At 71.6% G+C, this 57,671-nt stretch carries 47 protein-coding genes and 1 pseudogene (2 of these 48 running past the window's edge); 28 read left to right on the top strand and 20 right to left on the bottom strand.

Annotation, left to right across the window (positions count from 1 at the left end; genetic code table 11):
- Together AC07FV_RS18695 and AC07FV_RS18690 are read right to left on the bottom strand one after the other, a co-directional pair.
- Positions 1-1,378 carry the 5' portion of a class II fumarate hydratase gene (locus tag AC07FV_RS18695; RefSeq protein ID WP_479088492.1) on the bottom strand. 26 nt of this gene lie to the left of the window's left edge, so 1,378 of the gene's 1,404 nt are visible here — the first part of the coding sequence; the start codon lies at positions 1,376-1,378; its stop codon lies off the left edge, out of view.
- Between the two features lie 77 nt (positions 1,379-1,455).
- Positions 1,456-3,132 carry a fumarate hydratase gene (locus AC07FV_RS18690; RefSeq protein WP_479088490.1) on the bottom strand — a complete coding sequence of 559 codons (1,677 nt, stop codon included), beginning with the start codon at positions 3,130-3,132 and terminating at the stop codon, positions 1,456-1,458.
- Positions 3,133-3,352: 220 nt separating this feature from the next.
- Here AC07FV_RS18690 and AC07FV_RS18685 point away from each other — a divergent pair, with 220 nt between their 5' ends.
- Together AC07FV_RS18685 and AC07FV_RS18680 are read left to right on the top strand one after the other, a co-directional pair.
- Positions 3,353-4,060 carry a DUF1707 SHOCT-like domain-containing protein gene (locus tag AC07FV_RS18685; protein WP_479088488.1) on the top strand — a complete coding sequence of 236 codons (708 nt, stop codon included), beginning with the start codon at positions 3,353-3,355 and terminating at the stop codon, positions 4,058-4,060.
- 104 nt (positions 4,061-4,164) lie between these two features.
- Positions 4,165-4,545, top strand: a complete 381-nt coding sequence (locus AC07FV_RS18680; RefSeq protein ID WP_479088486.1) for a WhiB family transcriptional regulator — start codon at positions 4,165-4,167, stop codon at positions 4,543-4,545.
- A gap of 418 nt (positions 4,546-4,963) precedes the next feature.
- On the opposite strand, the gene glpX is transcribed toward AC07FV_RS18680, so the two are convergent.
- The gene (glpX, locus tag AC07FV_RS18675) at positions 4,964-5,995 is read right to left on the bottom strand and encodes a class II fructose-bisphosphatase (protein ID WP_356604162.1); all 1,032 of its coding nucleotides are present in this window, start codon (positions 5,993-5,995) and stop codon (positions 4,964-4,966) included.
- Between the two features lie 126 nt (positions 5,996-6,121).
- On the opposite strand from glpX, the gene AC07FV_RS18670 reads away from it, so the two are divergent.
- A complete protein-coding gene (locus tag AC07FV_RS18670) occupies positions 6,122-6,655 on the top strand; it encodes a DUF4245 domain-containing protein (RefSeq protein ID WP_479088485.1) in 534 nt (177 codons plus the stop codon).
- A gap of 89 nt (positions 6,656-6,744) precedes the next feature.
- Here AC07FV_RS18670 and AC07FV_RS18665 read toward each other — a convergent pair whose 3' ends face one another.
- Positions 6,745-7,335: a malonic semialdehyde reductase gene (locus tag AC07FV_RS18665; protein WP_383648293.1), complete on the bottom strand. Its 591-nt coding sequence runs from the start codon at positions 7,333-7,335 to the stop codon at positions 6,745-6,747.
- Positions 7,336-7,551: 216 nt separating this feature from the next.
- Here AC07FV_RS18665 and AC07FV_RS18660 point away from each other — a divergent pair, with 216 nt between their 5' ends.
- The 4 genes from AC07FV_RS18660 to AC07FV_RS18645 all read left to right on the top strand — a co-directional run bounded on the left by AC07FV_RS18660 (position 7,552) and on the right by AC07FV_RS18645 (position 12,248).
- Positions 7,552-8,856 (top strand): nucleotide sugar dehydrogenase, encoded by a 1,305-nt coding sequence (locus tag AC07FV_RS18660; protein WP_479088483.1) that lies wholly within the window; start codon positions 7,552-7,554, stop codon positions 8,854-8,856.
- Positions 8,853-10,301 carry a glycosyltransferase family 2 protein gene (locus AC07FV_RS18655; protein WP_479088481.1) on the top strand — a complete coding sequence of 483 codons (1,449 nt, stop codon included), beginning with the start codon at positions 8,853-8,855 and terminating at the stop codon, positions 10,299-10,301. Before AC07FV_RS18660 ends, AC07FV_RS18655 begins: the two co-directional genes overlap by 4 nt.
- 100 nt (positions 10,302-10,401) lie before the next feature.
- Positions 10,402-11,940, top strand: a complete 1,539-nt coding sequence (locus AC07FV_RS18650; RefSeq protein WP_479088479.1) for a polysaccharide deacetylase family protein — start codon at positions 10,402-10,404, stop codon at positions 11,938-11,940.
- Positions 11,941-12,035: 95 nt separating this feature from the next.
- The gene (locus AC07FV_RS18645) at positions 12,036-12,248 is read left to right on the top strand and encodes a DUF4287 domain-containing protein (RefSeq protein ID WP_479088477.1); all 213 of its coding nucleotides are present in this window, start codon (positions 12,036-12,038) and stop codon (positions 12,246-12,248) included.
- Between the two features lie 60 nt (positions 12,249-12,308).
- Here the strand turns inward: AC07FV_RS18645 and AC07FV_RS18640 are convergent, their stop codons facing one another.
- The 3 genes from AC07FV_RS18640 to AC07FV_RS18630 all read right to left on the bottom strand — a co-directional run bounded on the left by AC07FV_RS18640 (position 12,309) and on the right by AC07FV_RS18630 (position 15,320).
- Positions 12,309-12,557 (bottom strand): exodeoxyribonuclease VII small subunit, encoded by a 249-nt coding sequence (locus tag AC07FV_RS18640; protein ID WP_479088476.1) that lies wholly within the window; start codon positions 12,555-12,557, stop codon positions 12,309-12,311.
- Positions 12,558-12,566: 9 nt separating this feature from the next.
- Positions 12,567-13,775, bottom strand: coding sequence for an exodeoxyribonuclease VII large subunit (xseA, locus tag AC07FV_RS18635; protein ID WP_479088474.1), 1,209 nt, complete (start codon positions 13,773-13,775; stop codon positions 12,567-12,569).
- A 129-nt stretch (positions 13,776-13,904) separates the two neighbouring features.
- Positions 13,905-15,320 (bottom strand): APC family permease, encoded by a 1,416-nt coding sequence (locus tag AC07FV_RS18630; protein ID WP_479088472.1) that lies wholly within the window; start codon positions 15,318-15,320, stop codon positions 13,905-13,907.
- 127 nt (positions 15,321-15,447) lie between these two features.
- On the opposite strand from AC07FV_RS18630, the gene AC07FV_RS18625 reads away from it, so the two are divergent.
- Entirely contained in the window at positions 15,448-16,464 is a 1,017-nt protein-coding gene (locus AC07FV_RS18625) for a 4-hydroxy-3-methylbut-2-enyl diphosphate reductase (protein ID WP_479088471.1), read from the top strand.
- Between the two features lie 29 nt (positions 16,465-16,493).
- The gene (gene ppgK / locus AC07FV_RS18620) at positions 16,494-17,258 is read left to right on the top strand and encodes a polyphosphate--glucose phosphotransferase (RefSeq protein ID WP_479088469.1); all 765 of its coding nucleotides are present in this window, start codon (positions 16,494-16,496) and stop codon (positions 17,256-17,258) included.
- Between the two features lie 113 nt (positions 17,259-17,371).
- Here the strand turns inward: ppgK and AC07FV_RS18615 are convergent, their stop codons facing one another.
- Positions 17,372-18,010 carry a DUF6542 domain-containing protein gene (locus tag AC07FV_RS18615; protein WP_479088467.1) on the bottom strand — a complete coding sequence of 213 codons (639 nt, stop codon included), beginning with the start codon at positions 18,008-18,010 and terminating at the stop codon, positions 17,372-17,374.
- A 176-nt stretch (positions 18,011-18,186) separates the two neighbouring features.
- Here AC07FV_RS18615 and ychF point away from each other — a divergent pair, with 176 nt between their 5' ends.
- Positions 18,187-19,275 carry a redox-regulated ATPase YchF gene (ychF, locus tag AC07FV_RS18610; protein ID WP_479088465.1) on the top strand — a complete coding sequence of 363 codons (1,089 nt, stop codon included), beginning with the start codon at positions 18,187-18,189 and terminating at the stop codon, positions 19,273-19,275.
- Positions 19,276-19,392: 117 nt separating this feature from the next.
- Here ychF and AC07FV_RS18605 read toward each other — a convergent pair.
- The 4 genes and pseudogenes from AC07FV_RS18605 to AC07FV_RS18590 form a co-directional block, all read right to left on the bottom strand.
- Positions 19,393-19,593 (bottom strand): annotated as a pseudogene (locus AC07FV_RS18605) (DNA-binding protein); the annotation flags it as partial.
- A 164-nt stretch (positions 19,594-19,757) separates the two neighbouring features.
- Positions 19,758-20,621 (bottom strand): carbohydrate ABC transporter permease, encoded by an 864-nt coding sequence (locus tag AC07FV_RS18600; RefSeq protein ID WP_479088463.1) that lies wholly within the window; start codon positions 20,619-20,621, stop codon positions 19,758-19,760.
- Positions 20,618-21,628: a carbohydrate ABC transporter permease gene (locus AC07FV_RS18595; RefSeq protein WP_479088462.1), complete on the bottom strand. Its 1,011-nt coding sequence runs from the start codon at positions 21,626-21,628 to the stop codon at positions 20,618-20,620. Before AC07FV_RS18595 ends, AC07FV_RS18600 begins: the two co-directional genes overlap by 4 nt.
- A 92-nt stretch (positions 21,629-21,720) precedes the next feature.
- A complete protein-coding gene (locus AC07FV_RS18590) occupies positions 21,721-23,043 on the bottom strand; it encodes an ABC transporter substrate-binding protein (protein WP_479088460.1) in 1,323 nt (440 codons plus the stop codon).
- Positions 23,044-23,311: 268 nt separating this feature from the next.
- Between AC07FV_RS18590 and AC07FV_RS18585 the strand changes: the two genes are divergently transcribed.
- The 3 genes from AC07FV_RS18585 to AC07FV_RS18575 all read left to right on the top strand — a co-directional run bounded on the left by AC07FV_RS18585 (position 23,312) and on the right by AC07FV_RS18575 (position 29,279).
- A complete protein-coding gene (locus AC07FV_RS18585) occupies positions 23,312-25,813 on the top strand; it encodes a glycoside hydrolase family 2 protein (RefSeq protein ID WP_479088458.1) in 2,502 nt (833 codons plus the stop codon).
- Positions 25,810-26,838 carry a LacI family DNA-binding transcriptional regulator gene (locus AC07FV_RS18580; protein ID WP_479088456.1) on the top strand — a complete coding sequence of 343 codons (1,029 nt, stop codon included), beginning with the start codon at positions 25,810-25,812 and terminating at the stop codon, positions 26,836-26,838. Before AC07FV_RS18585 ends, AC07FV_RS18580 begins: the two co-directional genes overlap by 4 nt.
- A 137-nt stretch (positions 26,839-26,975) precedes the next feature.
- Positions 26,976-29,279 (top strand): DEAD/DEAH box helicase, encoded by a 2,304-nt coding sequence (locus AC07FV_RS18575; RefSeq protein WP_479088454.1) that lies wholly within the window; start codon positions 26,976-26,978, stop codon positions 29,277-29,279.
- A gap of 7 nt (positions 29,280-29,286) precedes the next feature.
- Here AC07FV_RS18575 and AC07FV_RS18570 read toward each other — a convergent pair whose 3' ends face one another.
- Positions 29,287-29,421 (bottom strand): hypothetical protein, encoded by a 135-nt coding sequence (locus AC07FV_RS18570; RefSeq protein ID WP_479088452.1) that lies wholly within the window; start codon positions 29,419-29,421, stop codon positions 29,287-29,289.
- A gap of 294 nt (positions 29,422-29,715) precedes the next feature.
- Here AC07FV_RS18570 and AC07FV_RS18565 point away from each other — a divergent pair, with 294 nt between their 5' ends.
- The 8 genes from AC07FV_RS18565 to AC07FV_RS18530 all read left to right on the top strand — a co-directional run bounded on the left by AC07FV_RS18565 (position 29,716) and on the right by AC07FV_RS18530 (position 39,465).
- Positions 29,716-31,302, top strand: coding sequence for a S8 family peptidase (locus AC07FV_RS18565; protein ID WP_479088450.1), 1,587 nt, complete (start codon positions 29,716-29,718; stop codon positions 31,300-31,302).
- Between the two features lie 244 nt (positions 31,303-31,546).
- Positions 31,547-32,731, top strand: a complete 1,185-nt coding sequence (locus AC07FV_RS18560; protein WP_479088448.1) for a DUF4190 domain-containing protein — start codon at positions 31,547-31,549, stop codon at positions 32,729-32,731.
- A 147-nt stretch (positions 32,732-32,878) separates the two neighbouring features.
- Positions 32,879-33,631 carry a GntR family transcriptional regulator gene (locus AC07FV_RS18555; RefSeq protein WP_356604208.1) on the top strand — a complete coding sequence of 251 codons (753 nt, stop codon included), beginning with the start codon at positions 32,879-32,881 and terminating at the stop codon, positions 33,629-33,631.
- Between the two features lie 372 nt (positions 33,632-34,003).
- The gene (locus tag AC07FV_RS18550; RefSeq protein WP_479088446.1) at positions 34,004-34,195 is read left to right on the top strand and encodes an SPOR domain-containing protein; all 192 of its coding nucleotides are present in this window, start codon (positions 34,004-34,006) and stop codon (positions 34,193-34,195) included.
- A gap of 50 nt (positions 34,196-34,245) precedes the next feature.
- Positions 34,246-34,695, top strand: a complete 450-nt coding sequence (locus AC07FV_RS18545) for a (deoxy)nucleoside triphosphate pyrophosphohydrolase (RefSeq protein ID WP_479088444.1) — start codon at positions 34,246-34,248, stop codon at positions 34,693-34,695.
- A gap of 80 nt (positions 34,696-34,775) precedes the next feature.
- Positions 34,776-35,243 carry an ATP-binding protein gene (locus AC07FV_RS18540; RefSeq protein WP_479088442.1) on the top strand — a complete coding sequence of 156 codons (468 nt, stop codon included), beginning with the start codon at positions 34,776-34,778 and terminating at the stop codon, positions 35,241-35,243.
- A gap of 233 nt (positions 35,244-35,476) precedes the next feature.
- Positions 35,477-38,065 (top strand): SpoIIE family protein phosphatase, encoded by a 2,589-nt coding sequence (locus AC07FV_RS18535; protein WP_479088440.1) that lies wholly within the window; start codon positions 35,477-35,479, stop codon positions 38,063-38,065.
- A gap of 278 nt (positions 38,066-38,343) precedes the next feature.
- A complete protein-coding gene (locus AC07FV_RS18530) occupies positions 38,344-39,465 on the top strand; it encodes a glycoside hydrolase family 18 protein (protein WP_479088438.1) in 1,122 nt (373 codons plus the stop codon).
- Positions 39,466-39,469: 4 nt separating this feature from the next.
- Here AC07FV_RS18530 and AC07FV_RS18525 read toward each other — a convergent pair whose 3' ends face one another.
- Genes AC07FV_RS18525 through AC07FV_RS18510 form a run of 4 tightly spaced genes read right to left on the bottom strand, consistent with a single transcriptional unit; the run spans position 39,470 to position 43,326 of the window.
- On the bottom strand, positions 39,470-40,237 hold the full coding sequence (locus AC07FV_RS18525) for a succinate dehydrogenase/fumarate reductase iron-sulfur subunit (RefSeq protein WP_479088436.1): 768 nt from the start codon (positions 40,235-40,237) through the stop codon (positions 39,470-39,472).
- On the bottom strand, positions 40,234-42,171 hold the full coding sequence (locus AC07FV_RS18520; protein ID WP_479088434.1) for a fumarate reductase/succinate dehydrogenase flavoprotein subunit: 1,938 nt from the start codon (positions 42,169-42,171) through the stop codon (positions 40,234-40,236). The genes AC07FV_RS18525 and AC07FV_RS18520 overlap by 4 nt, the downstream gene beginning before the upstream one ends.
- A complete protein-coding gene (locus AC07FV_RS18515; RefSeq protein WP_479088432.1) occupies positions 42,171-43,007 on the bottom strand; it encodes a hypothetical protein in 837 nt (278 codons plus the stop codon). The genes AC07FV_RS18520 and AC07FV_RS18515 overlap by 1 nt, the downstream gene beginning before the upstream one ends.
- 28 nt (positions 43,008-43,035) lie before the next feature.
- A complete protein-coding gene (locus tag AC07FV_RS18510) occupies positions 43,036-43,326 on the bottom strand; it encodes a hypothetical protein (RefSeq protein ID WP_479088430.1) in 291 nt (96 codons plus the stop codon).
- A 334-nt stretch (positions 43,327-43,660) separates the two neighbouring features.
- Here AC07FV_RS18510 and AC07FV_RS18505 point away from each other — a divergent pair, with 334 nt between their 5' ends.
- From AC07FV_RS18505 to AC07FV_RS18475, 7 genes are all read left to right on the top strand, one after another.
- Positions 43,661-46,054, top strand: a complete 2,394-nt coding sequence (locus tag AC07FV_RS18505) for an ABC transporter family substrate-binding protein (protein WP_479088428.1) — start codon at positions 43,661-43,663, stop codon at positions 46,052-46,054.
- Between the two features lie 156 nt (positions 46,055-46,210).
- Positions 46,211-48,118, top strand: a complete 1,908-nt coding sequence (typA, locus tag AC07FV_RS18500; protein WP_383644877.1) for a translational GTPase TypA — start codon at positions 46,211-46,213, stop codon at positions 48,116-48,118.
- 701 nt (positions 48,119-48,819) lie between these two features.
- Entirely contained in the window at positions 48,820-49,854 is a 1,035-nt protein-coding gene (locus AC07FV_RS18495; protein ID WP_479088426.1) for an ABC transporter permease, read from the top strand.
- A gap of 101 nt (positions 49,855-49,955) precedes the next feature.
- Positions 49,956-51,764 (top strand): ABC transporter substrate-binding protein, encoded by a 1,809-nt coding sequence (locus tag AC07FV_RS18490; RefSeq protein ID WP_479088424.1) that lies wholly within the window; start codon positions 49,956-49,958, stop codon positions 51,762-51,764.
- Positions 51,765-51,868: 104 nt separating this feature from the next.
- The gene (locus AC07FV_RS18485; RefSeq protein ID WP_479088422.1) at positions 51,869-52,846 is read left to right on the top strand and encodes an ABC transporter permease; all 978 of its coding nucleotides are present in this window, start codon (positions 51,869-51,871) and stop codon (positions 52,844-52,846) included.
- A gap of 10 nt (positions 52,847-52,856) precedes the next feature.
- The gene (locus tag AC07FV_RS18480; RefSeq protein WP_479088420.1) at positions 52,857-53,918 is read left to right on the top strand and encodes an ABC transporter ATP-binding protein; all 1,062 of its coding nucleotides are present in this window, start codon (positions 52,857-52,859) and stop codon (positions 53,916-53,918) included.
- A 12-nt stretch (positions 53,919-53,930) separates the two neighbouring features.
- Positions 53,931-55,055, top strand: coding sequence for an ABC transporter ATP-binding protein (locus AC07FV_RS18475; protein WP_479088418.1), 1,125 nt, complete (start codon positions 53,931-53,933; stop codon positions 55,053-55,055).
- A gap of 142 nt (positions 55,056-55,197) precedes the next feature.
- Here AC07FV_RS18475 and AC07FV_RS18470 read toward each other — a convergent pair whose 3' ends face one another.
- The 3 genes in view from AC07FV_RS18470 to AC07FV_RS18460 are tightly spaced (at most 47 nt apart) and all read right to left on the bottom strand, a layout consistent with a single transcriptional unit that may run on beyond the window.
- A complete protein-coding gene (locus AC07FV_RS18470; RefSeq protein WP_479088416.1) occupies positions 55,198-56,238 on the bottom strand; it encodes an ABC transporter ATP-binding protein in 1,041 nt (346 codons plus the stop codon).
- A 26-nt stretch (positions 56,239-56,264) separates the two neighbouring features.
- Positions 56,265-57,302: an ABC transporter ATP-binding protein gene (locus AC07FV_RS18465; protein WP_479088414.1), complete on the bottom strand. Its 1,038-nt coding sequence runs from the start codon at positions 57,300-57,302 to the stop codon at positions 56,265-56,267.
- 47 nt (positions 57,303-57,349) lie between these two features.
- Positions 57,350-57,671 carry the 3' portion of an ABC transporter permease gene (locus AC07FV_RS18460; RefSeq protein ID WP_479088412.1) on the bottom strand. The gene runs 659 nt beyond the window's last position, so only the last 322 of its 981 coding nucleotides appear in the window; the start codon falls outside the window, past its right edge; it ends in the stop codon at positions 57,350-57,352.

The following is a 57,671-nucleotide window of genomic DNA, read 5'->3' as shown; positions in this document are numbered from 1 at the left end:
CCAGGGCCTGGTCCAGCTGCTCGTCCGTCAGGTCGCCGCGCTCGACGTAGCCGCCCTCCTGCACGACCTGACGGATCGTCTTCCGCTCCGCCAGCGCCTTCTTGGCGACCTTTGCGGCCTCCTCGTAGCCGATGTACTTGTTGAGCGGGGTGACCACGGAGGGCGAGGACTCGGCGTACTCCCTGGCCCGTTCGCGGTGCGCGACGACGCCGTCCACGGTCCGGTCGGCGAGCAGCCGCGAGACGTTCGCGAGCAGCCGCACCGACTCCAGCACGTTCTTCGCGATGACCGGCAGCATGACGTTGAGTTCGAAGTTGCCGGCCGCTCCGGCGGCGGCCACGGTCGCGTCGTTGCCGGTGACCTGGGCGGCGACCATGAGGACCGCCTCCGGGATCACCGGGTTGACCTTGCCGGGCATGATGGACGAACCCGGCTGGAGGTCGGGCAGGGAGATCTCCGCCAGCCCGGTCCGCGGTCCGGACGCCATCCACCGCAGGTCGTTGGCGATCTTCGTCAGGCCCACGGCGATGGTCCGCAGCTGCCCGCTGGTCTCCACGATGCCGTCCCGGGCGCCCTGCGCCTCGAAGTGGTCGCGCGCCTCGGTCAGCGGCAGCCCGGTCGCGCGGGCCACCTCCTCGATGACGGCGGCGGAGAAGCCGGGCGGGGTGTTGATGCCGGTGCCGACGGCGGTGCCGCCCAGCGGCAGCTCGGCGAGGCGGGGGAGCGAGGCGTCGAGCCGCTCGACGCCGTACCGCACCTGGGCCGCGTACCCGCCGAACTCCTGCCCCAGGGTGACGGGGGTGGCGTCCATGAGGTGCGTGCGCCCGGACTTCACGACGTCGCCGAACTCCGCCGCCTTGCGCTCCAGGGCGTCGGCGAGGTGGTCGAGGGCCGGGATCAGGTCACGGGTGACGGCGGCGGTGGCCGCGATGTGGATCGACGAGGGGAAGACGTCGTTGGACGACTGGGAGGCGTTGACGTGGTCGTTGGGGTGCACGTCGCGGCCGAGGCGCTCGGTGGCCAGGGTGGCGAGGACCTCGTTGGTGTTCATGTTGGACGAGGTGCCGGACCCCGTCTGGAACACGTCGACCGGGAAGTGCTCGTCCCACTTCCCCTCGGCGACCTCGTCGGCCGCCTCCTGGATCGCGGCGGCGACGTCCTGGTCCAGGACCCCCAGCTCGGCGTTGACCTTGGCCGCCGCCCCCTTGATGCGCGCCAGCGCCTCGATGTGGGCGCGTTCGATGCGCTGCCCGGAGACCGGGAAGTTCTCCACCGCCCGCTGGGTCTGCGCGCGCCACTTGGCGTGGGCGGGCACCCGCACCTCGCCCATCGAGTCGTGCTCGGTGCGGTACTCGGTCCTGTCCTGCTCGTCGGCCATCGACGATCACCTCCACGTGTCACAGCGTCCGCGCCGGGACCACTGTTCCCCGTGGAGGCGAATCGTCACCGACCGGGTCAGGCGAGTCCGGGGCCGCGTACCGGAATGGACGTGAACGTGGGCGCCGGCGCGGGGTCCTGGAAGAAGTCGTTGCCCTTGTCGTCCACCACGATGAACGCCGGGAAGTCCTCGACCTCGATCTTCCAGACCGCCTCCATGCCGAGCTCCTCGTACTCGACGACCTCGACCTTCTTGATGCAGTCCTGGGCGAGCCGGGCCGCCGGGCCGCCGATGGAGCCGAGGTAGAAGCCGCCGTGCGCGGCGCAGGCGTCGGTGACCTGCTTGCTCCGGTTGCCCTTCGCCAGCATCACCCGGGAGCCGCCCGCCGCCTGGAACTGCTCCACGTAGGAGTCCATCCGCCCGGCGGTGGTCGGACCGAAGGACCCGGAGGCGTACCCCTCGGGCGTCTTCGCCGGACCGGCGTAGTACACCGGGTGGTCCTTCAGGTACTGCGGCATCTCCTCGCCCGCGTCCAGCCGCTCCTTGATCTTGGCGTGCGCGATGTCGCGGGCCACGACCAGCGGGCCGCTGAGGGACAGCCGGGTCTTCACCGGGTACTTCGTCAGCTCGGCGAGGACGGCGTCCATCGGCTGGTTGAGGTCGATCTTCACGACGTCGCCGTCGGCGTCGAGCTGCTCGTCGGTGGTCTCCGGCAGGAACCGCGCCGGGTCGGTCTCCAGCTGCTCCAGGAAGACGCCCTCGGCGGTGATCTTCGCGACGGCCTGGCGGTCGGCGGAGCAGGAGACGGCGATCGCGACCGGGCAGGAGGCCCCGTGCCGCGGGAGGCGCACCACGCGCACGTCGTGGCAGAAGTACTTGCCGCCGAACTGCGCCCCGATCCCGATCTTCTGCGTCAGCTCGAAGACCTTCTCCTCCAGCTCCTTGTCCCGGAAGCCGTGCCCGAGCGCGGAGCCCTCGGCCGGGATCTCGTCCAGGTAGTGCGCGGAGGCGTACTTCGCGGTCTTCAGCGCGTACTCGGCCGACGTGCCGCCGACGACGATCGCCAGGTGGTACGGCGGGCAGGCGGCCGTGCCGAGCGAGCGGATCTTCTCCTCCAGGAACTTCATCATGGAGGACTCGTTCAGGACGGCCTTCGTCTCCTGGTAGAGGAAGCTCTTGTTGGCCGAGCCGCCGCCCTTGGCCATGAACAGGAACTTGTAGGCGCCGCCGTCGATGGCGTACAGCTCGATCTGGGCCGGGAGGTTGGAACCGGTGTTCTTCTCGTCCCACATGGTGAGCGGGGCCATCTGCGAGTAGCGCAGGTTCAGGTTCTGGTAGGCGTCGTAGATGCCCCGGCTCAGGGCCTCCTCGTCGCCGCCCGCCGTGAGCACGTTCTGCCCGCGCTTGCCCATGACGATCGCCGTGCCGGTGTCCTGGCACATCGGCAGCACGCCGGCCGCCGCGATGTTCGCGTTCTTCAGCAGGTCCAGGGCGACGAACTTGTCGTTGCCCGAGGCCTCGGGGTCGTCGATGATGCGGCGCAGCTGCGCCAGGTGGGCCGGGCGCAGGTAGTGCTGGATGTCGTGGATCGCCTCTGCGGCCAGCTTGCGCAGCGCCTCGGGCTCCACCTTGAGGAAGGTCCGCCCGTCGGCCTCGAAGGTGGAGACACCCTCGGAGGTCACCAGCCGGTACGGAGTGGTGTCCTCTCCCTGGGGGAGCAGATCGGTGTACGCGAACTCAGGCATCTCGCCCATTCCTCACTCGACAGACGCGCGGCTGGATTCCACAGCACGACGGCTGGCCTCCATCGGCAGCGTCCACCAGCGTAAAACCTGCCGTCGGCGGCGGGCTTGTGAGGTAAGGCTCAGTAGGCCGGCGCGCGCCCGGGTGGGACCGAGAGGGGCCGGGGACGCGCCGCGACAAGGTTGTCCACAGGTCTGGTCGCGATCTATCGCGTTTCGGTACGCTGCTGCCGTGGACCTTCAGAAGCACGACCGACCCCAGACCGCGGCACCGCGCGAGCCCGCACCGCGCGTCTCCGAGCTGCGCGCCTCGGACGCCGACCGTGACCGCATTGCCGACATGCTGCGCGAGGCCCTCGCCGAGGGGCGCCTCGACGCCGAGGAGCACGCCGAGCGCGTCGAGGGCGTGCTGGCCGCCAAGACGGTCGGCGAGCTGGACGTCTTCGTCCGGGACCTGCCCGCCGGGCACTCCGGAGGGCACGCCGCCGCGCCGGCCGCACCCCACCGCCCGGCCGCCGGCACCGTCCCGTCCGACCCGGACGAGAACGTGGTGGCGGTCTTCAGCAGTGCCGTCCGAAAGGGCCGCCTGCGGGCGAGCCGCCGCATCCACGCGTACGCGGTCTTCGGCAGCGTCGAGATCGACCTCAGTGAGGCCGTCTTCGAGCACCAGCAGGTCGTGATCAAGGCGTTCTCCGTCTTCGGCAGCGTCGAGGTGCGCGTCCCGGAGAACGTGTCGCTGCGCGGCGCGGGCGGTGGCGTGCTCGGCAGCTTCGAGGTGGACACGCTCGACGCGGCCGACGCGGGGGCTCCCGTCGTCTACGTGGACGGCTGGGCCGTGCTGGGCTCGATCGAGGCTCGACCGAAGCGTGGCAAGCTCGTCGCGGATCTCCTGGGGCGGGTGCAGCGCAAGGTCGACCGGAGTTTGCGCAAGCACCTGTAGCGCGGCGCGCGCCGCGGTGGGAAACCCAGTGCATAGGCGCGCGCACAGCGGGTAAGCCTTGACGCATCGTCTCTCGCTCGCGAAGCCGTCGTCAGGAGTAGACCGTGCTGCAACCGCCGCATTCGTCCCTGCAGGTAGCCGCCGTTCCGGCCCAGCGGGTGCCCGAGCGGGACAGGGACCAAGACGCTCCCTGGCACACCGAGGCGGTGTGCCGGCGCGACGAGGCCGGACTGTTCTTCGCACCGTCCAAGGAACCCACCGCCGCGCGGCTCTCCCGCGAGGAAGCCGCCAAGCGCGTCTGCGCGCGCTGCCCGGTCATGGTCGAGTGCCGTGAGCACGCCCTGCTCCAGCCCGAGCCCTACGGCGTCTGGGGCGGCCTCACCGCCGCCGAGCGCCGCGTGGTGCTGGCCAGGCGCCGTCGCCGCGACCTCGAACTGAAGAAGACGGCCCGCCCCGCGGGGGACCGCATAGCCGCGGCGGGCTAGCGACCCGGGCACCGTGAGAAGGCACCCTCTCCGCACAGAGGGTGCCTTCTCACGTACACCGAAACCGACCGCCCTGCCCCAGGGGCGCGGGGAACGGCGCGCCCAGCCACGACGCACCGGCAGGCGCGCCGCACGTCAAGCCGCCGAGCACCGTTCCCACCCCAGGGGCGCGGGGAACTGCGCGCCCAGCCACGACGCACCCGCACCCGCCGCCCGACGGGCACCCCCGCCTGGGCAGGCGCCCCGTCCGACCCGCACGTCAAGCCGCCGAGCGCCGCTCCCACCCCAGGGGCGCGGGGAACTGCGCGCCCAGCCACGACGCACCCGCACCCGCCGCCCGACGGGCACCCCCCGCCTCGGCAGGCGCCCAGCCACGACGCACCCCCGTCTCGGCAGGCGCCCCGCCGGACCGACGGAGTCACTTCGCCCGGTCGAAGTCCACCGCGCTGTAGGCCCGCAGCTTGCTCAGCCGGTGCTCGGAGTCGATCCGCCGCACCGTGCCCGACTTCGACCGCATCACGATGGAGTCGGTCGTGGCCGTCTCGGACCGGTAGCGCACCCCGCGCAGCAGTTCGCCGTCGGTGATGCCGGTCGCCACGAAGAAGACGTTGTCCCCGGAGACCAGGTCGTCGGTGGTCAGCACCCGGTCCAGGTCGTGGCCGGCGTCGACCGCGCGCTGCCGCTCCTCGTCGTCCTTGGGCCACAGCTTGCCCTGGATGGTGCCGCCGAGGCACTTCACCGCACAGGCCGAGATGATGCCCTCCGGCGTGCCGCCCACCCCGAGCAGCAGGTCGATGCCGGTGCCCTCGCGCAGCGCCAGGATGGAGCCGGCCACGTCGCCGTCGGAGATCAGCTTGATGCGGGCGCCGGTCTCCCGGACCTCCTTGATGAGCCCCTGGTGCCGGGGCCGGTCGAGGATGACGACGGTGACGTCCTCGGGGGTGCGCCGCTTGGCCTTGGCGATGCGGCGGATGTTCACGGACACCGGCGCGTTGATGTCGACGAAGTCGGCGGCCTCGGGCCCGGTGACCAGCTTGTCCATGTAGAAGACGGCCGACGGGTCGAACATGGAGCCCCGCTCGGCGGCGGCCAGCACCGCGATGGCGTTGGTCATGCCCTTGGCGGTCAGCGTGGTGCCGTCGATCGGGTCGACGGCGATGTCGACCTCGGCCCCGGTCCCGTCCCCGACCCGCTCTCCGTTGAAGAGCATCGGGGCCTCGTCCTTCTCGCCCTCGCCGATGACGACGACGCCGTTCATCGAGACGGTGGAGACGAGGGTGCGCATGGCGCGCACCGCGGCACCGTCGGCGCCGTTCTTGTCACCGCGCCCGACCCAGCGGCCGGCGGCCATCGCCGCGGCCTCGGTGACCCGGACGAGTTCCAGGGCGAGGTTGCGGTCGGGAGCCTCTGAGGGGACGTCCAGTTCGGACGGCAGATGATGCTCGGTCATCGGAGCGCACCTTTCTGATACGACGACGGCCGGATGAGGGTATGGCCATGACTCTATCGTCAGTCCGACAAAATGAGCAGGGGACCCCACGTATGAGCACGCCAGGCACCTGCGACGATAGGGGGCGTGGCAGGAATGAGTGGCAAGCAGAAGTCGGCCCGGGACATGATCCTCTCCCTCGGGCTCATCGTGCTCGCGGCGGGCGTCATCTGGATCTTCATCCCGCACGAAGACGGAGAACCGCCGGTGAAGCGGGTCGACTACCGGGTCGAGCTGCTCACCGCGCAGCGCGCCGCGTCGTACCCGGTGGCGGCGCCCCAGGGCCTCTCCGAGGACTGGAAGGCGACCTCCGTGCGCTTCAAGGGCGACGACTTCGACGCCTGGCACCTGGGCTTCCGGGCGCCGGACGGCGAGTACGTGGCGGTCGAGCAGTCCACGAAGAAGGCGGCCACCTTCATCGAGGACGCCAGCCAGGGTGCGCGGGCGACCGAGCGGACCGAGGAGATCGGCGGCCGGACCTGGACCCGGTACACGGGCGGCCGGTACGACGCGCTGGTGCTGCACGGCGCGGAGGACATGAAGGGCGCGACGACGGTCGTGGCCGGCACGGGCTCGTTCGACCAGCTCTCCAAGATGGCGGCGGCGCTGAAGCTGGCCTGAGCCCCCGGCGTACGACGAAGCCCCCCGGTGCACCACCGGGGGGCTTCGTCACGCGTCGGGGCGAGGCGTCCTCAGCCCGTCGTGACGCCTCAGACCGTCGTGACGACCTCGTCGTAGGCCAGGCGCGGGGAGCGCGGGAACCAGGCGTCCGGGCCCGGGCGGCCGATGTTCACGACCATCAGCGGGGTGTGGTCGTCGTCCAGGAACTCCTTGCGGACGCCCTCGAAGTCGAGGCCGGTCATCGGCCCGGCGGCCAGACCCGCGGCGCGCACGCCGACGATGAAGTACGCGGCCTGGAGGGCGGCGTTCAGCAGGGCGGCACCCTCGCGCGCCGGGCGCTCGCTGAAGAAGGCGTCCTTGGCCTGCGGGAAGTGCGGGAAGAGCTGCGGCAGCTCCTCGTGGAACTCGTTGTCCGCCGAGAGGATCGCCACCAGCGGGGCGGCGGCCGTCTTCGGCCGGTTGCCCTCGGCCATGTGCTGGACGAGGCGCTCGCGGGCCTCGGGGGAGCGGACCAGCGTGATGCGCAGCGGCGACTGGTTGAAGGCGGTCGGGCCGTACTTGACCAGGTCGTAGATCGCCTGGACCTGCTCGTCGGTCACCGGCTCGTCGGTGAAGGTGTTCGCGGTGCGGGCCTCGCGGAACAGCAGGTCCTGGGCGGCGGGGTCAAGAACGAGAGACATGGCTGATCTTCCTCGGGGTGTGCGTCGGCGCTCCGCGGGGAGCGGTGGGAGCCGTTGACGGGGACGACGCTACGGGAAAGAAGTTCAAGTTTCAACCAAAACCGGCGTTCGGTGATCCGCTTCACACCGCCGCCGGGGTGAAGCGGGTGGTCCGCGGGGCGCGGTGGCGGGCGTGTCGCCGGAGGCCGGGCGGTAAGAACGCCTCTATATGATGATGTGAAATCACTGTCAAATGATGACGTAACGGGAGTCACCGTCGCGGTGGTCGGCCTCGGCTACGTGGGGCTGCCCACCGCACTCGCCCTCGCCGACGCCGGCGCGACGGTCATCGGTGTGGACAGCGATCGCGACCGGCTGCACGCCATCGCCCGCGGTGCCGTGGACCTGCTCCCGCTGCACCACGCGCAGCTCGCCTGCGCCTCGGCCGGTGACGGTCTGAGGCTCACCCGGGACGCCACGGCCGTGGGCACCGCGGACGCCGTGATCATCTGCGTGCCGACGCCGGTCGACGCCCGGCGCGAACCCGACCTCACGGCGCTCTCCGCCGCCTGCGCCTCGGTGGTGGAGCACGCCGTGCCCGGCCAGCTGATCGTGCTCACCTCCACGAGCTACGTCGGCACCACCCGGGACCTGCTCGTCGAACCGCTGCGGGCCCGCGGTCTCATCGCCGACGAGGACGTGTACGTGGCCTTCGCCCCCGAGCGGATCGACCCCGGCAACGAGCGCCACACCCCCGAACGCACCCCCCGCCTGGTCGGCGGCGCAGGGCCGCGCAGCACCCGGGCCGCCGCCGCCCTGCTGGCCCCCACCGCCTCGCTCGTCCGGACGGTCGCCGACCCCGAGACCGCCGAGATGGCCAAGCTCTGGGAGAACACCTACCGCGCGGTCAACATCGCCCTCGCCAACGAACTGGCCGACGCCTGCGACGCCCTGGGGCTCGCGCCGGTCCCGGTCATCGAGGCGGCGGCGACCAAGCCGTACGGCTTCCAGCCCTTCTACCCGGGGCCCGGCGTGGGCGGCCACTGCATCCCCTGCGACCCCCACTACCTGCTCTGGCAGCTCGGCAAGGTGCGCCAGCAGGCGCCGGTGGTGGCGTCCGCGCTCGCGGCCAACACCGGCAGGCCCGCGCGGATCACCGACCGCGCCCTGGACCTGCTGGCCCGGTCCGCCGTCCCCGCCCGCGGGGCCCGCGTCCTGCTGGTCGGCGTCGCCTACAAGGAGGGCGTGGCGGACGTCCGGGAGAGCCCCGCGCTGGAGATCCTCGACCGGCTCACCGCGGCCGGCGCCGAGGTCGCGTACTGCGACCCCCTGGTGCCGTCGGTCCGCGTCGCCGCGGGCACCCTGCACCACCTGCCGGACGCGCACGCCCGCGCGTGGGACCTCGTCGTCCTGCACACCGTCCACCCCGTGCACGACCTGACCTGGCTGTGCGGCGCCGACGCCCCGCCCCTCCTGGACCCCCGGCAGCGTGGAGCCCTGACCGCGGCCGTGCCCGGGGTCGCGGCCGAGGTCACGGCATGACGGTCCTGCGCCCCGGCCGGGCCCCCGGCGCCCCGGTGGCCGCCGGCCTGCGCCGGTGGCTGGCGGCCCAGGACCCGGGCGTCCGCCGCGACGCCGTACGGCTGCTCACCCTCCTGGCGCTGCTGCCCCTCCTGCTGCTGCTGGCCCGCCGCGTCGTGCTGCTGCCGCACGGCTTCGACCTGCTCACCCTCTACGGGCTGACCGTCCTCGTCGGCACCATCTGCCTGCTGCACCTCGCCTACAGCCGCTACGAGGACCCGGCCGTACGACCCTGCCGCCGCCCGCGCCACGCCCAGGCCTTCCCCGCCCTGCCCGCCCGGCCCCGGGTGAGCTTCCTGCTGGCGGTGCGCAACGAACGCGCGCACATCGAGGCCTGCGTGCGCTCCATGGCCGCCGTCGACTACCGCGACCTCCAGCTCGTCGTGGTCGACGACGCCTCCGACGACGGCACGGCCGAGGTCCTGGAACGCCTCGCCGGTGAACTGCCGCTCACCTTCATCCGGCTCACCGAGAACCTCGGCAAGAAGGGCGCGCTGGTCCGCGCCTGCGCCGTGGCCGACGGGGACGTCCTGCTGTTCACCGACTCCGACTGCGTCGTCGCGCCGGACGCCGTGCGGCACTGCGTCACCGCCCTGGTCCGCCACCCCGAGCTGGGCGCGGTCAGCGGCCACTGCCGGGCACTCAACGCCGACGCCGGGCTGCTGGCCCGCGTCCAGGACGTCTGGTACGAGGGCCAGTTCCGGATCACCAAGGCGGCCGAGGCCGCGTTCGGGTCGGTGTCCTGCGTATCCGGGCCGCTCGCCGCGTTCCGCCGCGAGGCGATCTACAACTACCTGCCCGCCTGGGCCGAGGACCGCTTCCTCGGCGCCCCCTTCCGCTTCGCCACCGACCGCCAGCTCACCGGCTACGTGCTGGGCCAGGCCTGGCACGGCCGTGCCCTCAAGGACCGGCACGCCGACTCCCCGTTCGTCAGCGGGCACGACTACCCCGAGCTGCGCTGGGAGGTCGGCTACACCCGTGCCGCCCGGGTGTGGACGCGGGTGCCGTCCCGGCCGGGCTCCTTCCTGCGCCAGCAGGTCCGCTGGAAGAAGAGCTTCATCAGGAACCTGTTCTTCACCGGCCGCTTCATGTGGCGCCGGGGCCCGGCCGCCGCCGCCCTCTACTACGGACACGCCCTGTGGGTGCTCGCGGCGCCCGTCCTGGTCGCCCGGCACCTGGCCTGGGCCCCGCTGCACACGGCCGGTCTGCTGACCCTGCTGTACCTGGGCGGAGTCGTCCTCAAGGGCAGCGTCTGGGGCCTCGCCTACCGGCTCGACCACCCCGGGGACCGGGCCTGGCGCTGCCGGCCCCTGATGAGCCTGCTGTCCTGCTGCGTACTGGCCTGGCTGCTGCCGTACGCCCTGCTCACCCTGCGCCGCAACGTCTGGTCGAGGAGTGCCGCATGAGAAGTCTCCTGCACGGGCTGGGCCGTGCGCTGGCCGTCGGGACCACGCTCGCCGTGATCGCGCTGCTCTACCTGTTCGTCATCAGCCGGGGACAGCCGCTGTGAGGCGGGCCGGCTCCGCACCCGGCCGCGGCCGGCCCCTGCTGCGGGCCGCCCTCGGCCTGCTCGCGCTGGCCGCGGTCGCCCTGCCGTTCACCGTCGCCTGGCAGTACGACGCCTTCCGGCGGGCCGTGTCCCACCAGGCGGCGCCCCCGCCCGCCCCGGCCCACGGAGCCCCGGGCGCGGACGCGAAGGCGGTCCCCGCCGGGAACGCCCCGGTCGTCCTCGCCTACCACGACGTCGGCCCCGACGCCCGCAGCCGGTACACCGTCTCCGCGCGGCGCTTCGACGCCCAACTGCGTGCCCTGCGCGAGGCCGGGTACCGCACGCTCTCCAGCCGGGAGTTCACCGACTTCCTGCGCACCGGGCGGACGCCCGCCCCCCGCACCGTCTACCTCACCTTCGACGACGGCACGCACGGACTGTGGGTGCACGCCGACCGCATCCTGGCCCGGCACCGGATGAAGGGGGCCGTCTACCTCATCACCGGCCAGGTCGGCACCCACCGCCCCTACTACCTGTCCTGGGCGGAGATCGCGCGCATGGCGGGCTCCGGCCGCTGGGACTTCCAGGCCCACACCGACCTCGCCCACCGCCGCGCGGCCGTGGACGCGGCCGGGCGCAGGGCCCCGGTCCTCACCAACCGGCTGTGGCTGGAGGACGAGCGCCGCCCGGAGAGCACCCCCGAGCACCGGCGCCGGATCGCGGCCGACCTCGACCGCTCGGCCGCCGCCTTCGCCCGGCACGGCCTGCCCCGCCCCGAACTCTTCGCCTACCCCTTCTCCGAACGCCTGGAGGAGAGCAACCTCGGCCAGCGCGCCGCGGACGACCTCCGGGCCCTGCTGCGCGACCACTACACGGCCACCCTCACCAACAGCGCCGACCGGCCGCTGCCCCCGGGCCCGCGCGCGGCGGCGGCCGGGAGGATCCAGCGCCTGGAGGTCCTGCGGGACACCACGCCCCGGGCCCTGCTGCGCACCCTCGCCCGCTGGACCCCCGTGCGGCCCGCCGACGTCCGCCGCCCGCTGTCCGGCCCCGGGCACTGGCACGTGTCGGACGGCCCGGCGCGCTCCGGGCTCGCCGTGCTCACCGGCACGGCCCGGCCCCCGGCCGGCGTCGACCACGTCTCCGCCGCCTACCGTCCGATCGCCACCGCCGACTGGACCACGTACCGCCTGAACCTCACCGCCGCACGACTGGAGGCGAGCGCCGGCGTCGGCGTCACGGTGCGGGCCGACAGCGAGCACCCCACGCACCTGTGGGTCGGCCGCAACACGGCCCACCTCACCGAGCGCGGTCCGGGCGGGACCCGTACCGGGCCCAGCGTCCGGCTCGAACCGTCCGCCACCCACCGCGTGGACGTGACCGTGACACCGGAGGCGGTACGCGTCGTCGTCGACGGCCGGCAGCGGCTGACCCTGCGCGCGACCTGGCACGATCCGGCGCGGGGGGCGGGCGGCTTCGCCCTCGGCAGCGGCGTTCCGAAGGGGGCCGGCCCGGACGTGGCCTGGCCCCGCTTCACGGCCCTGGAGGTGAAGTGACGCAGGTCACTTCGCCCGGCGGATGACTTCTCCGCCGGGCGCGGGTCTCACACGGTGGTACATACAACGCCTCGGACCGCTTGGAGCGCATCGACATGACCGCCGCCGTGAAGGGCCCCGCCTCCTATTTCCCGTCGATCGAGAAGAAGTACGGCCGCCCGGTCGCGGAGTGGAAGGAAATGATCCGCTCCTCTCCGCTCGGCAGGCACATGGAACTCGTCGCCTGGCTCAAGACCGAGCACGGCCTGGGCCACGGGCACGCCAACGCGCTGGTGGCGCACACCCTGGCCGAGGACACGCCGAAGTAGGCCGCACGCCCTCGGCGAAGGGGACCGGCGGCCGCCTTCCCGCGGGGCGCCGGCCGCCGCCTAGCCGGCGTCCTCGTCGTCCGCCCCGGCCTCCTCGGCGAGTGCCGCGTCGAGGCGGGCCCGGGCGCCGTCCAGCCAGCGGCGGCAGACCTTCGCCAGCTCCTCGCCCCGCTCCCACAGCGCGAGGGACTCCTCCAGCGTCGTACCGCCGGCCTCCAGCCGCCGTACGACCTCGATCAGCTCGTCCCGCGCCTGCTCGTACCCGAGCGCCTCGGCCACGGCCGTCGGCTGCTCCACCTCGCTGGTCATCCACCCACCCTATGCGTCGACTCGTACGGAGAAATCACCCTCGGACACGCGTGCGCGCAGCGTCTCGCCCGGCTCCACCTCGCCGGGGTCCCGGACGGCGTGCCCGTCGGCCCGCTGGAGCACCGCGTACCCGCGCTGGAGGGTCGCGGCGGGGGAGAGGGCCACCACGCGCGCGTGCGTGTGCGTCAGCTCCGAACGGGCCCGGTCGAGCTGGTGCCCGAGGGAGCGGCGGCCCCGCTCCAGCAGGGCCGTCACCTGGTCGGCCCGCTCGTCGATCATCCGGTGCGGATCCTGTATCGACGGCCGGGCCAGGGCGTGGGCCAGCCCCCGCTCCTCCCGGTCGACGTACGCCGCCACGCAGCGGCGGGCGCGGTCCCGGAGCTGGCGCACCCGCTCGTACTCCTCGCCGACGTCCGGCACGACCTTCTTCGCGGCGTCGGTCGGCGTGGAGGCCCGCAGGTCGGCGACGTGGTCCAGCAGCGGATTGTCCGGCTCGTGGCCGATCGCCGAGACGACCGGCGTACGGCAGGCGGCGACCGCCCGCACCAGCTGCTCGTCGGAGAACGGCAGCAGATCCTCCACGCTGCCCCCGCCCCGCGCGACGACGATCACATCGACGTCGTCCCTCGCGTCCAGCTCCTTCACCGCCTGCGTCACCTGCGGCACGGCGTGCACGCCCTGCACGGCGACATTGCGCACTTCGAAGCGGACGGCCGGCCAGCGGTGCCGGGCGTTCTCCAGGACGTCCCGCTCGGCCGCCGAGGCCCGGCCGCAGACCAGGCCGATGAGCTGCGGCAGGAACGGCAGCGACTTCTTCCGCTCGGGCGCGAAGAGACCCTCGCGCGCGAGGGTCTTCTTCAGCTGCTCCAGGCGCGCGAGCAGCTCCCCGACACCCACCGGCTTGATCTCGGCGGCCCGCAGCGACAGCTGCCCCCGCGGCGCGTACCACTCCGGCTTCGCCTGGACGACGACCCGCGCGCCCTCACCCACCACGTCCGCCACCGCGTCGAACACCTGCCGGTAGCAGGTCACGCTCACGGAGATGTCGTACGACGGGTCGCGCAGCGTCAGGAACACGACGCCCGCGCCGGGACGCCGCGACAACTGGGTGATCTGCCCCTCGACCCACACCGCGCCGAGCCGGTCGATCCAGCCTCCGATCAGGCGTGACACCTCACCGACGGGCAGCGGGCTTTCGGGGGTCGAGTGGACAGCCATGCGCCCGAGCGTAGCGGCCGGGTCCGACAACGCGGCCCGCCGACGGCGGGGCCGCCGGTGCACGGGGGCCGCCGGTGCACGGGGGCCCGCCCGGGGTCGCCCGCCGTCCGGGCGGTCACCCCCGTCCGCTCACGTCCCCGCCGGAAGCCTGCGCCGGGCCTGGACCGCCAGCACCACCAGACCCACCGCCAGCCAGATCGCCCCCACCACCTGCGCGGTGCGCGAGGCCTCCACGATGACGGCCACGGTGATCGCCGCGCCCAGCACCGGCACCAGCACATGACGCCACCAGCTCACCGGCCCCCCGCGGCGCCGCACCGCGAACCAGCCCACCACGCTCGCGTGCAGCAGCGTGAACGCCGTCAGCGCGCCGACGTCGACGACCGAGACCAGGTGGTCGAGACCGTCGTCCCGGCGGGCCGCCCACACCGCCGCCCCCATCGTGATCACGGCCGAGACCAGCAGCGCCACGCGCGGCACCCCGGAGTACGTCCGCGACAGCACCTTCGGCAGCCGCCGGTCGCGGCCCATCGCGAAGATCAGCCGCCCGGCCGCCGCCTGCCCGGCCAGCGCCGCGAACGCCGCACCGATGGCCTTGCTCACCGCCACCAGGTCGTGCAGCCACGTGCCGACCGACGAGTCCACGGCGTCGTAGAACGCCGACCCCTGCCGCTCCGGCTCCGCCGCCAGTTCGGCCGACGACACCGGCTCCAGCAGCGCCACCAGGTACGTCTGCGCCACGAACAGCACGCCCGCCAGCGCCAGGCAGAACAGCAGCGCCCGCGCGACCTTCGCCGACCCGCCGGTGACCTCCTCCGCGAAGGTCGCGATCGCGTCGAAGCCCAGGTACGACAGCACCGCCACCGACACCGCGCCGACCACCGCCGACAGCGCGAACGCCCCCTGCGTCCCGTCCCCGGACAGCGGCGACAGCCAGCCCCGCTCGGCCCCGTCCCGCGCCAGGACCACGACCGCCGCCACCAGGAACACCAGCAGGACCACGATCTCCATGGCGAGCACCAGGAAGCCCACCCGGGCCGCCGCGCGCACCCCCCACAGGTTCAGCGCCGTCGTGACGACCACCGCGATCGCCGTCCACACCCAGCGCGACACCTCCGGGACCAGCGCCTCCATGGCGATGCCGGAGAACAGGTACGCCACCGCCGGGATGAGGACGTAGTCCAGCATCGCCATCCAGCCCGCGACGAAACCGGCCCCGTTCCCGAGCCCCGCGCGCGCGTAGGCGAACACCGAGCCCGCCTGGGGGACCACCCGCACCATCTGGGCGTAGCTGAACGCGGTGAACGCCATCGCGACCGTGGCGATCACGTAGACGAGCGCGACCGCGCCGTGCGACTTGGCGTCCAGCGTGCCGAAGACCCCGACCGGCGCCATGGGCGCGATGAACAGCAGCCCGTAGACGACCAGGTCCCTGAAGCCGAGACTGCGCTTCAGCCGGTGCTCGTGCTCCGGGTGCTCCGGGTGCTCGTCGTGTCCGTGGTGTTCGCCGCCGGCCCCGTCGGCCGCCGTACCGGTCTCCGCCATCGTGCCTCCGCCAGCGCCTCGGACCCTGCTCGGTCCCTGCTTCGGAACGTCCCCGTCCGCGTCCCCGTCAGTCTCCCCGGCAACGCCGCACCCACGCGATCCCTGACCCGCCGAACGCGGCCTTACGATGGGTGCCATGACTGCTTCGCCTGGCCGCCGTGTCCTGCTCGCCGCTCCCCGTGGCTACTGCGCGGGTGTGGACCGCGCCGTGATCGCCGTCGAGAAAGCCCTGGAGCAGTACGGCGCTCCCGTCTACGTCCGGCACGAGATCGTCCACAACAAGTACGTGGTCCAGACCCTGGAGAAGAAGGGCGCCGTCTTCGTCGAGCAGACGGACGAGGTCCCCCCGGGCAACATCGTGATGTTCTCCGCCCACGGCGTGGCCCCCGCCGTCCACGAGGAGGCCGAGCGGGGCAGGCTCGCCACCATCGACGCCACCTGCCCGCTCGTCACCAAGGTGCACAAGGAAGCCGTCCGCTTCGCCGACGACGACTACGACATCCTCCTGATCGGTCACGAGGGCCACGAGGAGGTCATCGGCACCTCCGGTGAGGCCCCCGACCACATCCAGCTGGTCGACGGCCCCGAGGACGTCGCCAAGGTCGAGGTCCGGGACCCGTCCAAGGTCGTCTGGCTCTCCCAGACCACCCTGTCGGTGGACGAGACCATGGAGACCGTCGATGCCCTCAAGGACAAGTTCCCGCAGCTCATCTCCCCGCCGAGCGACGACATCTGCTACGCTACGCAGAACCGTCAGCTCGCCGTGAAGCAGATGGGTGCCGAGGCCGACCTGGTGATCGTCGTCGGCTCCCGCAACTCGTCCAACTCCGTGCGTCTCGTCGAGGTCGCCAAGCAGGCGGGCGCCCGCGACGCCTACCTCGTGGACTTCGCCGACGAGATCGACGCGGCCTGGCTGGAGGGCGTGACCACGGTGGGCGTCACCTCCGGCGCCTCCGTACCGGACATCCTGGTCGAGCAGGTCCTGGAGTGGCTGTCGCAGCGCGGCTTCGAGGACGTGGAGATCGTCAAGGCCGCCGAGGAGTCGATCGTCTTCTCGCTGCCCAAGGAGCTCCGCCGCGACCTGCGCGAGGAGGCGGCGTCCCTGGTGGCGGAGCGGGGCGGCTCGGGTACGGGCGGGGCGTGACCGTCAGCCGTCCGTCGTAACGTGGGGCCATGCAGATCTTCGGCGTGGACATCGGCGGATCCGGGATCAAGGGCGCCCCTGTGGACCTCGACAGGGGCGACCTGGCCCAGGAACGCCACAAGGTGCTGACCCCGCATCCCGCGACCCCCGACGGCGTGGCCGACGGGGTGAAGCAGGTCGTCGAGCACTTCGGCTGGACCGGCCCGGTCGGGCTGACCTTCCCGGGCGTGGTCACGGGCGGCGCGACGGTCCGCACCGCGGCCAACGTGGACAAGGGCTGGATCGACACGGACGCGCGGGCCCTGTTCGCCGAGCGGCTGGGCGGGCTGGACGTGACCGTCGTCAACGACGCCGACGCGGCGGGCGTCGCCGAGATGCGCTTCGGCGCCGGCCGGGACCGCAAGGGCACGGTCATCCTCCTCACCTTCGGCACCGGCATCGGCAGTGCCGTCTTCACCGACGGCGTCCTCGTGCCCAACAGCGAGCTGGGCCACCTGGAGCTGGAGGGCCACGACGCGGAGAAGCGCGCCTCCAGCAAGGTCAAGGAGGACCACGACATGTCGTGGGAGCACTGGGCCCACCGCGTGCAGAAGTACCTCGCCCACGTCGAGATGCTGTTCTCGCCCGAGCTGTTCGTCATCGGCGGCGGCGTCAGCCGCAAGGCGCACAAGTTCCTGCCCCACATCGAGGGCGTCAAGGCGGAGATCGTGCCCGCCGAGCTCCAGAACAACGCGGGCATCGTCGGAGCGGCGATGCACGCGGCGGAGGCGGCGGGCCGCAGCAGCACCGGCTGAGGGGCCACTCGACGAGGCCCGTCCGGCGAGCGGTCCGGCGGCCGGTCCGGCGGTCCGGCGCGCAACCGCCCGCCGGACCGCCCGCCCGAGCCGTCCCCGGAGCCGAGCCTGCGTCACACCTGCGGGCGCCTCCGCGCGGCGGCCCGGCGGCGCATCAGCCGGATCCGGCGGACGAGCACGGTCGCCCCCGCGACCAGGGTCCCGCCGTAGAGCCAGCCCGCCTCCGTGGCCAGGGCGGTCACCAGCCCCATCAGCCGCCCGCCCAGCCCCTCGCCGCTCTCGGCCACGGTCACCAGGCCCACGGCGAAGGCGATCGGCACGACGACGGGGGCCGTCAGCAGGTCGCCCCGGCGCACCCAGAGCGCGGTGAGCAGGCACACCGGCAGGAACAGCACGCCGTACGCCGTGAGGGACGCGCCGAACAGCACCCGGTCGAGGAAGCCGAGCACGAGCATCGCCGCCCCGCAGAACAGACCGCTGCCCAGCCCGGTCAGCCGGGGATCGGGCATCCGGCGCAGGGCACGCACCGCCCGCGCCACCGGCGGGCCCGGCCGGGCGGCCGGAGCCGGCCGTGCCTGCGCCGGCCGAGCCGTGGCCGGCCTGCGCGGGACGCCACCCGCTCCGGGCCCGCCGCCCGGCCGGGCGGCGGCCCGACCGGCCGCGGCGCCGCCCGCTCCCCGCCCCTGCGGGGGCAGCGGCGCCCGGCTCCGTCGCGGTCCGTACTGCGCAGGTCGCGTCCCGTGTTGCTCCACTGGACCAACTTAGGTCTGTTTATGTGCCGAATAGGCCGACAGACACGCCGTCGGGCAGAGCCTGGCCGAGCGTTCGACGCCACGCCGGGGCGGTACCGGCCACCCCGTAGACTGGTGGATCGGCCCTGCCTGGCCCGCCCCACTCCTCCGCATCCTCACGTACGGGAAGTCGCAACGTGTCGCTCACGATCGGAATCGTCGGTCTGCCGAATGTCGGCAAGTCGACCCTGTTCAACGCCCTGACCAAGAACGACGTGCTCGCGGCCAACTACCCGTTCGCCACGATCGAGCCCAACGTCGGCGTGGTGGGCGTCCCCGACCCCCGCCTGACGAAGCTGGCCGAGATCTTCTCCTCGGAGAAGGTCCTCCCGGCCACCGTCGACTTCGTCGACATCGCGGGCATCGTGCGCGGGGCGAGCGAGGGCGAGGGCCTGGGCAACAAGTTCCTCGCCAACATCCGCGAGTCCGACGCGATCTGCCAGGTCATCCGCGCCTTCAAGGACGAGAACGTCGTCCACGTCGACGGCAAGGTCTCGCCCAAGGACGACATCGAGACGATCAACACCGAGCTGATCCTCGCCGACCTCCAGACCATCGAGAAGGTCCTGCCGCGCCTCCAGAAGGAGTCGCGCATCAAGAAGGACGTCGCGCCGAAGGTGAAGGCCGTCGAGGAGGCCAAGGAGATCCTGGAGAAGGGCGACACGCTCTTCGCCCACGGCATCCTCCAGGGCAGCGACCGCGCGGAGCTCCTGCACGACCTGCACCTCCTCACCACCAAGCCCTTCCTCTACGTCTTCAACGTCGACGAGGACGAGCTGACCGACGAGGACTTCAAGAACGAGCAGCGCGCCCTGGTCGCCCCCGCCGAGGCGATCTTCCTCAACGCCAAGCTGGAGCAGGACCTCGCCGAGCTGGACGAGGACGAGGCCCTGGAGCTCCTCCAGTCCGTCGGCCAGGACGAGCCCGGCCTCGCCACCCTCGCCCACGTCGGCTTCGACACCCTCGGCCTGCAGACCTACCTCACGGCAGGCCCCAAGGAATCCCGCGCCTGGACCATCAAGAAGGGCGCCACCGCCCCCGAGGCCGCCGGTGTCATCCACACCGACTTCCAGAAGGGCTTCATCAAGGCCGAGGTCATCTCCTTCGACGACCTGGTCGCCACCGGTTCGGTCACCGAGGCCCGCGCCAAGGGCAAGGCCCGCATGGAGGGCAAGGACTACGTGATGCAGGACGGGGACGTGGTGGAGTTCCGCTTCAACGTCTGACGTATCACCACATATCGCCGATCTGGAGAACACGCAGATCAGAGGGGTCCGACTCTTCGGGGTCGGGCCCTTTGCGCTGTCTCGTGCACGGTGGCGTGTCGGGCCGGAACGCCGGGGTCAGACGTCCTCGATCTGTACGCGGTCGCCGCACAATCTCCGCCAGTCGTCGTGGTCCGAGGTCAGCACGAGCACGGGGGCCGGGGAGCGGAGCGCCATCGCCGCGACGAGGGCATCGATGGCGTACTTGTGCCCGTGAAGGCCGCCCGCGTCGCTCGGTAGCTGCACTGCGGTGAGGCTGTCCGCCTGGGTGACGTCCTGGTTCTATTACAGAAGCTATTACAGCGTCTCGCCGACGCTGACGGGAGGTGGCGGATCACCGCATTCGGTAGCCGGCGATCCGCCGCTTCTCCACTGCTCTTCCGTCTGGGACGCGGCCGGCCGGAGGGGCGATGTCGCCGGAGAGGGCCCTCGGACCCCCGCTCCTACTTCGTCGCCCCCCGCGCGAACCCGTTGTAGATGTAGCGCTGGAGGAACAGGAAGACCACCAGGGTCGGCAGGATCACCAGGACGGCGCCGGCCGAGATGTTCTCCCAGTGCGCTCCGAAGGGGCCCTTGAAGCGGAACAGGGCCGTCGACATCGTGCCGAGTTCCTCGGAGGGCATGTAGAGGAACGGGATGTAGAAGTCGTTGTACGTGGTGATGCCCTTGATGATGACCACGGTCGCGACGGCCGGCTTGAGCAGCGGGAAGATGATCTTCCGGTAGATGGTGAAGGAGTTCGCGCCGTCGAGGCGGGCCGCTTCGTCGAGGGAGCGGGGGATCCCGCGGATGAACTGGAGGAAGATGTAGATCGACACGATGTCGGTGCCCATGTACAGCAGGATCGGCGCCCAGCGGGTGTCGAAGAGGCCGAAGCTGTTGACGACCTGGAAGGTGGCGACCTGGGTGGTCACGCCGGGGACCAGGGTGGCGATCAGGAACAGCGCCATGACGAGGCGCTTGAGGCGGAACTCGAAGCGGTCGATGGCGTACGCCGTCATGGAGCCGATGACCACGGTGCCGGTGATGGAGAACAGCAGGATGAACGCCGTGTTGCCGAAGGCCGTCAGCAGGTGGCCGTCGGTGAAGGCCGTCGCGTAGTTGGAGAAGTTCAGCCAGTCGTCCGGCAGGGACAGGGCGCCCTGCCCGTCGGAGATCTCGTCGTAGGACTTCAGCGAGGTGAGGAACACCACGAGGAGGGGGACCAGGACGACGAGGGAGGCGGCGATCAGTGACAGGTAGGTGAGCGCGGCGCCGATGCGGGGGCGCCCGCGGGCCTGGTCCCGGTCGGGGACGGCGACGGTCATACGAGGTCCACCCTCTCGTCGGGCACGATACGGCGCTGAATCCAGGTGATCAGCAGGATGAGGGCCAGCAGCACCACCGCGCACGCGGAGGCCAGGCCGGTCTTGTTGAACTGGAAGGCGAACTTCACCGTCTGGATGACGAACGTCGAGGTCTCGGTAGCGCCGCCGGTCATGATGTACGGGATCTCGAAGACGGACAGCGAGCCGGAGACCGCCAGGATGACGCTCAGGCTCAGCACCGGCCGGATGCCCGGCGCGATGATGTGCCGGAACTGCTGCCACCGACTGGCGCCGTCGAGCTGGGCCGCCTCGTACAGCTCCCCCGGGATGGACTGGATCGCGCCGAGGAACAGGACGAAGTTGAGGCCGGTGAAGCGCCACACGGACACGCCGGCCAGCGAGGTGTTGGCGGACTCCGGGGTGCCGAGCCAGGCGTGGTCGCCGTCGGCGCCGAACCAGGACAGGACGGAGTCGAGGGTGCCGCCGTCCTGGAAGAAGTAGAGGAAGACGAAGCCGATCGCGACCCCGTTGATCAGGTACGGGAAGAACAGGATGCCCTTGAACAGGTTCCTGAAGCGCAGGTCGAAGCTGAGGACGGTGGCGAAGTACAGGGCGACGACGATCTGCACGACGGAGGCCGCGAGGTAGTAGAGGCTGACCGCGAAGACCTTGAAGAGTTCGGGCCGGGTGAGCAGCTCGGTGTAGTTGTCGCCGCCGACGAAGTTCCGGTCCGGGCTGACGCCGTCCCAGTCGGTGAAGCTGTAGAAGATCATGTTGCCCACCGGCACGTAGGTGAACGTGACCAGCAGGGCGAGCGGGGCCAGGAGGAAGAGCCACGGGGTGGCGCGGCGCAGCGGCCGGTCGCGCCACGGGGCCCGGCCCGGCGAGGGGTGGCGGGACCGTCGGCCGGCGATCCCCTTCCTCCGGCCGGCCGCGGTGACCGCGGCGGCCCGGGTGGGCGGGATGGGCGGGGTGGGCGGGGACGCGGTGGAGCGGGTACGGGTCATTGCGGGGCCAGGACCTTTCGTCGTCCGCTGAGGGGAACGGGGCGCGGAGTCCCTCCCGTGAGTGAGCGGGAGGGACCCGGCTGGGCGACGGTTCAGGAACCGGCCGTCCGCCTCGCCTCGGACCAGCGCTCGTCCAGTTCGTCGAAGTAGCCGTCGAGCGTCCCGTCCACGGCGCCGCGCGCGATGTCGATCAGCTTCTGGCGGTAGTCGGGCTTGGCCAGGCCGATCTCGGAGGCGTTGTCGATGGCGTTGACCTCGGCCGTCCGCGCCTCCGACCGCTCCACGATCTTGACATCGTTGTCCACGTACTCCTGGAGGGTGTCCGGCATCCCCTCGGACTTCAGCGCGGAGACCGCGCCCTCCTTGGCCGCGTAGCCCGACTTCTCGGTGAACCAGTCGATCCAGGCCCGTGCCGCGCTCTTGTGGTCGGAGTGGATGTTCACGGCCTGCTGGTAGTCGGAGACCAGCGTGGCGCAGAACGTGCCGCCCTCCTGCGCAGGGACGGGCATGAAGCCGATGTCCTCCGGGTTCTCGCCGGCCTTCTCGGCCGCGTCCCGCATCTGGTTGACCGCCCAGGAGCCGAGCATCATGCTGCCGATCTCGCCCTTGGCCAGCAGGGTCTTCGAACTCTCCCAGTTGGTGGTGGCCGGGTCCTTCTCCGACAGCTTCTCGTGGACGATGTCGTGCAGCAGCGTGTCGAGCACGTGGAGGTCGGTGCCCTCCTCCCAGGGCCTGTCCATCTCGGCCAGCTTGTCCGAGGCCTGGCTGTCGCAGCTGACCGAGCCGACGCTGTTGGTCCAGGTGCCGCTGAGCGGCCAGCCGTCCTTGAAGTTGGTGTAGTACGGCGTGGCGTCGGTCTTCCGCTCGACGGCCCTGAGGTCGTCCAGGAACTGCCGCGGCGTCGTCGGCCACTCGGAGATGCCGGCCCGCTTCCACAGCGCCTTGTTGTAGACGAAGCCGTTGGCGGTGCCGAAGGTGGCGATCCCGTACGTCCTGCCGTCGACGTCGGTCTTGTCGGTGAAGCGGTGCGTGCTCTTCATCGTCGAGGTGTCGCCGAGCGGCGCGAAGAACTTGGGGTAGTCGCCCTTGGGGATCACCCCGGGTATCAGCAGGACATCGCCGTAGTCCTCGGTGTTCATGCGGATCTTGACCTCGCCCTCGTAGTCGGTGAGGCCCTCGAAGCCGACCTTCACCTCGGGGTAGGTCTTGTTGAACTCGGCCGCGTACCTCTTCATCGTGCCGTCCTGGATCAGGTCGGTGCGATTGGTCAGGACGGTGATGTCCCCCGAGACGCCGTCCGGATTGACCGGCGCGGCGGCCGTCTCGTCGGCGTTCGGGCTCGCGCCCCCGCTGCACCCCGCGACGGTCAGCATCGCGGTGGTGAGCAGAGCGACGCCCAGCGTCTTCTTCCCCATGTGCCCAGCTCCTTCCAGGGACTACGGCTCGGGCTCCGGTAGTAGTCGGCGACTATGGCAGGCGGTTGTGAACCGGTAAAGCTAGTGTCTCCAGCGCGATATCCAATCGTTACCTTGATGGCTCGGTGGTGTGGCGCATGTCCAGCGCTGACTGGGGAGTTGCCGGCAGGAGGGTTGGGTGGGGAGGGCTAGACCGGTTCACTTCGTGGGGGTTAAGTTGAGCCGCGCCGCCCGCGAAACCGGGCCCGTCCCGCCTAAGGAGCCGCACATGAAGGAAGTCGTCCAGCTCGCCGAGGGCTGGAGCCTGCGTCACAGCGACGGTCCGCTGCCCGCCCGGGTCCCCGGCTGTGTCCACACCGATCTGCTCGCCGCCGGTCTGATCCCGGACCCCTTCCTCGGCGTCAACGAGCCGGACGTCGCCTGGGTCGGACGGCGTTCCTGGACGTACGTCCGCGATCTCCCCGCCAGCGACACCGCCGCCGGCGCGCACGAGCGGACCGACCTCGTCTTCGACGGACTGGACACGGCCGCGACCGTCACGCTGGACGGGCGGGAGCTGGGGCGCACCCGCAACATGCACCGCCGCTACCGCTTCGACGTCACCGGTCACCACGGGCCGCTGGCGGTGGACTTCGCCTCCGCCTACGACGAGGCGGCGTCGGTGCGGGCGCTGACGGGGGAGCGCCCCAACGTCTATCCCGAGCCGTTCCAGTACATCCGCAAGATGGCGTGCGCGTTCGGCTGGGACTGGGGGCCCACGCTGGTGACCGCCGGTATCTGGCGCCCGGTCCGGCTGGAGCGCTGGTCGACGGCGCGGCTGGCCGCGGTGCGTCCGCTGGTGACCGTCGACGAGGGCACCGGCCGGGTCGAGGTGCGGGTCGAGGTCGAGCGCACCGCGCAGGGGGCGGACCGTCGCCTCACTGTGCGCGCCGCCGTCGCGGGCGCCGAGGCCCACGCCACCGTCGACGGGACGCGGGCCGTGCTCACGCTCGACGTCCCCGACGCCCCCCTGTGGTGGCCCCGCGGCTACGGCGCGCAACCGCTGCACGAGCTGGAGGTCGTACTGACCGAGGAGGGGCCGGGGGACGAGCGCCCGCGGGGGACCGGGCACGGAACCGCGGACGGGACCGAGGGCCGGCACCCGGACTCCCGGCGCCTGGACTCCCGCCACCTGGACTCCTGGCACCGGCGGATCGGCTTCCGCACCGTGGAACTCGACCGCTCCCCGGACGAGCACGGCACCGGGTTCACCCTGGTCGTCAACGGTGTCCGCGTCTTCGCCCGCGGCGTGAACTGGATCCCCGACGACGTCCTCCCCTCCCGGATCACCCCCGAGCGCTACCGCACCCGGCTGCGCCAGACGGCCGACGCCGGCGTGGACCTGGTGCGGATCTGGGGCGGCGGCATCTACGAGGACGACGCCTTCTACGACGCCTGCGACGAACTGGGCCTCATGGTCTGGCAGGACTTCCTCTTCGCCTGCTCCGCCTATCCCGAGGAACAGCCGCTGCGCGGCGAGGTGGAGGCCGAGGCCCGGGACAACGTTGTCCGGCTGATGCCGCACCCGAGCCTCGTGCTGTGGAACGGCAACAACGAGAACCTGTGGGGCTTCCGGGACTGGGACTGGGAGCCCGCACTCGCCGGCGACTCCTGGGGCGGCGGCTACTACCTGGACCTGCTGCCCCGCGTCGTCGCCGAACTCGATCCGACCCGGCCCTACACCGCGGGCAGCCCCTGGTCCGGGTCGTGGGAGCACCACCCCAACGACCCCGCCCACGGGACCCACCACTCCTGGGAGGCCTGGAACCGCCGGGACTACGCCGACTACCGCGACTCCGTCCCCCGCTTCGTGTCGGAGTTCGGCTGGCAGGCGCCCCCCACGATGGCGACCCTGCGGCGCGCGCTGCCCGGTGAGCGGCTCGCCCCGGACTCGCCCGGCATGCTGCACCACCAGAAGGCCGAGGACGGCAACGGCAAGCTGAACCGGGGCGTCGCGCGCCACTTCGACCTGCCCGCCGACGACTTCGACCGCTGGCACTACCTCACCCAGGTCGTGCAGGCCCGCGCCGTCGCCGCCGGCGTCGAGCACTGGCGCGCGCACTGGCCGGTCTGCGCCGGCACCGTGGTCTGGCAGATCAACGACTGCTGGCCGGTCAGCTCCTGGGCCGCCATCGACGGCGACGGCCGCCCCAAGCCGCTCTACCACGAACTGCGCCGGGTGTACGCGGACCGCCTCCTCACGCTCCAGCCGGGCACCGGCGGCCCGGTCCTCGCCGTCGTCAACCAGTCCGCGGAGCCGTGGCGGGCCTCCGTGACCCTGCGCCGGATGCGGGCGGACGGCACCGGGACGGCGGACCTGGTCCTCGACCTGACCGTCGGCCCGCGCTCGGTGCACCGGCAGGACGTGCCGCGGGACCTGGCGCCGGACGAGCGCTCGGGCAAGGAACTCCTCGTCGCGGACTGCGGCGAACTGCGCGCGCTGCATGTGCCGGTACCGGACAAGGACTTCGCGTATCCGGCCCCCCGCTACGACGTCGCCGTGGAGTCTCCGGTCGGTGGGGGGACGGGTAGTGTCGAGGTCGTGGTGACAGCACACACTCTCGTACGTGACCTACTCCTGCAGGCCGACCGGCTCGGCCCGGACGCGGTCTGCGACACCGGACTGCGCACCCTGCTTCCCGGAGAACGGGCCCGGCTGCGGGTCGTGGGCGCGGCCGAGGCCGGCGCCAACGCCGTACGCGCCGCACTGTACTGCGTGGCCCAGGCGTGAGCGCACCCTCCGAACGCGTCACCATCAAGGACGTGGCCGCCGCCGCGGGCGTGTCGAAGGGTGCCGTGTCACTGGCGTTCAACCAGAAGCCCGGCGTCTCGGAGGCCACCCGGGAGCGGATCTTCGCGGCGGCCAGGCAGCTGGGCTGGGCGCCCAACTCCTCGGCCCGCAGCCTGTCGCGCCAGTCGGTCGACACCGTCGGGCTGGCGATCTGCCGGCCGGCCCGGCTGCTCGGCCTGGAGCCGTTCTACATGGAGTTCGTCTCCGGCATCGAGAGCGTGCTGGCCGAGCGGGACTGCTCGCTGCTGCTGCGGCTGGTCGACTCGCTGGAGGAGGAGATCGGACTTCAGGAACGCTGGTGGCGGGAGCGGCAGGTCGGAGGCTCGATCCTGGTCGACTTCCATCAGGAGGACCCGCGGGTCGAGCCGCTGCGGCGGCTCGGTCTGCCCGCCGTCGCCGTCGGCCACCCCTCCCTGACCGGGGGTTTCCCCTCCGTGTGGACCGATGACGCCGCCGCCGTCGCCGAGGCGGTGCGCTACCTGGCGGCGCTGGGGCACCGGCGCATCGCGCACGTGGGCGGCCCCCGCGGCCTCGGGCACAGCGCCATCCGGACGACCGCGTTCGAGGAGACCCTGGGTGAACTGGGCCTGCGGGGCGGTCTGCACGCGGAGACCGGGTTCTCGGGCGACGAGGGGGCACGCGCCACGCGTTCCCTGCTGCTGGCCCCCGAGCGGCCCACGGCGATCCTCTACGACAACGACATCATGGCGGTCGCCGGACTCGGGGTGGCGGCCGAGATGGGCATCTCGGTGCCGGAGGACCTGTCCCTGCTGGCCTGGGACGACTCCCAGCTGTGCCGGCTGACCCATCCGACGCTGTCCGCGATGAGTCACGACGTGCACGGCTTCGGGGCCCAGGTCACGCGCGTGCTCTTCGAGGTCCTCGACGGCCGGCAGGTCCCGTCCCGGCCGGTGGCGACCCCGGCCCTCGTCCCGCGCGCCTCGACGGCCTCCCCCCGCTCCTAGGGCCCCGGGCCGGGTCCACCCGCGGGCGCCCTTCTCGTACTGTTCGGCCTGCAAGGGGTGCGTGCGCGGGTGCGCGGCGGCTGAGCGCCGGGGCCGGGGGGCCGGTTCCCGGCGGCCGGGAGGGAGTGCGGTACGGGATGGGGCGCGGTGAGCGGGAGACGGTCGCGCGCGGAGCGCGGCTGCGGGAGGCGGCGCGGTCGCTGGCGGAGGACCACGAGCGGGCCGTCGGGGCGGTCCGGGCGGCGCTGAAGCCGCTGCACGACACGGCGGTGGCCCAGGCCCTGGAGACCATCCCGGTGGCCCGGTTGCAGGACGTCACCGGCGGGCGGCTGCGGCTGGGGGCGGTCGAGAGGAGCGGCCTCGGCACGGTCCGGGCCGTACGGGACGCCGGTCCCTACCGGCTGCGGCAGATCCCCGGCGTGGGGCAGCGGACCGTGGACCAGATCATCGCCGCCGCGCGGCAGCTGGCCGAGGCCGCCGAGGAGAGCGCCGCCGTGCACCTGGACGTGGACCGGCCCGAGCCGCGCACGACCGCCCTGGTCATGGCGCTGCACGTGCTGGTCGAGGCGGGCCCCGAAGCGCGGCGCGCGGTCGACGCGGCGGCGGCGCTGGTCCGGCGGCTCGACCCGCTGCTGGCCGACGCCCGGCCGGCCGCCGGGCGGATCGGGTTGCTGCTGGCCGGACGGGAACGGAAGAACCGCGCGCTGGAGGCGGTCGCGGCGATCCGGTCGCTCACCGACGAGGCCGAGCGGGAGGGCACCCCCGGACTGCTCGCCCAGGCCTCGGTGGACCTGCTGCGCGGACCGCCGGGCGACCTCGCGGCCTGGACCGACTTCGAGCTGCGCTCCGCCGAGTACTACGGCCTGCTCGGCGAGATCGCCGGACGCGCTCCCGACACGGCCGCCGCCGAGGGCTTCCTGCCCGACGACATCGCCGAGCGGGTACGGGGCCTGCGGCTCGACGACTCCCACCGCCGGGTCTCCCTGCGCGGGTACCAGGCTTTCGGCGCGCGGTTCGCCCTGGCACGGCGCCGGGTGATCCTCGGCGACGAGATGGGCCTGGGCAAGACCATCCAGGCCATCGCGGCACTGGCCCACCTGGCCGCGGGCGGCCGGACCCATTTCCTGGTCGTGTGCCCGGCGAGCGTCCTGGTCAACTGGACGCGGGAGATCGAGGCGCGCAGCACGCTGCGGGCCCTGCCCCTGCACGGACCGGACCGGCAGGACGCGTTCGCCGACTGGCGGGAGCGGGGCGGGGTCGCCGTGACCACCTTCGACGGCCTGCGCGGCTTCCCGGCCCCGGACGCGGACGAACTCGGGATGCTGGTCGTCGACGAGGCGCACTCCGTGAAGAACCCGCAGGCCCTGCGGTCGCAGGCGGTCGACCGGTGGGCCGGGCGGTGCGAGCACGTGCTGTTCATGACGGGCACACCGATGGAGAACCGGGTGGCCGAGTTCCGCAACCTCGTCAGGATGCTCGACGCCGAGGTGGCGGACCGTCTGGAGGACGGTACGGGGCTGGCCGGTTCGGTGGCCTTCCGCAAGGCGGTCGCGCCCGTCTACCTGCGCCGCAACCAGGTGGACGTGCTGACCGAACTGCCCAGTCTCCAGCACACGGACGAGTGGGAGGAGCTGAGCGCGGCCGACCAGGATGCCTACCGGGAGGCCGTGCGGGACGGCAACTTCATGGCGATGCGCAGGGCGGCGTACGCGCGCCCGGAGAAGTCCGCCAAGCTCGGCCGGCTCCGGGAGATCGTGCGGGAGGCCGGGGAGAACGGGCTCAAGGTCATCGTCTTCTCGAACTTCCGCGACGTCCTGGACGCGGTCCGGGAGGCCCTCGCCACGGAGTCCGGTGAGCCCGCCGAGCCCACTGAGCCCGCCGAGTCCGCCGACGACCCCGGCGCTCCTGCCCGCCCCGCCCCTTCGCTCTCCTCCGCCGCCTCCGCCGCCTCCACCGCCTCATCCACCCCACCCGGCCCGCACGCCCCCGTGTTCGGTCCGCTCACCGGCTCCGTGCCGCCCGCCCGACGGCAACGGCTCGCCGACGAGTTCACCGCCGCGCCCGGCCCGGCGGTGCTGCTGGCCCAGATCCAGGCGGCGGGCGTCGGGCTCAACCTCCAGGCCGCGTCCGTGGTGATCATCTGCGAGCCCCAGATCAAGCCCACCATCGAGCACCAGGCCGTCGCCCGCGCCCACCGCATGGGCCAGGTCAGGCCGGTCCGCGTGCACCGCCTCCTGGCCACCGGCGGGGTCGACGAGCGGATGCTGCGGATGCTGGAGCGCAAGGCCCGCCTCTTCGACGCCTACGCCCGGCGCAGCGAGGTGGCCGAGGCGACACCGGACGCCGTGGACGTGTCGGACACGGACCTGGCGCGGCGGATCGTCGAGGAGGAGCAGGCCAGGCTGGGCGTGGGCGACGGGCAGCCCGCACCGGCGTCCTGAGCGGCCGTCACCCCCGCTCGACGAGCCTCCGGCACGCGTCCACGTACCCCCGCACCAGAGCCCGTTCCTCGTCCCGGCGGCCGAGCGCACCCCCCTGCACCTGCCGCTCGGCGACGACGGCGTCGGCGCGGTCCTCGGCCACCTCGACCAGGTCCGCGAGGACGTGGAGGCGTGGAGAAGCGCGCCCGGGCCACCGCCTTCGACAGCTGACCGACCGGTCAGGAGGCGGAGTCCGGAAGCGGTCCGCTCATACGGCATGGGGCCCCGCACATCCGTGCGGGGCTCTTGTGCAATTCCTCTGGAAGCCTCAATCTTTCGGCTGACGCACCAAAGTCGCTCCGTAATTGGCATGACCATGACCACATGGTCGCCGGGGGCGGCCTGCTCGGCGTGCACGAACCCCACCACGCACCACCGACTGAGGAGGACCCCTCACATGGCAGTGCTGCGTCACACCCCCCACCGCACCACCCGGCGAAGACTGGCCGCCGCAGGCGCCGTGGTCTCCGCGGCCCTCGCCGCGAGCCTCGTCACCGCGCTCCCCGCGGGGGCCGCTCCGGCCGAGGGCCGCGTCCAGTACCAGGACGCGGCGAACGCGGTCGCCGGCAGCTACATCGTGACCCTGAAGGCGGACGAGGCCAGGTCCGGTTCCGCCGAGGGCCGCGCCCTGGCGAAGAAGTACGGCGCCGACATCGAGCGCACCTACACCAAGGCCCTCAACGGCTACGCGGTCCAGGCATCCGAGGCGGAGGCGAAGCGGCTCGCCGCCGACCCGGCCGTCGCCTCCGTCGTCCAGGACCGCACCTTCCACATCTCGGGCACCCAGCCCAACCCGCCCTCCTGGGGCCTGGACCGCATCGACCAGCGCAACCTCCCGCTGAACGGTTCGTACACCTACCCGGACAGCGCCGGACAGGGCGTGACGGCCTACGTCATCGACACCGGCGTGCGCATCACCCACTCCGACTTCGGCGGCCGCGCCTCCAACGGCTACGACGCCATCGACAACGACAACACCGCCCAGGACGGCCACGGCCACGGCACCCACGTCGCCGGCACCGTGGCGGGCACCGCGTACGGCGTCGCCAAGAAGGCCAAGGTCGTCGGCGTCCGGGTGCTCGACAACTCCGGCTCCGGCACCACCGCCCAGGTCGTCGCCGGCATCGACTGGGTGGCCCGCAACGCCGTCAAGCCGGCCGTCGCCAACATGTCCCTCGGCGGCGGCGCGGACAGCGCCCTCGACACGGCCGTGCGCAACGCCATCGCCTCCGGCGTCACCTTCGTCGTCGCGGCCGGCAACGAGTCCACCAACGCCTCCACCAAGTCCCCGGCCCGGGTGACGGAGGCGATCACGGTCGGCGCCACCACGTCGAGCGACGCCCGCGCCAGCTACTCCAACTACGGCACGGTCCTGGACGTCTTCGCCCCCGGCTCGTCCATCACCTCGGCCTGGAACAGCGGCGACTCCGCCACCAACACCATCTCCGGTACGTCCATGGCGAGCCCGCACGTCGCCGGGGCCGCCGCCCTCCACCTGGCGGACAACCCGGCCTCCACCCCCGCCCAGGTCGCCTCCGCCCTGACGTCCGCCGCCACCACCGGCGTCGTCACCAACCCCGGCAGCGGCTCGCCCAACCGGCTGCTGTACGTCGGCGACGGCGGCACCACGCCCCCGCCCGGCGACCGCTTCGAGAACACCGGTGACTACACCGTCCGGGACAACGCCACCGTCGAGTCCCCGGTGACCGTCTCCGGCGTCGCGGGCAACGCGCCGTCGGCCCTGGCCGTCGAGGTGAAGATCGTCCACACGTACATCGGCGACCTCCAGGTCCAGCTGGTCGCACCGGACGGCACCGCGTACACCCTGAAGGCGTACGGCACCGGCGGCAGCGCCGACAACATCGACACCACGTACACCGTGAACGCCTCCTCGGAGACCGCGAACGGCACGTGGAAGCTGCGCGTCAGCGACAACGCCTCGTTCGACACCGGGCGGATCGACGCCTGGGCCCTGCAGTTCTGACCCACGCTCAGCGGTGACCCTCGTCCTCGCGGCACGGCTCCGGGCCGGTGACCCGGCCCGCCGCGAGGACGGGGCGCGAGTGCCGGTGCACGGCCACCCGCGCGGTTCCCGGGCCGTGAGCCGGGTGACGCCCCTGTTCCCCGCGCGCTTACGATGCGTCGAGTGATCGGCCGGATCGTCCGAAGGCCCGGCCCCGCCCCAGCGGCGCCTTCGCGTCACCGCCCGAATCAGGAGCACGGTACCCGTGTCCATACCGCCGCCGCCCGGCCCCCAAGGGCCGTGGCCCCAGGGGCCGTACTCCCAGGGCCAGTACCCCCACGGCCCGTACCCGCAGCAGTCCCCACCCCCGGGCGGGGCCTGGGGGCAGCCCTACGGGGCGTACCCGCGGCAGCCGCCCGTCAGCGGTCTCGCCGTCGCCGCGTTCGTGCTCGGCGTCCTGTGCTGCGTGCCCGCGATCGGCCTCGTCCTGGGCCTGATCGCGCTGGCCCGGATCAGGAAGCGGGGTCAGCGGGGCAAGGGGCTCGCGGTGGCCGGTTCCGTACTGTCCTCCGTGGGCCTGGCCCTGTGGGCGGTGACGCTCTCCACGGGTGCCGTCGGCGGCTTCTGGGACGGTCTCCGGGAGGCCGCACGGGGCGAGGGGACCGCCTACGCCCTCGAGAAGGGCCAGTGCTTCACCACGCCCAGCGGCTCCCTTCGGGGCGTGGCGTACGACGTGGAGCGGGTGCGCTGCCAGGAGGAGCACGACGGCGAGGTGTTCGCCTCCTTCGACCTGCCGGGAGGCGCCTTCCCTGGCGACGAGGAGATCACCAGCTCCGCCGACGAGCGGTGCTACGCCCTCCAGGACACCTACGCCATGGACCGGTGGGCCCTGCCGGCCGACGTGGACGTGTACTACCTGACCCCCACCTCCGAGAGCTGGCGCGCGGGCGACCGGGAGATCACCTGCCTGTTCGGCAACGCCGACGAGCAGGGCACGCTGACCGGCTCGCTGCGCAACGACGGCACCGGCCTGGACCCGGACCAGCACACCTACCTGGTGGGCGAGGGGTTCCTGAACCGTGCCATGGACGGCATCCCCGCTGCGGAGTCCGTCGAGGACGACCTGTCGGGGTACCGGTTCTGGGCCGGCCGGGTGTCCGAGGCGCTCGCCCAGGAGACCACGACCCTGCGCGGACACGGCTGGTCCGCCGACGCCGAGGAGCCGGTCGCCGACCTGGTCCGCGATCTGGAGGCGGCGCGGGAGGAATGGCGCCTGGCGTCCCGGGCCGCCGACGCCGACACCTACTACGAGCACCTCGACAAGGCCTACGGGCTCATCGAGTCCGAGGCGACGGTCACCGCCCGCAAGGCCCTGGCCCTGGACACCACCCCGCCCGACTACGAGGAGGACGGCGGCGGTGGGGGAGAGGCCCCCGGCAAGGAGGTGTGACAGCCGCCATAGCGGGGAGAAAGTGCCTGCGTAAAGCCCTCCGCACCCACAAGTCATCACATCGAGTGATTCTTTGGCCTTTACTTGCCTGGGCCAACCCACGGTTGCCACGCTGTTGCTGTCTGTACAACCTGATGGGAGCGGCCAGTGACATTCGGTGAGCAGCCGGCGTATCTGCGTGTCGCGGGTGATCTCCGCAAGAAGATCGCCGACGGCCTGCTGCCGCCCCATACCCGCCTCCCCTCCCAGGCCCGTATCCGCGAGGAGTACGGCGTCTCGGACACCGTCGCCCTGGAGGCGCGCAAGGTGCTGATGGCGGAGGGCCTGGTCGAAGGGCGTTCCGGTTCCGGCACGTACGTGCGCGAGGTGCCCGTACCGCGCCGCATCGCCCGCTCGGGGTTCCGCCCGGCCGGCGGCGCCACCCCCTTCCGGCAGGAGCAGGCCGACGGCGAGACGCGCGGTACGTGGGAGTCGCGCAGCGAGCAGGCCGAAGCGAGCGGCGTCGTCGCCGAGCGGCTCGGGATCAAGCCCGGCGACCGGGTGATGTGCACGCGGTACGTCTTCCGCGAGGCGGGTGAGGCGATGATGCTCTCCACCTCCTGGGAACCGCTGGACCTCACCGGCCGGACGCCGGTGATGCTGCCCGAGGAGGGGCCGCTGGGCGGCATGGGCGTCGTCGAGCGGATGGCCGCCATCGACGTCGTCGTGGACAACGTGACCGAGGAGGTCGGCGCCCGCCCCGGCCTCGCGGAGGAACTGCTCGCCCTGGGGGGCGTCCCGGGGCACGTGGTCCTCGTCGTCCAGCGCACGTTCTACGCCTCGGGCCGCGCCGTGGAGACCGCCGACGTGGTCGTCCCGGCCGACCGGTACCGGGTGGCGTACCACCTGCCCGTCAAGTAGCGGCGCCGCCGGGGGAGTTCGCGCGCGCCCGGGGAGTGTGAGATGGCGCACGCCTCCCGTGCGCCTCCCGCGCCCCTTCCCCGGGGCCGCGCCGGTACCCGAGCCCCCGCGCCGCCGGTGCGGGGCGTCGTGATTCGGTCGTTCCCGCAGGTCGCCCCTGCGCTCTCCGGCATGCCCCCGACGGGAGCCGACCGGTGCGGGAGGGCGCGTTCCGCATCGTGCGCCCCCTGCGTTCTGGCTGGTTGCGTACCTCTTTGTGCAAAGCCGTATTCGCTGCGTGAAGGTTAGGCGTAGGGTCGGGCATATGCGGAACGGGGATTCCTTGACGGGCGGGGCGCGGGGCGTGCCGCGGACGGGAAGTGGAGGGACGCGATGAACGACAGCACGGTCACTCTTCCCTGGCTGGTCTTCCGGCAGGACGACAACGGCAACCGCTATCGCGTGGGCCGGTACGCGACCCGGGCCGAGGCCCAGAAGATCGCGGACACCCTCGACGACCGCGGTCACCAGCAGCTCTACTGGGTCGAAGAACTCGGCGTGAACGGCACGGGCCAGGCCGACTGACCGCGCCGGTGCCACCGGGGCGCCCTTACGTCGGTCGTAGGCTCCGGCGTATGACGGATCGCACGGATCGCACAGAACGCGCGGAGCGCATCGTGGTGGGCGCCGCCCTGGTCGACGACGGACGCCTGCTGGCCGCCCGCCGCAGCGCGCCGGCCGAGCTGGCCGGACGGTGGGAGCTGCCGGGCGGAAAGGTGGAAGCCGGCGAGACGCCGGAGGCGGCCCTCGTGCGCGAGCTGCGGGAGGAACTGGGTGTGACGGTCGAGCCCGGTGAGCGGGTGCCGGGCCAGTGGCCCCTCCGTCCCCCTCTCGTCCTCCAGGTGTGGACCGTGCGTCTGCTTCCCGGCTCCGCCGCCCCGCGGCCCCTGGAGGACCACGACGAACTCCGCTGGCTCACCCCCGCCGAGATCTGGGACGTGCCCTGGCTGGACCAGGACGTACCGGCGGTCGAACGGGCGCTCGGGTACCTCGGACGGGCGGCCGACGACACGCGGGGTGCGTGAACGGGTCGACGCGAGCTTCCGGTGCGCCGTCATTGCCACAGTGCGCCCTCCTGGGCGGTACCGGGACCCGGATACCGGGTATGTGCCCATTAACCCCGCGAAAACGGACAAGAGTGCGGCGGGGGCCGGCCGGGGAAGTGATCGGCGTGATCGACAGCGAAGGCGGATGTGCCGAGTGGGTCTTCCCCGCGGCGCCGGACGCCGTGCGGACCGCCCGTTCGCTCGTCCGCCGCACGCTGCACGGCTGGGATCTCGACAGTGCCGGTGACATCGCGACGCTGCTGGTCAGCGAGCTGGTCACCAACGCGCTGCGGCACGCCACCGGACCCATCGGTGTCCGCCTGGAGCACCGCCCCGCCGGACCGGTCGGCGTCCTGCTGGTGGAGGTCTCCGACCCGCTCCCGGACCCGCCCCGCGCGCGCGTCGCCGGCCCCGGGGACGAGGACGGCCGGGGTCTTCAGCTGGTGGCCTCCTCCGCCCGGCGCTGGGGTACCCGGCCCGGTGAGGTGGGCAAGACGGTGTGGTTCGAACTCGCGGTACCCCGATGAGCGGGTGACACGGCGTTTCCCGTACGGGTCGGCAGCCGTTGTCGAAATGCGTGATTCGATGGCGTGTCCGCTGGTTAGAAGACTGGAAGTGTTGTCACGGTCCGGACCGAAAAGCATCGGGACCGTGCTGTGATCGTGAACACCGTGTCGTGCGGCGCCGTAGTGCTGGATACTGCGGGCAGCCGCCCCCGGTGACCGGTGCCGGACGCGGTGAGCTGGAGGGGACGGTTCGCGTGAGCGAGATACCAGCGAGGGCCACGGAGTCCGAGGGCCCGTCGGACGGTGCGCCGTTCGGTGACGCGGTGTGGCAGAGCAGCCCGCCCGGCTCCATCTACGACTACATCAAGGTCGCCTCCTTCTCCATCGGCCCCGACGGACTCGTCGACCAGTGGAGCCTGCGTGCGGAGCATTTGCTCGGCATCCCGGCCGAGCACGCCGTGGGCACCGACCCCATCGAGGCCTTCATCGACCCCGACCTGCGGGAGCGGGGCCAGCGCAAGATGGCCGAGATCCTCGACGGACGGGAGTGGACCGGCGTCGTCCCCTTCCGCGCGCCGGCCGGTCCCGAGGACGAGCGGCCGGGACGACGCCGGGGCCGGCGCGGCCTCGCCGAGGTGTACGTCATGCCGACGCGGACCGAGGACGGCGAGAAGGCGGCCGTCTGCATCGTCGTCGACGTCCGCGTCCTGCGCAGCATCGAGACCGACCTCGCCGCCTCGCAGGCCATATTCGGCCAGTCTCCGTTCGGCTTCCTGCTGATCGACCCCGACCTCCGGGTGCGCCGCGCCAACCAGCGGTTCGCCTCCGTCTTCGGCGGCACGCCCGACGAGCACCGGGGCAAGGGCGTCCACGACTACCTGCCGCGCGCCGAGGCCGAGCGGGTCTCGGCGACCCTGCGCCGCGTGCTGGAGACGGGCGACTCCATCACCGACATGCACGTCACCGGCTTCTCACCGGGGTCCGACGAACGCCGCCACTGGTCCGTCAACCTGTACCGCGTGCACAGCGGTTCCGGCAGGCCCATCGGCGTCGCCTGGCTGGGAACCGACATCACCGCCCGGCGCGAGGCCGCCCGCGAGGCCGCCGCGGCCCGGCGCAACCTCGCCCTCCTCAACGAGGCGGGCGCCCGCATCGGCAACTCCCTCGACCTGGAGACCACCGCCCGCGAACTGCTCGACGTCGTCGTCCCCGGCTTCTGCGACCTGGCCACCGTCGACCTCTACCAGGGCCTGCTGGCCGGTGACGAGACCCCGCCCGGCCTCGCCGACGGCGGCGGGGAGCTGCGCCGCGTGGCCTTCTCCAGCGCCGTCTCCGACGCCCCGTTCCAGGGCGCCGGCGAGCGGGTCAAGCTCGGCGCCGTCCACCACTACCCGTTCACCTCGCCCTGCGCGGACGCGCTGCGCACGGCCCGCCCGCGCGTCGTCCCCGCCGAGGACGGCAGCCTCGTGCAGTCCACGCTGGCCGTGCCGATGGTCGCCCACGACACCGTGGTGGGGCTGGCGCAGTTCGCCCGGACCAAGGGCAGCGAGCCGTTCGGGGACCGCGACCGCGACCTGGCCGTGGAGCTGGCCGCGCGCGCCGCCGTCTGCATCGACAACGCCCGCCTCTACCGCCGCGAGCACGAGCGCGCGCTGATACTGCAACGCTCCCTGCTCCCGCCCGGCGACCCGGAGGCGTCCGGCCTCGACATCGCCTGCCGCTACCTGCCCGGCAACGCCGCCACCGGCCGGCCCAGCGAGGTGGGCGGCGACTGGTTCGACGTCATCGAGCTGCCCGGGCACCGCACCGCGCTGGTCGTCGGCGACGTCATGGGCCGCGGCCTGCGCGCCGCCGTCGCGATGGGCGAGCTGCGCACCGCCGTGCGCACCCTGGCCCAGCTCGACCTCGAACCGGCCGAGGTGCTGTCCCAGCTCGACGAGATCGCCCGCGGCCTCGGCGCCCCGGGCGGTGTCCAGCAGGCGACCCGGGCCGCCCGCCGCCCCCGCGAGGCCGACCTCTCCGAGGTGTACCTGGCGACCTGCGTCTACGCCGTCTACGACTCGGTGACCCGGCGCTGCACCTTCGCCAACGCGGGCCATCTGCCGCCCGTCCTGGTGGAGCCCGGCGAGTCCGCGCTGATGCTGGACGTACCGCCGGGCCTGCCGCTCGGCGTCGGCGGGGAGCCCTTCGAGGAGGTGGAGGTGGAGCTGCCGGAGGGGGCCCTGCTCGCGCTCTACACCGACGGGCTGGTCGAGAGCCGCGACCACCCCCTCGACGAGGGCCTCCAGGCCTTCGTGGGGGCGCTCACCGACCCCACGCTCCCGCTGGAGGACGTCTGCGACCAGGTCCTCAACACCCTCGGCAGCCACCACGGCGAGGACGACATCGCCCTGCTCATGGCCCGCGTGCAGGGTCTGCCCAGCGAGTCCGTCGGCGACTGGACGCTGCCGCGCGAACCGCGCAGCGTCGGCCGGGCCCGTGAGTACGCCCGTGCCCAGCTGCTCGCCTGGGACCTGGAACCCCTGGTCGACACCACGGAACTGCTCGTCAGCGAGCTGGTCACCAACGCCCTGCGGTACGGGGAGGGGGAGATCCGACTCCGCCTGCTCCTCGACCGCACCCTGGTCTGCGAGGTCTGGGACTCGGGCCTGGTCCAGCCCCGCAGGCGCCGGGCCCGCGACACCGACGAGGGCGGCCGGGGCCTCCAACTGGTCGGGCTGCTCAGCGCGGCCTGGGGCTCCCGCCGTACGCCGCGCGGCAAGACGGTCTGGTTCGAGCTGCCCCTGCCGGGCGGGGACACCCGGCTGACCGACCCGGCGGAGGCCTTGCTGAGCCTGTTCTGACCCGGCCGGGCGTCGTACGGGTCCGGGCCCGCCGGATACGGCGCGCGTGCCCGCGGGCGGCCAGGAGCAGGGCCGCCCCGGCCGTGACCAGGGGCGGCACCAGGTCGGCGGAGATCACCGCGGTACGCCCCCCACCGCAACCGGAACACCGGTTCGAGTCGTCCACGCTGGCAACACCGGCCACGACCGGTCGCACCCGACGAATGGCGTCACATGCGGAGCGTAGGGGGACGCACGGGCCGTCGCGACCGGGGGCGGGCGACAGGGAGGGGAAACCCGTGGACCACACGGAGTCGAGCACGGAACAGCGGACCACCGCGCCGGAGGCCACGGGCGGAGGCGAGTCCGTCGCGCCGGAGACCGCGGGCGCCGAGGAGACCCGGGGGAGGAGGAAGAGACGGCTCCGCCGCGCCCGCCGCGCCGTCCTCGCCGTACTCGTGATCCTGCTCCTGCCCCTCCTCACCGCCGAGGCGGCCCTGCGCGTCAACTACCTGGGCGACCCCGCCGACGGCACGTACACCAGGAACCGCGACGCGATGTGGCTCGGCCACGCCTGGGTCGACGGCCGCAAGGACGACGCGGACCTCGCCGCGCTCGCCCGCCGCCTGAAGACCACCGGCATCCGGGACCTGTACGTCCACACCGGCCCGATGGAGCACGACGGCACCCTGCCCGAGGCGCGCTACCCGAAGGCCGCCTGGCTGATCGACGCCGTGCACCGGGAGCTGCCCGGTGTCCGCGTCCAGGCCTTCCTCGGCGACGTGCTCGCCACCGAGGGACCCGACGGCATGCGCCTGGCCGAGGCCGCCACCCGCGCCGCCGTCGTCGGTTCCGCCCGCCAGGTCCTGGACGCCGGGTACGACGGGGTCCACCTGGACCTGGAGCCGCTGCACTCGGGGGACCGGCACTACCTCTCCCTGCTGGACGACGTCCGCGCCGTCACCCGGGACCGGGGCGCGCGGCTCTCCGTCGCCGCCCACCAGATCGACCCGCTCCCGGCCCTGCACACCGTCTTCGGCGTCTTCACCGAGCATCCCAAGTGGTGGTCGCAGGAGTTCTTCGGGCAGGTCGCCCGCCGCGTCGACCAGATCGCCGTGATGACGTACGACACCGCCCAGCCGCTGGAGGGCACCTACGGCGGCTACGTGGCCCAGCAGACCTCGCTGGCGCTGGAGGTCACCCCGCCCACGACCCACCTGCTGATCGGCCTGCCCTTCTACCACGAGAGCAACTTCGACCACTGGGGTCATGCGGAGACGGTCGCCGCCGCCGTGCGGGGTGCCCGCCTCGGCCTCTCCCGGACCGACGCCGACCGCGAACTCTTCGGCGTCGCCCCGTACATCGACTTCGCGGCGACCGAGACGAACTGGGCGGAGTACCGCGAGGGCTGGGTCCGCTAGCCCCCTAGGACCTGCGCCCGATCTTCGACCCCAGCCAGACCAGCGGGTCGTACTTGCGGTCCACGGCCCGCTCCTTCAACGGGATCAGCGCGTTGTCCGTGATCCTGATCCCCTCGGGGCAGACCTCCGTGCAGCACTTGGTGATGTTGCAGTAGCCGAGGCCGTGCTCGTCCTGGGCCGTGCGTCCGCGGTCCAGGCCGGTCTCGTCGGCGGCGTCCAGCGGGTGCATGTCCAGTTCGGCCACGCGCATGAGGAAGCGGGGCCCCGCGAAGGCCGGCTTGTTCTCCTCGTGGTCGCGCACGACGTGGCAGGTGTCCTGGCACAGGAAGCACTCGATGCACTTGCGGAACTCCTGCGAGCGGTCCACGTCCTCCTGCATCATCCGGTACTCGCCCGGACCGAGGTCGGCGGGCGGGACGAACGACGGGATCTCGCGGGCCTTGGTGTAGTTGAAGCCGACGTCCGTCACCAGGTCGCGGACGACGGGGAAGGCGCGCAGGGGCGTGACGGTGATCGTCTCCTCACGGGTGAAGACGGACATGCGGGTCATGCAGAGCAGCCGCGGCCGCCCGTTGATCTCCGCCGAACAGGAACCGCACTTGCCCGCCTTGCAGTTCCAGCGCACCGCCAGGTCGGGGGCCTGGGTGGCCTGGAGGCGGTGGATGATGTCGAGGACCACCTCGCCGTCGTTCACCTCGACGCTGAAGTCCTCCAGGCCGCCGCCCTCGACGTCGCCGCGCCACACCTTGAAGCGGGCCTCGTAGCCGCTCATCCGGACAGCTCCTCCTCGTCGAGGTACTTCACCAGTTCCTCCTTCTCGAAGAGGGCGAGCAGGTCGGGCCGGATCGGCTCGGTGGTCTGCCGCTCCAGGGTGATCTGGCCGCGCTCCGGGTCCGTCGCGGCCGGGCCGCCCGCCGGGTCGGCCGGCGTGCACAGCAGGTTGACGGGGCGCCAGCGGCGGTCCATCGACGGATGGTCCTCGCGGGTGTGCCCGCCGCGCGACTCGGTGCGTTCCAGCGCGGCCCGTGCCACGCACTCGCTGACCAGCAGCATGTTCCGCAGGTCCAGGGCGAGGTGCCAGCCCGGGTTGAACTGCCGGTGCCCCTCCACGCCGGCCCGGCGGGCCCGTACCCGCAGCTCGGCGAGTTTCTCCAGGGCCTGTTTCATCTCCGGCTCGCGGCGGATGATGCCGACCAGGTCGTTCATCGTCTGCTGGAGCTCCTGGTGGAGGGTGTACGGGTTCTCCGGCGGGCCGCCGCCCGGCCCGCCCGTCTCGGCGGAGAACGGCCGCAACGCCTCCGCGGCCGCCGCGTCGACCTGTACGTCGTCCACCCGGGGCCGCGCCCCGCCCTCACGTCCCCCCGCGTACTCGGCCGCGTGCCAGCCCGCCCGGCGCCCGAACACCAGCAGGTCGGAGAGCGAGTTGCCGCCGAGCCGGTTGGAGCCGTGCATGCCGCCGGCCACCTCACCGGCCGCGAACAGCCCCGGCACCCCGCGAGCGGCGGCCGTGTCGGAGTCGACGGCGATGCCGCCCATCACGTAGTGGCAGGTGGGCCCGACCTCCATCGCCTCGGCGGTGATGTCGACGTCGGCCAGCTCCTTGAACTGGTGGTACATGGAGGGCAGCCGGCGCTTGATCACCTCGGCCGGCATCCGGGTCGAGACGTCGAGGAAGACACCCCCGTGCGGGGAGCCCCGGCCCTCCTTCACCTCGGCGTTGATGGCCCGGGCGACCTCGTCGCGGGGGAGCAGCTCGGGTGGGCGCCGGTGGTGGTCCGGGTCGTCGTACCAGCGGTCGGCCTCCTCCTCCGTCACGGCGTACTTGTCCTTGAAGACGTCGGGGACGTAGTCGAACATGAACCGCTTGCCGTCCGAGTTCCGCAGCACCCCGCCGTCACCGCGCACCGACTCCGTGACGAGGATGCCCTTGACGGACGGCGGCCAGACCATGCCCGTCGGGTGGAACTGCACGAACTCCATGTTCAGCAGGGGCGCCCCGGCCAGCAGCGCCAGCGCGTGCCCGTCCCCGGTGTACTCCCAGGAGTTCGACGTCACCTTGAAGGACTTGCCGATGCCGCCGGTGGCGATCACCACCGAGGGCGCCTCCAGCACGAAGAAGCGGCCGGTCTCGCGCGCGTAGCCGAAGACGCCGGAGACCTGGCCGCCGTCCTTGAGGACGCGGGTGACCGTGCACTCCTGGAAAACCCTGAGGCGGGACTCGTGGTCGCCGGTCTCCCGGTGGTCCTCCTGCTGGAGCGCGACGATCTTCTGCTGGAGGGTGCGGATCAGCTCCAGACCCGTACGGTCGCCGACGTGTGCGAGGCGCGGGTACTCGTGGCCGCCGAAGTTGCGCTGCGAGATGCGGCCGTCCTGCGTGCGGTCGAAGAGGGCGCCCCAGGTCTCCAGCTCCCACACCCGCTGCGGGGCCTCCTGGGCGTGCAGTTCCGCCATCCGCCACTGGTTGAGGAACTTGCCGCCGCGCAGGGTGTCGCGGAAGTGCACCTTCCAGTTGTCCCCGGCGTTGGCGTTGCCCATCGCCGCGGCGATGCCGCCCTCGGCCATCACCGTGTGCGCCTTGCCGAACAGGGACTTGCAGATCACGGCCGTACGGGCGCCCCGCTCGCGGGCCTCGATGGCGGCGCGCAGTCCCGCGCCGCCCGCGCCCACCACGACGACGTCCCACTCCTGCCGGTCGACCACGGACATCAGAACAACCTCGGATCGTCGAAGGCACCGGACGCGACGAGATACACGTAGAAGTCGGCGAGCGCCACGCTCACCAGCGACGCCCACGCCAGCAGCATGTGGCGGGCGTTGAGCCACCCGACCAGCCGCCAGGCGCGGTAGCGCACGGGGTGCCGGGAGAAGTGCTTGAGCTTGCCGCCGACGATGTGCCGGCAGGAGTGGCAGGAGAGGGTGTACGCCCAGATCAGCACGATGTTGGCGAGGAAGACCAGGGTGCCCACGCCCATGTGGCCCCACGCGTAGTGCTCGTCGCGGAAGGCCAGCACCGTGTCGTAGGTGAGGATGCCCGCGACCGCGAGCGCCGCGTAGAAGAAGTACCGGTGGACGTTCTGGAGGATCAGCGGGAAGCGGGTCTCACCGGTGTACTTCTTGTGCGGCTCGGCGACCGCGCAGGCCGGCGGGGACGCCCAGAAGCCCCGGTAGTAGGCCTTGCGGTAGTAGTAGCAGGTCAGGCGGAAGCCGAGCGGGAAGACCAGGATGAGGATCGCGGGCGAGATGCCCCACCAGCTGCCGAAGAGCTCCCAGTTGGGCCCGGAGCGCATCGGCTCGCAGTTCTCCGCCAGGCAGGGGGAGTAGAAGGGCGAGACGTAGGGGGCCGCGTAGTAGTCCGTGCCCGCGAAGGCCCGCCAGGTCGAGTAGACGACGAAGGCCAGCAGGCCGGCGGCGGTGGCGGCCGGGGCCAGCCACCAGCGGTCGGTGCGCAGGTGCGGGGCGCGGATGGCGGCGCGCGTCGGGGTGTGGACGCCGCCGCCCCGGGGATGGGGGTCGGTGTCGGGGGGTTCCGTACCAGTGGCCACGGGGCGACTCCGGTCGGTCGGGGCGGTTTCAGGGGGCGCGGCGGTAGCGGGCGCCGAGTCCCTCGTCGTCCGAGTCCGTCCACAGGGAACCGTCGTACGGCGTGTCGGGGATCGGGACGAGGTCCGGACGCCTGGGCGCGTCCGGTGCGGCCGCCGCCGCGCGCAGCAGCGCGACGCTCTCCCGCAGGTGGTCGGCGTCGGTGCGGACCCGGCGGACGTCGAGGTCGCCGGCGCCCAGCCGGTGTTCCAGCCGGGCCACCGTCCGGGACAGGTCGTCGAGGCTGCGCTGGATGGCTGACAGGTCGTCGTGCACGGACATGACGTGACCTCGTTTCCGCCCGACATTCGGCACGGGCCGGCCCTGGGTGGTGACGTTCGTGCGCCTGAGAGTGTCGCGCGTCACACCTGTCGCTGGGAAGGGACGTGCAGCGATTGGCCGGGGCGCGTCGTTGCGTCGAGGGTGGCGTTGCGCCGCACGGGTGGGCTTACACACCGTCGCCGTCGTGTCTCACAGCGTCGCCGAACCGTTTCCTCTTCAGTGGCCGCATCCCTGTCCGGATACAAATGATCAACTCCAAATACCGCATATCGCGCACACAACGCATATGCCGTCTGGGCGATCACCGCGCCCGCGGCCTCCGGAGGTAGCAGAGATGTCTCACGTCGGCGTCGGTCCGCGCGCGGTCACGCGCTCGGTCGCCTTCCTCACCGCGAGCGTGCTCGCGGTCCCCGCGCTGGCCGGATGCAGCTCCGAGGACCCGTCGGGCAAGCCGCTCGCCGAACAGGACGTCGCCTCCGCGGCCCGCGCCAGGATCGCCGACGGCGGCACCCTGCGCTGGGCCGTGGACTCCGTGCCGGCCACCCTCAACACCTTCCAGTCGGACGCAGACGCCACCACGGCCCGCGTCGCACAGGCCGTGCTGCCCTCGATGTACCGGATGGACGAGACCGGCCGCCCGGTGCGCGACCCCCGGTACCTGGAGTCGGCGAAGGTCGTCGGGACCGAGCCCAAGCAGGTCGTCGTCTACAAGCTCAACCAGCAGGCCGTGTGGAGCGACGGCCGGGAGGTCGGCGCCGCCGACTTCGTCGCCCAGTGGCGCGCGCTGTCGGGCAAGGACAGCGCCTACTGGACCGCCCGCAACGCCGGCTACGACCGCATCGAGAAGATCGAGCGGGGCGCCGGCGACCTGGAGGTCAAGGTCACCTTCAGCCGGCCCTACGCCGACTGGAAGTCCCTGTTCACGCCCTTGTACCCGAAGGACGTCATGGGCACCCCCGACGCCTTCAACGACGGGGCGCGACGCAAGCTGAAGACCACCGCCGGCCCCTTCGCCCTGAAGAAGGTCGACACCGGGGCCGACGAGGTCGTCCTCACCGGCAACCCGCGCTGGTGGGGGGAGCCGGCCAAGCTCGACGAGATCGTGCTGCGCGCCGTACCGCGCGACGAGCGGGTCTCCGAGCTGGTCGCCGGGAAGCTCGACCTGGCCGAGATCGACCCGGACACCGCCGACCAGGTCGGCCTGGCCGCCCCCGCCCGGGACGCCGCGACCGGCACTCCCCTCATGGGCCCGGACGGCACACCGGCCGCGGGCTCGGACGCGTCGCCGCACGCGGGGCCGCAGGGCAGGTCCGCCGCGGCCGCCCTGCGCTCGTGGGCGATCGCCAACGGCTCCGACGAGGAGGCCGCGGAGGAGGAGGTCCTCGCCCGGGAGAAGCGGCGCAAGGCGGAGGCGAAGCGGGAGCGGCGGCAGAAGGCCCTGAGCGGCTTCGAGGTCCGCAAGTCGCTGGAGCCCGCCTACACCCAGCTCGCCCTCAACGGCGCCGACGGACCCCTCGCCGACGAACGCGTCCGCCGGGCCGTGGCCCGCGCCCTGGACCGGGGTGCGCTCGCCGAGGCGGTGCTGAAGCCGCTGGGTCTGCCCACCGAGCCCGTGGGCAGCCACCTCGCCCTGTCCGGCCAGGCCGCCTACGCCGACGGCAGCGGCGCCCTCGGCGAGCAGAACGCCAAGGAGGCCCGGGCGCTCCTCGCGGACGCGGGCTGGGAGCCCGGCGGGCCGGTGAAGGAGAGCGAGGCCGGCGAGAAGGCGGCCGGCGCCGAGAAGTCCGGGACCCGCGGTGACGGCAAGGACGGCGGTGACGGCGAGGACGGCGGTGACGGCGAGGACGGCGAGAAGTCCGACGGCGGCGACGACGGGACGTACATCGTCGGAGAGGACGGCAAGAACGACGGCGGCAAGAACGACGGCGGCAAGAACGACGGCGGCAAGGACGACGGCGGCAAGGACGACGGCGGCAAGGACGACGGCGGCAAGGACGACGGCGGCAAGGACGACGGCGGCAAGGACGACGGCGGCGCCACCGACCAGGAGAGCGGCGAGAAGCACAGCAGCGGCAAGAACACCGCCCAGGGAGGCGCCCCCGGCGCCTACGCGCCCAAGGGCACCGCCGCCCCGGCCGGCTCCGCGGTGGCACCGCTCGCCAAGGACGGCGAGGCGCTCACCCTGCGCTTCGTGCTCCCCTCGGGCCCCGGCTCCGAGGCCCTGCGCACCGTGGCCGACCGCATCTCGGACATGCTGAAGAAGATCGGCATCGGCGTCGACGTCACCAAGGTCCCGGACGAGAACTACTTCAAGGACCACGTCGCCTCCGGCGAGTACGACCTGGCCCTCTACTCCTGGCCGGCCTCCGCCTACCCCGCCACCGACGCCCGCCCCGTCTACGCCAAGCCCGTCCCGGCCGCCGACGGCTCCCTGAACGTCGCGCAGAACTACACGAGGGTCGGCACCGACCAGGTCGACCAGCTCTTCGACCAGGCCATGGCCACGCTGGACGAGAAGGAGGCCCGCGCGCTGCTCCGCAAGGCCGACTCCCGGATCTGGGCGGCGGCCGGCTCCATCCCCCTCTACCAGCGCCCCCAGCTGGTGGCGGCCCGCAAGAACCTCGCCAACGCGGGGGCCTTCGGCTTCGAGACCCCCGTCCACGAGGACATGGGCTTCCTGAAGAAGGAGGCCGCCGGCGCCGAGGCCCCGGTGAGCCCCACGTCGTGACCTGGCGCCCCGGGCCGGTGCGCCCCCGCCCCGGCAAGCCGCAGCCCTCGGGGCCCCGTACCATGGGGTGAGGCCGTGGCATGTACCGCCCGGCAGGCCCGCGTGACACGGACGTACGCAAGGGCCGTCCTCACATCTCCGGGAGTACGCCTCAATATGGCCACGCGCCACGACATCCGCAACGTCGCCATCGTCGCCCACGTCGACCACGGCAAGACCACCATCGTCGACGGAATGCTCAAGCAGGCCGGTGCCTTCGCCGCGCACCAGCTCGACTCCGTCGACGACCGCATGATGGACTCGAACGACCTGGAGCGTGAGAAGGGCATCACGATCCTGGCCAAGAACACGGCGGTGAAGTACCACCCGAAGGATGGCGGCGACGTCATCACCATCAACATCATCGACACCCCCGGCCACGCCGACTTCGGTGGCGAGGTCGAGCGCGGCCTGTCGATGGTCGACGGTGTCGTCCTGCTCGTGGACGCCTCCGAGGGTCCGCTGCCGCAGACCCGCTTCGTGCTGCGCAAGGCGCTCCAGCAGCGGTTGCCGATCATCCTGTGCATCAACAAGACGGACCGCCCGGACTCCCGGATCGACGAGGTCGTCAACGAGACCTACGACCTCTTCCTCGACCTGGACGCCGACGAGGAGCAGATCGAGTTCCCGATCGTCTACGCCTGCGGCCGGGACGGCATCGCCTCCCTCACCAAGCCCGAGGACGGCACGGTGCCGGCGGACTCCACCAGCCTGGAGCCGTTCTTCTCCACCATCCTCGAGCACATCCCGGCCCCGACCTACGACGAGAACGCCCCGCTCCAGGCGCACGTGACCAACCTGGACGCCGACAACTTCCTCGGCCGTATCGCCCTGCTCCGCGTCCACCAGGGCGAGCTGAAGAAGGGCCAGACCGTCGCCTGGATGAAGCGCGACGGAACCGTCAGCAACGTGCGCATCTCCGAGCTGATGATGACCGAGGCGCTCACCCGCAAGCCCGCCGAGAAGGCCGGCCCCGGTGACATCTGCGCGGTCGCCGGCATCACGGACATCATGATCGGCGAGACGCTGGCCGACCAGGAGAACCCGGTCCCGCTGCCCCTGATCACGGTGGACGAGCCCGCGATCTCCATGACCATCGGCACCAACACCTCGCCGCTGGTCGGCCGCGGCGCCACCGGCAAGGGCGCGGACAACAAGGCGGTCGTCAAGGACCGCAAGGTCACCGCCCGCCAGGTCAAGGACCGCCTCGACCGCGAGCTGATCGGCAACGTCTCGCTCCGCGTCCTGGACACCGAGCGCCCCGACGCCTGGGAGGTGCAGGGCCGCGGTGAGCTGGCGCTGGCCATCCTGGTCGAGCAGATGCGCCGCGAGGGCTTCGAGCTGACCATCGGCAAGCCGCAGGTCGTCACCCGCGAGATCGACGGCAAGGTGCACGAGCCGGTCGAGCGCATGACGATCGACGTGCCCGAGGAGCACATGGGCGCGGTCACGCAGCTCATGGGCGTGCGCAAGGGCCGGATGGACAACATGTCCAACCACGGCTCCGGCTGGGTCCGCATGGAGTTCGTGGTCCCCTCCCGCGGTCTGATCGGTTTCCGTACCGAGTTCCTGACCCAGACCCGCGGCACCGGCATCGCCCACTCCATCCACGAGGGCCACGAGCCCTGGTTCGGCACCCTCACGACCCGTAACAACGGCTCGCTGGTCGCCGACCGCTCCGGTGCCGTCACCGCGTTCGCGATGACGAACCTCCAGGAGCGCGGCGTGCTCTTCACGGAGCCCGGCACCGAGGTGTACGAGGGCATGATCGTCGGTGAGAACTCCCGCTCCGACGACATGGACGTCAACATCACCAAGGAGAAGAAGCTCACGAACATGCGGTCGTCCTCGGCCGACTCGTTCGAGGCGATCGTCCCGCCGCGCAAGCTCTCCCTGGAGCAGTCCCTGGAGTTCTGCCGCGACGACGAGTGCGTCGAGGTGACCCCGGAGGCCGTTCGCATCCGCAAGGTGAACCTGGACGCCCGCGAGCGCGCCCGCGCCGCGAGCCGCGCCAAGCACGGCTGATCCACCCGCCGCCGGCGTAAGGCCGGCGCGCACGGGAAGCCCGGGCACCCCCATCACGGGGGTGCCCGGGCTTTTTTCAACCGGTTTTCCGGGGCCGGGAGGCACGCGGGGGCCCCTCTGAGCGCTCCCCGGTGTCCGAAACACGGAGATCGGCGCCCGATAGCCATGTAACACGTCCGTTTCGCGGCCTTCTCGTCCCGAACAGTTTGTCCAGATTTTGGAAGATCTACCTGTCAGCTGTGACTGAATTGAGATTTAAAGACGGTGGTCGGTCCTTCTGCTCATGGCAGATAGTTAGCCGCGTAGCGCTCGGGTCAATGGGTCACGTGCTGTGGGGACAGCACTCGACTCACGAGCACCAGGGGGTGTCTGAACTTCCGTCAGGGGTGTCGGAAGACAGACGTGTGCCCCCTCCTGTCGGTGAACACGTGGAGTCATGAGGAGGAGCCCCATGCGCGGTGTCACGAACACCAGGTGGGTCACTTGGTCCGTCGCCCCCCGCTGCGCCCCGTCGGACGGCGATCGACTCTGAGGAGCGGGCCGGCCGTCGGCGTCCGGGCTTCGGGCTACGCGCGTCCGGCTGCGGGTTTCCCCCGTTCCCCGGGATCTCCCGACGCTTCTCCATGATCCGTTCCGCGATCGCGCACCACCCTGCGCTGGTCGCCGGTTCGGCACACCCACACCTGTGAAATGGGCGAACTGTGACAAGTCCAATCGACATCGAGGGCGGCGGAACGCCGGCCGCCGTCGGCGACGGGCCGGAGCCCGTCAAGGCCGTCGAGGAGAAGAGCCACGAGGGCCGGTCCCCGGGGCAGCTGATGTGGCTGCGCTTCAAACGGGACAGGACCGGGGTCGTCTCCGCCTGTGTCGTGATCGTGTTCTTCCTGGTCGCGGCGCTGGCACCGCTCATCGCCAAGGTCTACGGGAAGAACCCCTACACGCTGTACGCCCAGGAGCCCGACTACCCCTTCCTGCTGGACGACTTCGCCATGCCCACCGGTTCCTTCGGCGGCATGTCGGGCGACTTCTGGTTCGGCGTGGAGCCCAAGCTCGGCCGCGACGTGTTCACCATGCTGCTCTACGGCATGCGGACCTCCCTGTACATGGCCGTGGTCGTCACCCTGCTCTGCGTCCTCACCGGTGTCGTCATCGGCATGATCAGCGGCTTCTTCGGCGGCCGGGTGGACTACTGGCTGGGTCGGGTCACCGACTTCTTCCTGGCCTTCCCGCAGCAGCTCTTCTTCATCGCCTTCATGCCCGTCGTGACCGCGATGTTCGTCTCCCCGCAGGACGAGACCCCCACGTACCTGAGAGCCGTGGCCATCACCCTGGTGATGTGGTTCCTCGGCTGGATGGGGCTGGCCCGGCTGGTGCGCAGCTCCGTACTGACGCTGCGCGAACGCGAGTTCGTGGAGGCGGCGAAGGTGTCGGGGGCGTCTCCCTGGCGCATCGTGCGCAAGGAGATCCTGCCCAACATCGTCACGCCGATCCTGGTGCAGGCCACCTACATCCTCCCGAGCACGATCCTCTCCATCGCCTTCCTGTCGTACATCGGGGTGGGCTTCGTCGAACCGACCCCGGACTGGGGCCGCATGTTCGCCATCGGCGCCGACGTGTACGAGCAGGACCCGATGTTCATGTTCTTCCCGGGCGTGGCGCTGGTCGTCTTCGTCCTCTCCTTCAATCTTCTCGGCGACTCCGTCCGGGACGCATTCGACCCCAAGACCGGACGCTAACCGTCCATTGGTGGGTGGGGGAGCTGCCGCCCCCGTGCCGGGCTTCCGGACCGTCAGGCAGCACTCGTGGACAACTCTCGACAGGCAGGTGGATCGGCATCATGAAGCCCATCAGAAACCGCACCACGCGCACCACGCGAGCCATAGCCGTGGCCATGGTGGCCGGCGCCCTGGTGCTGACCGGCTGCTCCGACAGCGACGGCGGCAGCAAAGGCAAGAGTGACGCCAAGGACCAGAAGGACGCCGCCCAGCAGCAGGACCCGGTGGCCTACGGTGACGCCGCGGCGTCGAACGGCCCGGCCGAGGAGGTCGCCGGCGCGAAGCCCGGCGGCGTCATCAACGTGTACATGCAGTCGGACCTGACCCACATGGACCCGGGGCAGATCTACGTCAGCGACGCCGGCCAGTTCGCCAACCTGATCCACCGCGGCCTGACCAACTTCCAGGAGGACGCGGAGGGCAACCTCACCGTCGTCGGTGACATCGCCACCGACTCCGGCCAGTCCTCCGACGGCGGCAAGACCTGGACGTTCAAGCTCAAGGACGGCGTCAAGGACGACCAGGGCAACCCGATCACCTCGAAGGACGTCCGCCACACCATCGAGCGCCTGTACTCCAAGGTCATCTTCGACGGTCCGACCTTCGTCCAGTCCTGGCTCTCCGGCAACGACTACCGCAAGGCGCTGCCGGACGGACCGTACAAGGGCAAGCACCTGCCGGACACGGTGCTGGAGACGCCGGACGACAAGACGGTCGTCTTCCACTTCTCCCAGCCGCGCCAGGACCTCCCGCAGGCCCTCGCCATGGCCGGATACGCCATCGTTCCCGAGAAGCGGGACACGAAGGAGAAGTACGACGACGCCCCGGCGGCCCTCGGCCCCTACAAGATCTCCGAGTACAAGCCCGGCAAGTCCATGAAGCTGGTCAAGAACACCCAGTGGGACCCGAAGACGGACTCGGTGCGCCACCAGTACGTCGACGGGTACAACTTCACCAGCACCATCGACCAGGCCAGCCAGACCAAGCGTCTGAAGGCCGACCAGGGCGACGCCAAGAACGCCATCCAGTTCACGGACTCGGTCGACCCGGCCCAGATGTCGGCCGTCATCGGCGACGCGGCGGCGAAGAAGCGGACCATCCAGGGCTACCAGCCCTACGTGTGGCAGCTGACCTTCAACCTCGACCGCATCAAGGACAAGAAGGTCCGCGACGCGATCACCTACGCGATCCCGAACCAGTCCATGGTCCAGGCGGACGGCGGTCGCTACGGCGGCGAGGTCGCCGGCGGTCTGCTCGCCCCGACCCTGCCGAACTTCGACCCGAAGTACGACCCGTTCGGCAAGCTCAAGAAGCCGAACGGCGACCCGGAGATGGCCAAGAAGCTGCTGAAGGAGGCGGGTGTCAAGGAGGGCACGAAGCTCACCTACGCCTACTCCAACACCCCGCGCGGCCAGGCCCAGATGGTCATCATCAAGGACGCCCTGGCGAAGATCGGCTTCGACGTCCAGGCCAAGGAGATCGACCGGGCCAGCTTCTACGAGCAGGTCGGCAAGCTGAAGAACCCGTACGACCTCTACATGACCGGCTGGGGCCAGGACTGGCCGTCCGCCTCCACGGTCATCACGCCGGTCTACGACGGTGAACTCGTCGCCGACGGCGGGTCCAACTACTCGCACATCAACGACCCGCAGGTCAACGAGCTGATCAAGAAGGCCCTGACGCAGGAGCCGGAGGCGGCCGCCAAGACCTGGGAGCAGGCCCACCACCGCATCGTGGAGGAGATCAACCCGGCCGCACCGGTCTACTACTCGAAGCAGATCCAGCTCTTCGGATCGAACATCGGCGGCGCCAAGTACAGCAACGAGTCGAGCTACATCGACATCAACGACCTGTTCCTGAAGCAGCCGTAGCCCTCCAGCCCGGCTGACCGCGGGGGTGCGCGCCAGGCGGAGCGCACCCCCGCGGACGGCAACCCTTCCCTGCCGCCGCGTTCCGAAGAGAGCATCCACCTGCCATGCTTCAGTTCCTCGTTCGCAGGTTGATCGGCGCTGTTGTGATCATGTTCTTGATCGGCGCCTTCACCTTCTTCCTGTTCTATACGATCCCCCAGGACTTCGCCGAGCTGTCGTGCGGCAAGAACTGCTCCCCCGAGAACATCGCGGTGATCCGCGAGAACCTCGGCCTCGACAAGCCGATCACCGCCCAGTTCTGGGAGTTCATGACGGGCATCGTGACCGGTCGTGACTTCGCCGAGGGGCACTGCTCCGCGCCCTGCCTGGGCATGTCCTTCGACACCGGCAACTTCGTCTGGGACTCGATCATGGACCGGTTCCCGCTGACGCTCTCCCTGACGGTGGGTGGCCTGGTCATCTTCCTGGTCCTGGGTCTGGGGTCGGGCCTGCTGGCCGCCTGGAAGCGCGGCACGGTCGCGGACAAGCTGGTCAGCGGTGCCTCGATCGTCCTGAGCTCGTTCCAGATCTACTTCCTCGGCCCGATCGTGCTCGGCGTTCTCGTGTACCAGTCCGGCTTCATGGACAACCCGAGCTACCACGAGTTCACCGACAACCCCTTCGCCTGGGCGGTCGGCCTGCTGATCCCCTGGCTGGTGATGGCCACCATCTTCACCGCCCAGTACACCCGTATGTCCCGCTCGACCATGATCGAGCAGCTCCAGGAGGAGCACGTCCGCACCGCCCGCGCCAAGGGCATGAGGCAGCGGTACGTCTTCTTCCGCTACGCGTGGCGCGGTTCCCTCATCCCGATCGTCACGATCCTCGGCATGGACCTCAGCGCGCTGCTGTCCGGTGCGGTGGTCACGGAGTTCACGTTCGACCTCGCCGGCATCGGCCGTCTCGCGGTGGACTCCTCGCTGACCAAGGACCTGCCGGTGACGATGGGCGTGATGCTGTTCGGAGCCTTCTTCATCCTGCTCCTGAACATCCTCGTGGACCTCGCCTACGCCTACATCGACCCGCGCGTGCGGCTCAGCTAGGAGAATCACCGTGAGCACTCTGACCAAGACCGAAGGCGAGCCGGCCCCGACCGGGCCGGAGTCCTTCCTCTCGGTCCGCGACCTCCGGGTGCGGTTCTCCACCGAGGACGGCATCGTCAAGGCGGTCGACGGCCTGTCCTTCGACGTCGAGCGCGGCCGGACCCTCGGCATCGTGGGAGAGTCGGGTTCCGGCAAGTCCGTCACCAACCTGACCGTCCTGGGCCTGCACAACCGCAAGAACACCACCGTGGAGGGCGAGATCGTCCTCGACGGGAAGGAACTCGTCACGGCGACCGAGAAGGAGATGGAGAAGCTCCGCGGCAACAAGGTCGCCATGATCTTCCAGGACCCGCTGACGGCGCTGTCGCCGTACTACACGGTGGGCCGGCAGATCGCGGAACCCTTCATGAAGCACACCGGCGCGTCCAAGAAGGAGGCGCGGGCACGGGCGATCGAGATGCTGACCAAGGTCGGCATCCCCCAGCCCCAGTCCCGGGTCGACGACTACCCGCACCAGTTCTCCGGCGGTATGCGCCAGCGCGCGATGATCGCCATGGCGCTCGTCTGCGACCCCGACCTGCTGATCGCCGACGAGCCCACGACGGCGCTGGACGTGACCGTCCAGGCGCAGATCCTGGACCTGCTCAAGGACCTCCAGCAGGAGTTCGGCTCGGCGATCGTCTTCATCACCCACGACCTCGGTGTCATCTCCGACATGGCCGACGACCTGCTGGTGATGTACGCGGGCCGGGCCGTGGAGCGCGGAAGCACCGCCGAGGTGCTGCGCCGACCACGCCATCCGTACACCTGGGGCCTGCTCAGCTCGATGCCGAGGCTCGGCGGCAGCATCGACCAGGCGCTCACGCCGATCCCCGGCAGTCCGCCCAGCCTGCTGAACCCCCCGTCCGGGTGCCCCTTCCACCCGCGGTGCGCCTTCACGGGCGAGGTGCCGGGCGACCGGTGCAGCACCGAACGTCCGCCCCTCGGCGAGGGACGCGCGGCGGCCTGCCACCTGACGGCGGAACAGCAACAGACCTTCTTCATCGACAAGATCCAGCCCCGGCTGCGCTAGGGAGACCGAGACATGAGCGACGAACTCACCCTCCCCGCACAGCAGGGCTCCGCCACCGCGTCTCCCGAGACGCTGCTGAAGGTCGAGGGTCTAACCAAGCACTTCCCCATCTACGGTGGGTTCCCGATCAAACGGAAGGTCGGTGCCGTCCAGGCAGTGGACGACGTCGACCTCACCGTCGGCGTCGGTGAGAGCGTCGGCCTGGTGGGAGAGTCGGGCTGCGGCAAGTCCACCACGGGCCGGCTCATCACCCGACTCCTGGAACCGACCGGCGGGAAGATCGAGTACGCGGGCCACGACATCACCCACGCCTCCCGCAGGCAGCTGGCGCCCGTCCGCTCCGAGATCCAGATGATCTTCCAGGACCCGTACTCCTCGCTCAACCCCCGGCAGACCGTCGGCACGATCATCAAGTCGCCGATGGAGGTCAACGGGATCAACCCGGCGGGCGGCCGGGACAAGAAGGTGCGCGAGCTGCTCGAACTGGTCGGCCTCAACCCGGAGCACTTCAACCGCTTCCCGCACGAGTTCTCCGGTGGTCAGCGCCAGCGCATCGGCGTGGCCCGCGCCCTGGCGCTCAACCCCAAGCTCATCGTCGCGGACGAGCCGGTCTCCGCGCTCGACGTCTCCATCCAGGCCCAGGTGGTGAACCTGCTCCAGAAGGTGCAGCAGGAGATGGGCATCGCCTTCCTGTTCATCGCCCACGACCTGGCCGTCGTCCGGCACTTCTCCAAGCGCGTCGCCGTCATGTACCTCGGCAAGGTGGTCGAGGTCGGCGACCGGGACTCCATCTACAGCAGGCCGCGGCACCCCTACACCCACGCCCTGCTCTCGGCGGTGCCCGAGGTGTCGATGGTCGACGAGCCCGAGAGCCGTGAGCGCATCCGCCTCGCCGGCGACGTGCCCTCGCCGATCATGCCCCCCTCCGGCTGCCGCTTCCGCACCCGCTGCTGGAAGGCGCAGGACAAGTGCGCGAGCGAGGTGCCTCCGCTGGTCCGCATCGACGGCAACCGCGACGGTCACCTGACGGCCTGTCACTTCCCGGAGGAGCCGACGATCGCGGCCCGCGAGGAGGACATCGTCCTGGACCCGGCGCTGGCCGCGCTGGAGGAGACCGACAAGGGCCGGTCCGCCTGATCCGCCCGGCACCGTGAACGGACCGAGGGCCCGCGCCTGGGGAGGCGCGGGCCCTCGGTTTCCCTGGAGCGGACGTTCCGGGCTCGGGTCAATGGGCCGAGGAGGTCCGTTCCGCGGGCGGTGCCGACAGAAAGGGGTGTTGTCAGGCGGCCGCCCGGGGCTTCTTGGTGAGACGGGGCGAGGGTACGTCATCCGTCTCGGGGTAGTGGCACGCGGTCAGGTGTCCGGGCTTGTTCCCCTCCACCTGCACCAGCGGCGGCGCCTCCGACGCGCACTTCTCCGTCGCCTTCCAGCACCGGGTGCGGAAGCGGCAGCCCGAGGGCGGGTTGATCGGCGAGGGCACGTCGCCCACCAGCCGGATGCGCTCGCGGGGGGTGTCCTCCACGGTCGCCTCGGGCACGGCGGAGAGCAGGGCGCGCGTGTAGGGGTGGCGCGGGTTGTCGTACAGGTCGTCCCGGTCGGCGATCTCCATGATCTTGCCGAGGTACATGACCGCGACACGCTGCGAGAAGTGCCGGACCACGGCCAGGTCGTGGGCGATGAAGACGAAGGCGATGCCCAGTTCCCTCTGCACCTTCTGGAGCAGGTTCACCACCTGGGCCTGGATGGAGACGTCGAGCGCGGAGACCGGCTCGTCGGCCACTATCAGCTTCGGTTCCAGGGCCAGCGCGCGGGCGACCCCGATGCGCTGGCGCTGGCCGCCGGAGAACTCGTGCGGGAAGCGGTTGAAGTGCTCGGGGTTGAGGCCCACGATCTCCAGCAGCTCGCGCACGCGCTTCTCGCGGCCGCCGGCCGGGTTGATGTCGTTGATCTCCATCGGACCCGAGATGATCTTGCCGACCGTCTGGCGGGGGTTGAGGGACGCGTAGGGGTCCTGGAAGATCATCTGGATCTCGGACCGGATCGGCGCGAGCGCCCGTCGCCCCGCGTGGGTGATGTCCTGGCCCCGGTAGGTGACCTTGCCGCCCGTGGGCTCCAGCAGGCGGGTGATCAGCCGGCCCGTGGTCGACTTGCCGCAGCCGGACTCCCCGACCAGGCCCAGGCTCTCCCCCTCGCGGACCGTGAAGTCCAGGCCGTCCACCGCCCGGACCGCACCGACCGTGCGCGGGATCGGGAAGCCGCCCTTGATCGGGAAGTGCTTGGTCAGACCGCTGACGTCCAGGAGCGTTTCCGCGTTGCTCATGATGGTGAAGTCCTGTCTCTTGTACGTCAGTTGTGCCGGGAACCGGCGAAGTCGGCGAACAGCTCCCGGCGCTGTTCCGGGGCCAGGTGGCAGGCGGACCCCCGGCCCTTCTCCACCTGGAGCAGGGGCTGCTCCGAGGAGCACAGCCCGCCGGGGACCTTCTCCACGAAGGCGCACCGCGGGTGGAACCGGCAGCCGGTCGGCGGGTTGAGCAGCGAGGGCGGCGAACCGGGGATCGGCTCCAGCGGCACGTCCACCGGCCCGTCCAGGCTCGGCATGGAACTCATCAGGCCCAGCGTGTACGGGTGCTGCGGGTCGCGCAGCACCTCCTGCTTCGTTCCGCGCTCCACGCACCGGCCGCCGTACATCACCAGCACGTCGTCCGCGATGTCGGCGATGACACCGAGGTCGTGGGTGATGAAGACGATGGCCGTGCCGAACTCCTGCTGGAGGTCCTTGAGCAGGTCCATGATCTGCGCCTGGACCGTCACGTCCAGCGCCGTGGTCGGCTCGTCCGCGATGAGCAGCTCGGGGTCGCAGACCAGCGCCATGGCGATCATCGCGCGCTGGCGCATACCGCCGGAGAACTGGTGCGGGTAGTCGTCCACCCGGACCTCCGGCTGCGGGATGCCCACCCGGCGCAGCATTTCGATCGCCCGCTGCCGAGCCTCCGCCTTGGAGGCGCCGGTGTGCTTGCGGTAGGTCTCGCCGATCTGCTTGCCGACGGTGTGGTACGGCGACAGCGAGGCCAGCGCGTCCTGGAAGATCATCGCCATCTTGTTGCCGCGCAGCCGCTCCAGCTGGCGTTCGGTGGCGGTGAGCAGGTCCTTGCCGTCGAGGACGATCTCGCCGTCGATCGCGGTGCGGTCCCGGTCGTGCAGGCCCAGGATCGTCAGGTTGGTGACCGACTTGCCCGAGCCCGACTCGCCGACGATGCCGAGCGTCTTGCCCTTGGCGACGTCGAAGGAGAGCCCGTCGACGGCCTTGACGATGCCGTCCTCGGTGGAGAAGTGGACCTTCAGGTCCCTGACGGAGAGGAAGGGCTGCTGTTCGGTGCTCGTCACGGGGACGCTCCAGGAGGTGATGCAGAGGGGGGTAGGGAGGGCGGAGGTCAGGCGAGCCGGATCCGCGGGTCGATGAGGGCGTAGACCGCGTCGACGACGATGTTGAAGAGGACGATCGCGCCGGCCGCCAGGACGGTGACGCCGAGCAGCATGGGCAGGTCGCTCTGGTTGACGGACTGGATGGCGAGCCGGCCGATGCCCTGGAGGCTGAAGGTCGTCTCGGTGATGATGGCGCCGCCGATCAGCACACCGAGGTCGATGCCGAAGAGGGTGACGATCGGGCCCATCGCGCCGCGCCAGGCGAAGCGGAAGAAGACGTTGCGCTTGGACAGGCCCTTGGCCCGCGCCGTGCGCACGTAGTCCTCGCTC

The organism is Streptomyces sp. NPDC045956, assembly GCF_056430705.1.
Note: the sequence above shows the minus strand (reverse complement) of the source record. Positions and strands in the feature narration are given on the sequence as shown.

Excerpts from the sequence above, each read along its gene's own strand:
- AC07FV_RS18690 (WP_479088490.1), bottom strand. The coding sequence starts at position 3,132 with ATGGGCGAGATGCCTGAGTTCGCGTACACCGATCTGCTCCCCCAGGGA.
- glpX (WP_356604162.1), bottom strand. The coding sequence starts at position 5,995 with ATGACCGAGCATCATCTGCCGTCCGAACTGGACGTCCCCTCAGAGGCT.
- AC07FV_RS18665 (WP_383648293.1), bottom strand. The coding sequence starts at position 7,335 with ATGTCTCTCGTTCTTGACCCCGCCGCCCAGGACCTGCTGTTCCGCGAG.
- AC07FV_RS18655 (WP_479088481.1), top strand. The coding sequence starts at position 8,853 with ATGACGGTCCTGCGCCCCGGCCGGGCCCCCGGCGCCCCGGTGGCCGCC.
- AC07FV_RS18645 (WP_479088477.1), top strand. The coding sequence starts at position 12,036 with ATGACCGCCGCCGTGAAGGGCCCCGCCTCCTATTTCCCGTCGATCGAG.
- AC07FV_RS18640 (WP_479088476.1), bottom strand. The coding sequence starts at position 12,557 with ATGACCAGCGAGGTGGAGCAGCCGACGGCCGTGGCCGAGGCGCTCGGG.
- xseA (WP_479088474.1), bottom strand. The coding sequence starts at position 13,775 with ATGGCTGTCCACTCGACCCCCGAAAGCCCGCTGCCCGTCGGTGAGGTG.
- AC07FV_RS18630 (WP_479088472.1), bottom strand. The coding sequence starts at position 15,320 with ATGGCGGAGACCGGTACGGCGGCCGACGGGGCCGGCGGCGAACACCAC.
- AC07FV_RS18625 (WP_479088471.1), top strand. The coding sequence starts at position 15,448 with ATGGGTGCCATGACTGCTTCGCCTGGCCGCCGTGTCCTGCTCGCCGCT.
- ppgK (WP_479088469.1), top strand. The coding sequence starts at position 16,494 with ATGCAGATCTTCGGCGTGGACATCGGCGGATCCGGGATCAAGGGCGCC.
- AC07FV_RS18600 (WP_479088463.1), bottom strand. The coding sequence starts at position 20,621 with ATGACCGTCGCCGTCCCCGACCGGGACCAGGCCCGCGGGCGCCCCCGC.
- AC07FV_RS18595 (WP_479088462.1), bottom strand. The coding sequence starts at position 21,628 with ATGACCCGTACCCGCTCCACCGCGTCCCCGCCCACCCCGCCCATCCCG.
- AC07FV_RS18590 (WP_479088460.1), bottom strand. The coding sequence starts at position 23,043 with ATGGGGAAGAAGACGCTGGGCGTCGCTCTGCTCACCACCGCGATGCTG.
- AC07FV_RS18585 (WP_479088458.1), top strand. The coding sequence starts at position 23,312 with ATGAAGGAAGTCGTCCAGCTCGCCGAGGGCTGGAGCCTGCGTCACAGC.
- AC07FV_RS18575 (WP_479088454.1), top strand. The coding sequence starts at position 26,976 with ATGGGGCGCGGTGAGCGGGAGACGGTCGCGCGCGGAGCGCGGCTGCGG.
- AC07FV_RS18565 (WP_479088450.1), top strand. The coding sequence starts at position 29,716 with ATGGCAGTGCTGCGTCACACCCCCCACCGCACCACCCGGCGAAGACTG.
- AC07FV_RS18550 (WP_479088446.1), top strand. The coding sequence starts at position 34,004 with ATGAACGACAGCACGGTCACTCTTCCCTGGCTGGTCTTCCGGCAGGAC.
- AC07FV_RS18545 (WP_479088444.1), top strand. The coding sequence starts at position 34,246 with ATGACGGATCGCACGGATCGCACAGAACGCGCGGAGCGCATCGTGGTG.
- AC07FV_RS18540 (WP_479088442.1), top strand. The coding sequence starts at position 34,776 with ATGTGCCCATTAACCCCGCGAAAACGGACAAGAGTGCGGCGGGGGCCG.
- AC07FV_RS18525 (WP_479088436.1), bottom strand. The coding sequence starts at position 40,237 with ATGAGCGGCTACGAGGCCCGCTTCAAGGTGTGGCGCGGCGACGTCGAG.
- AC07FV_RS18520 (WP_479088434.1), bottom strand. The coding sequence starts at position 42,171 with ATGTCCGTGGTCGACCGGCAGGAGTGGGACGTCGTCGTGGTGGGCGCG.
- AC07FV_RS18510 (WP_479088430.1), bottom strand. The coding sequence starts at position 43,326 with ATGTCCGTGCACGACGACCTGTCAGCCATCCAGCGCAGCCTCGACGAC.
- AC07FV_RS18505 (WP_479088428.1), top strand. The coding sequence starts at position 43,661 with ATGTCTCACGTCGGCGTCGGTCCGCGCGCGGTCACGCGCTCGGTCGCC.
- typA (WP_383644877.1), top strand. The coding sequence starts at position 46,211 with ATGGCCACGCGCCACGACATCCGCAACGTCGCCATCGTCGCCCACGTC.
- AC07FV_RS18490 (WP_479088424.1), top strand. The coding sequence starts at position 49,956 with ATGAAGCCCATCAGAAACCGCACCACGCGCACCACGCGAGCCATAGCC.
- AC07FV_RS18485 (WP_479088422.1), top strand. The coding sequence starts at position 51,869 with ATGCTTCAGTTCCTCGTTCGCAGGTTGATCGGCGCTGTTGTGATCATG.
- AC07FV_RS18475 (WP_479088418.1), top strand. The coding sequence starts at position 53,931 with ATGAGCGACGAACTCACCCTCCCCGCACAGCAGGGCTCCGCCACCGCG.
- AC07FV_RS18470 (WP_479088416.1), bottom strand. The coding sequence starts at position 56,238 with ATGAGCAACGCGGAAACGCTCCTGGACGTCAGCGGTCTGACCAAGCAC.